Genomic DNA, 55743 nt, shown 5'->3' with positions numbered 1-55743 from the left:
CTTGTGCTCCCCCATGATCCCCAACGGATACTGAACAGGCATCTCCCAGCCCGCAAAATCAACCATCTTTCCACCCAACTCAACATGAAGATCATATAACGGAGTACGTTTTGGCGCGTCGGTCATGGCAGATACCTTTTCGTATCGAGTGTTCTGAACGCATACCCGTAAGTTTGCCCCAAGCTGGATCTAATGCAACGATTCAGCCTTGGTGTTTCGGCGAAGAACCGCAGCCAGAGCGAGCATGTATACGAGCGCATGCATCGATAATGTTCCTATAGGAAACTTTTTTCCGTTAGGCAACAGACGATCTTCCCAGCGCTGGAAACTGGCACATTCGCGAAGCTGCGCGTTTAACTCGGATTGCGGCTATGGCCATGCTTACGATTGAGAATTTGCGGATTCGCTACGGTTTTGGCTGCAGCCTTTGAACAGCGTGGTCCAGCACATGAAGCCCGGCGATCAGGTCACTTTCGGCGGTATCCTCGGCAAAATCGTGACTGATTCCGTCAATAGACGGCACAAACAGCATGGCAACCGGCATCAAGCGCGAGACGTTGGTGGCGTCATGAAGCGCCCCCGAGGGCATCCTGCGCCACTTGCCGGTCGCGACCTGTTCCGCCCCATGCTCCAACGCGGCACGGAGCGAGGTGTCCATGGGCACCGGCTCCAGCCCCAGCATCCGGCCGTAGCTCAGGCCCATGTCCATCTCTGCGGCGATCTCGGCGGCTGTGGCGCGAATGATCTCCTCCATCCTTGCCAGACGGTCGGCATCTCCGTCACGCCATTGCATCGAAAACCGCACCCGCCCAGGCACAATGGACGAGGCGTTGGGGTGCAGATCCACATGCCCAATGGTCCAGACGGTTTGCGGCGTAACGACGTTTCGGAACCGGTCGTTCAGACGGGTGTTGAACGCAGACAGAGCCTGAAACGCGTCGCGGCGCAGATGCATCGGCGTGGTTCCGGCGTGGTTCTGCTGACCGTCGAACTGAACCACCATATCGCGAATGCCGACGATATCGGTGACAACACCGATTTGTTCTTTCTGGGTATCAAGCGTCGGGCCTTGCTCGATATGCATCTCGATGAAGCCGGTGAAACGGGTAGGATCGACAAAGCCCCCGGCCAGATCGCCCATCGCGCCCCGAGCTGTAGCGAAGGGTATTCCTGCGTGGTCGGTCAGCTTGTCCGCCTGATCCAGAGCCAGACCGCCCGACCAGATAGCCGAGCCTGTGGTGACGCCAAACCGGCCCTCTTCATCCTGAAAGCTGACAACCGAGACAGGCAGATCACTGCTGCGCGCAATCTCGAGCGCGGCGATCACGCCCAAAGCACCGTCGAGCCAGCCGCCCTCGGGCTGGCTGTCGCTATGTGACCCCATCAGCAGGGACGGCCCGTCGGTCAAACCAAACAGGTTCCCGACCGGATCAAATTGCGAGGTCAGGCCCGCATCGGCCATCCGGCTTGCAAGCCATGTCCGGGCGGCAATGTCGGCCTCGGAATAGGCCGGGCGGATGACGCCTTTGCCCACGCCCGAAGCTCCGAATTCGCGCAGCTTGTGCAAATCGGCCAAAAAGCGGTTTTCGTTGATTGCCATGAACTCCCCCCAACGTATTGCGCGGCCAACCATAGCGCCCGGGTGGCAACCTGCAATCACCCTTCGATTTTTGCCGAACCCCTCTGGCCCCGGCCCGGAACCTGCCCTAAGACTTGCCAGCAAGAGGGACCGCCATGTCACATATCACACTGGTTCGTCACGGTCAGGCCAACACGGCAGCGCGGGACGAGGTTAACTATGACAAGCTAAGCGATCTGGGCCACCAGCAGGCGCGCTGGCTGGGTGCGCATCTGCGCGACACGCGGGCGCATTATCCGCGGGTTTATTGCGGCACGCTGACCCGGCATGTTGAAACGGCCTCCAGCATGGGGCTGCCTGAGCCGGTGCGCGATGCACGCCTGAATGAGATCGAGTATTTCACCCTGGCGCAGCTGTTTCACGAACAGCACGGCGTTGCGATCCCGACGGATCGCGAAGGGTTTGTTGATCACCTGCCCCGCACTTTTGCTGCCTGGGCCGCTGGCGACATCCAGGACGCGCCCGAAAGTTTCGAACAGTTTGAAACCCGCGTCAGTGACGCCCTGCATGAAATCGGAACCGAGGGTGGGCCAGCCATTGTTGTCACGTCAGGTGGGCTGATCTCGATGGTGGTGCGGCAGGCGATGGGTCTGGATATCCCGTCGATGGCGCGGGTGGCGCTTGCCATCATGAACACCTCGATGCACCGCCTCCACCCGATTGGAGCGCAGCTCAGCCCGGTTCTTTTCAACGCGACCCCGCATCTGGAAGCGCCAGACCGGCAATTCGCCCAGACCCATCTGTAAGGAGGTCCCGATGCAGCTTTACTACGCTCCCTGCACCATCTCGGTCGCTGTTGCCATCGCGCTGGAGGAGGCCGGTTTGGATTATGAGGCGATCCGGTTGGACTTTGCCGATGGCGAACAGACCAAGCCCGCCTACAAGCAGATCAACCCCAAGGGCCGGGTTCCGGCGCTGGCGGTGGATGGCGGTATCCTGACCGAAACCGGCGCGTTGCTGGACTATATCGCAACCATCGCACCAAAAGCCGGGCTGGTCCCCGAAGACCCGGTCATGGCCGCGCGGATGCGCGAGGTGATGTATTACCTCGCCTCAACCATGCATGTGAACCACGCCCACAAGATGCGCGGGCACCGCTGGGCCGACAAGAAATCCAGCTGGAAAGACATGAAGGACAAGGTCGCGCAGACCATGACCGCGTCCTGTAAATACATCTCATCGAACGGGCTGCGCGGGCCGTTTGTACTGGGTGAGACCTTCTCGCTCGCCGATGCCTACCTCTATGTGGTGTGCAGTTGGCTGGAGGGCGACGGCGTAGACGTCTCGGCCTTTCCGAAGATCCTCGCCTTCCGCGAGGCGATGGAGGCACGCCCTTCGGTTCAGGCGGTCCATGCCGCCGGAATGCTCTGACAAAAGGAAATACGATGACACATCTCTGGGTCCGGGCAGAACAGCGCCCGAACGAGGATCGGGTCGGGCTGACCCCAGAAGGCGCCGCCGCGCTGATCGCGGCAGGCATCCGTGTGACGGTCGAGGAAAGCTCTGTCCGTGCTATCCCACTGGACGGCTACAAAGACGCAGGCTGCGAGATCGCGGCTGAAAATTCTTGGCCCGAGGCCCCACAGGACGCAATCATTTTCGGCCTGAAAGAGCTGCCCGAGGACGGCACCCCCCTGCCGCATCGCCACATCATGTTCGGCCATGCCTACAAGGGCCAACATTCCGGTCGGGCACTGCTAGAGCGGTTCAAGGCGGGCGGCGGCACGCTTTATGATCTGGAATATCTGGTCGACGAAAACGGCCGCCGCGTCGCCGCCTTTGGCTATTGGGCCGGATATGCCGGAGCCGCGGTCACACTGAAAACATGGGCCGCGCAGCAACGCGGACAGGAATGTCCCCCCGTTGGCGTCTATGCCAACAAAGACGCCCTCAACGCCGAATTACTGGCCGAGTTGGACACCACAGGCGCGGCCCGCCCCCGCGCCATCGTCATCGGCGCGTTGGGCCGTGTTGGCACCGGTGCCGCGGATATGTGCGAAGCGATGGGTGTCACCGTCACCAAATGGGACATGGCCGAGACCGCCAGCGGAGGACCATTCCCGGAAATCCTGGACCATGACCTGTTCCTGAACTGCATCTTCGCGCGCCCCGGCACGCCGGTCTTTGTTCCGCGCGAGGCGCTGACCGCGCCGCGCAAGTTGACAGCCATCGGCGACGTAGCCTGTGACCCGGACAGCGACTATAACCCGGTCCCGGTCTATGACCGCGCCACCACGTGGGAGGCCCCCGCCCTGCGCGTCGCGACCGACCCGCTGATGGATGTGATGGCCATCGACAACCTGCCCTCGATGCTGCCGGTCGAAAGCTCGCAAGACTATGCGGCGCAACTGCTGCCGTCTCTGCTGACGCTAACCGATCTGGACAGCGGCGTCTGGGGTCGGGCAGAAGCAACCTACAAAACTCATATCGAAGGGATCTGAGCGATGACGATTCACTGGTGTGGCACCGGCCTGTCGGCCATCCCCGGCCTGCGCCGCCTGATCGAAGGCGGGCACAAGGTTACCGTCTGGAACCGAACCATCGAAAAGGCCAAGGCCGAGGTCGGTGACCTGACCGACGACATCCGCGCCTTCGACATCGACGCTCTGGGCGCGGTGCTGGAGAAAGGTGATGTGATCGTTTCCATGCTGCCAGGCGACTGGCACGTGCCACTAGCGGAGCTGGCGATCTCGAAAGAAGCGAACTTCGTCTCATCCTCCTATATCGCGCCCGAGATGCGCGCGCTGGACGACAAAGCGCGTGAAGCTGGTGTGGCTTTGGTCAATGAGGTCGGGCTGGACCCGGGCATCGACCACCTGATGGCGCATGCTTTGGTGGCCGACTACCGCGCCTCGGATGCTTTTGACGCGCAGAACCACCTGAGCTTCATCTCGTATTGCGGTGGCATCCCCAAGAACCCGAATCCGTTCCGCTACAAGTTCAGCTGGTCGCCACTGGGCGTCCTCAAGGCGCTTCGCTCACCGTCAAAATCGATCCGCGACTACGCCCCGCTGGACGTCGCCCGCCCCTGGGACGCGATCAGCAGCTATATCGCGCCGCTGCCTACCCCGGAAAGCTTTGAGGTCTATCCCAACCGCGACTCGCTGCCCTTTATGGCCGAATACCAATTCGAGGATCACTGGCCGGTCAAAGAATTCGTCCGCGGCACCCTGCGCCTGAACGGCTGGACCGACGCATGGGCCGGCGTGTTCACCGAAATCGAAACCCTCTCAGGCCCCGAAGGTGACGCGCGTCTGAAAGAGATGTCGGACCAGTTCTGGGCCGAAAACGCCTATGACGAAGGCGAGCCCGACCGCGTGGTGCTGTGCGTCGGCCTAAAAGCCGAGAAAGATGGCGTTGAGGTGTGGAACAAAACCTACGTCATGGATGCCTGGGGTGATGAACGCGGCACCGCGATGGCGCGTCTGGTGTCGATCCCGGTCTCACTGGCGGTTGAGGCCGTCCTGAACCGCGCCATCCCTGCTGGCGTTCACGCAGCGCCCAGCGACCCGAAACTGGTGCAAGGCTGGATGGTTGAAATCGACACGCTCGCGCAGCATCTGCAAATCGTGGATCACCTGGGTTAACCAGCCGGCAAAAGAAAAAGGCCATCCCAGCATGTCTGGAATGGCCTTCAATCTCGTATTTTTCCATCTCTTAGTCTGGCTTTCCTTACGACGCCCGAGCGTCAGATATATCGATTGATCGTGTCCTCGATATCGCTGCGGTTTATGCCCAACTCGGCCAACTGATTGTCGCTCAGGCCATCCAGATACTGCGCAGCACGCACAATCTCCGGACTTATGGCCCTGATACGCATGGCGCGATCAAACAACAGCAAAGCCGTAGCGGATGGCGTTGGCTGATTTGCGGGCGGGATGACATCAAACATATTCGTTACCTCACTCATTAAAAAAACGGCGTTTGCGAACGGTCGCGGACCCTGTTTCATTGTCGAAGTGGGGCACCGTTGAAAACGCTCTCATAGGCGCGCTGTTTGATCTCGCTCCGATCAATCCCGATATCCGCGAGTTGGCGATCCGAAAGTCTTTCCAGATTGCGCACCGTGTTCGAGAAAATGCGTCTGCGAAAATACTCGACCTTTGCGTCCGCGTAGTTCGAGAACAAACCGTCAAAGAGGCCAGTCCGGGCTTCTGCAGTATGTGTATATGCCATTTCTTTTCCTCCTAAATTTGATTTTCAGTGCAGTACTGACATCAAATAAAGGAACGCTGCGTTAACCAAAAAGCAGCGTTCCATTAAAGTTTCTTTAGGAAGATGGAGCGCGATGGCGCGCGCTATCCGGAGCCTTCGGCTACATCAGATCGTTCTCGATATCCTCAGCCGATATGCCCAACGCATCCAACCCGTTCTCAAGATGGTCCGACAGATGCGGTGTGCCGATCAGATAGTCGGCGCAGGGGGTTGAGGCCTCGGATTTGGCGGTGGCAATGGCCTCGACAAGATCCTCGGCAAAGAAGCTTTCGCGCCCGATCCACATGATAGCGACCAGCTCGGCCTGCTCATCCTCGCTCATCCGGTCGACAAAGGCGCGCAACTCACCTTCGGCCCGTCCCAGCTCACGTCCCATCATGGCAACCTGAGCCACTTTCCTTGCCGAAATTTCCAACATGCCTTCAGCTCCTTTGTTCGCGGTTTCGACACATCAGAACCCGACACGCGCCCCGAGTCTTTGATCTTACGCAAAAAGAGGGGCAACTATCGCCGAACCCGCGATACGGGCTGATCCGGAGCAGGCGCGGTGCGGAACGGACGAAAGCGGGCTTTTTTGATCCACAGCTTGATTGCCTGCCATACGATCAGCGCAAAGGTGCGCCGCGCACCAAACGGACGGCGCAGCAAAGACCACAGAATAGAGCCGTTGGTCAGCGGCTGGCGCGGACCTGTCAGCGTGGCGATCAGCCCGCCTCCTTCCCGCCCATAGTCGATCCAAACCCCAACGCGGTCGGGGCGATAGTCGAAGCGGAACGTGTAGTTCCCTTCGATCTTCTGGAAGGGCGACACATGCATCAGCTTGTCCGCCACCACCCGGTCCGAGGGGTCGATAACCGCAAAACCCGGCTTGTGGCAGACATAGCTATGGCGCGTCCCGTAAGTGTTCGTGACCTCAGCGACCACGGCATAAAGCTGCCCATCCCGATCGAAACAGAACCAGAAACTGACCGGGTTGAAAACATGGCCCAGAACCCTCGGCTGCGTCAGCAACATAATCTGCGCGGGCTGGGGCACCTCCAATTCCTCAAACCGGGCGCGCAGCCATGGCGCACCGATCCCCTGCCGCGGTTCACCACCGTGATCTGAGCTGCGCCAATTGGTGATGTTCACGCGGTCGACCGAAAAAAGCAGCGGCGTGGACAGATCGGCCTCAGGGTCCAGCAGGACGTAGTCGACCGAATAGCGAAAGGCGTTTTCAATCGCCCCTTTGCGACCGTGATAGGTGTAACCTGCTATGTGGTCGATATTTTTCATTCCGCCGCGCGTCCTGCTTTGCCCGTAATTTGTTCGACTTGCGCCCTTTTCAGAAAAGAGACGTCATTTGAAATACGGAATCCACCCCGGTTTGGACTTTTTTTGTCGCATGAAAGTGATCCGCCTTGGTGCCCCCCGCGTAATCCGGTTATGTTTACCGAGATCAATACCGTGACCTTGGACGAACCTGCGGCTGAACAGGCCGCCCCTCAGCCTTGGCGCGCAAAGAAACGCATCAAGGGTAGACAGGTGAACGGAACGAACGGCAGTTGCGACACCAGGACCGAGTGGGTGGACCAAGTCAGGCGCATCCGAGACGCGCAGGACCAGGCTGCTTTTGCCGAGCTGTTCCAGCATTTCGCGCCGCGTATCAAGGCGTTCCTGATGAAGTCAGGATCAGACGCCGCGCTGGCCGAAGAATGCGCGCAAGAGGTGATGGCGACCTTGTGGCACAAGGCCCATCTGTTCGATCCGTCGCGGGCCACGGTGGCCACTTGGGTGTTCACCATCGCTCGGAACAAGCGCATTGACGTCCTGCGCAAGCAACGCCGCCCTGAACCCGAGGAACTGGGATGGGGCCCCGAGGCTGAGCCGGAGCAGGACGATGTCCTTGCGCTGCAACAGGAAACCGCGCAGCTGCGCACCGCCATGCTGGCGTTGCCCGAGGCGCAGAGAGAGCTGATCGAGAAGGCGTATTTCGGGGACCTGAGTCACCGAGAGATTGCGTCTCAGACCGGGTTGCCCCTGGGAACGATCAAATCACGTATTAGGTTGGCGCTGGACCGCTTGCGCCACGCGATGAACTGAGATGAGCAAGATGAGCCAGTCGATTAAACATCACCTGACAGATGAGCTGCTGATGGCCTATGCCGCCGGCTCTCTGCCCGAGGCGTTCGACCTGATGGTCGCAACCCATCTGTCGCTTTGCGACCACTGCCGTGCGCGCGCCGAAAGCTATGAGGCCGTCGGTGGACATGTTCTGGACGCGCAACCCGACGCTGTCAGCATGAGTGACACATCCCTTGCCGCAACGATGGCCCTGATTTCTCAAGGCGCACCGACCCCCAAGCCCGCCCGTCCGGGCTGCGCCATCCTGCCGACCCCCCTGCAAGACTACGTCGGCGGGACAGTTGATGACATCCAGTGGAAACCGATTGGCATGGGCGTGAAACAAGCGATCCTGCCGACCAGCAAAGAGGCCACCGCCCGCTTGCTGTTCATTCCCGCAGGTGTCGCCGTCCCGGATCACAGCCACAACGGCACGGAATTGACGATGGTTCTTCAGGGCGCGTTTTCGGATGAGGTTGATCGCTTCGCACGCGGCGACGTCGAGATTGCAGATGAAGACCTGCATCACACGCCGACGGCGGACATCACCGAGGATTGCATCTGCTTGGCTGTCACGGACGCGCCGCTGAAGTTTAGCAAACTGATGCCGCGCCTTTTCCAGCCCTTCCTGCGGATCTGATCGTGTATAGTTCGGATCAGAACTGCCTCTGACAGGAGATATTTCATGAACCGAACAAGCTTGATCGCGCTTGGCTTTGCGTGCTTTTCCACGATTGCGTCTGCCCAAATGAAGGCCGAGGTGAAGTTCGAGCCAGGCAACTTTGGCACAATGGTCAACGGTACCGTGACCGGAGATGAGTATTTTGACTACTCTCTCGGCGCGAAAGCCGGGCAAGAGATGTTTGCCGATCTCAAGGTAAGCGATACCAACGGCAATGGTGTGGTCTATTTCAACATCCTGCCCCCCGGTAGCGATGGCGTCGCGATCTATAACGGCTCGATTGAGGGCAACACCGCCCGGATCGATCTGCCCGAGGACGGGGACTATACGATCCGCGTGTACTTGATGGGCAATGACCGAGATACTGGCAAAACCGTGGGCTACAATCTGGACCTGTCGATCCAGTAATTTGCTACTTGTCCTCGTTGTGATCTTTGGCATTTTCAGACCGGATGGGAACCCCCAACAGCTCTAACGCGCCGCTGCGGCCTTTGACCTCGATCGGGGGTATACTTACCAACCCGCCCAACAGGCCCGGCCCTCCGGCCGCCGTCACAAGATCATTCGAGACGATCAGGTCCATTTCCAGATCGCGGGTCAGGCTTTCAAGCCTCGCGGCTGTGTTCACCGCGTCTCCGAACACCGAAAACTCCAGCCTGTCCTGATCGCCTATCACGCCGAGAAACACCTCACCCCAATGCAAGCCGATTCCGGTACCGAGTGAAGGGAGGCCCGCCGCTTTACGCTCAGCTTTCCAGCGGGCCATTTCGTCCAACAGTCCTGCGCCGCAGTTTAGGCAGCGTGTTGCGGCCTGCTCTCCGTCAAACACGATCATGACCGCGTCTCCGATGAACTTGTCGATGATCCCGTTTTCCCGACGCACAACAGCCGAGACCCGTCGCCTGTAATCCGACACCAGTTCAGAGACCTCATCCGGCTCGAGCTGTTGCGACAGTGTTGTGAATCCGCGCAGGTCGATGAAAATCAAACCGGCCTTCTGGCGGCGTCCGTTCTTCAACGCCGCCAATCCGCTGTCGCCGAGGTCCTGAACGACCTGCGAGGGCAGGTAGCGCGTCAGGTTCGCGCGACGCTGCGCCTCGGTTATGGATTGGAACAGCAACTTGTGAACCCGCCTTGCTGCGACGATCAGAACCACCCCGGCCAGGGCGATCATGAAGACACGGATCAGGTTGGGAGGGGGTGCCAGAAACAGCCATATAGGACTGTCTGTGTGACCCCGCGCGGATCCTGCATTTATCCCGATCAGGAACAGAAACCCAAGCGACAGCAAGACAACCTGCATCAACATGACCTTCGGGTTGCCGCGCAATACTCCGAAAGCCAGAACCACAGGGGCCAGCCATACGGCAGGCAAAACGAAGACCTCGTCCCCGACAAGGCCGGTATTGAGCAAGCCCAACCAAACCGAGACAATCAGGAACACGGAATCTGCGCCAGACACAGGCCAGGCCATCCAACCCGAAAAGCGCCCCCTGCGGGCCGCGATCCATGTCACGAACCCAAGCAGGAAATAGGCAAAGAGGGTTCCGAACGCGAAGGCCCATTGCCGCTCCAGAACTGCATGTCCGCTGTTCGAAACCGGTTGGATCGTGACAAGGAAAAAGGTACCAAGACCCGCTGCAACACCCATTCGCAACAGGCCAACGATCTGCTCCGCGTCTTGCTCGGCGGTTCTTAGCAGTTGGTCAATTTCTGGTGGGTGCGCCACGTTTCTCATACTGCAACCTGTCTGTCAGGATGCGCGCTCAGCCCTCATGCCGCGTTAATGGGACGACCTCCGAGGGGGCCTCTGGCGCCAATTCCTCAAAATCAAAGTTATCAAGCCGTTGCGCCCTGCGGCCAGCTTTTTCCGCACTGATCTTGATGTCCGAGATATCCTTGGCCGCCTGCCCGAAATGGCGATCCAAATTGGCAACGCGGTCGCCCAGACGTTCGACATCCTTGTGCAGCATTCCCAGCTCCTTGCGGATGGCGCCTGCTTGTTCTCGCATCCGCGCGTCCTTGAGGATCGCGCGCATCGTATTCAGCGTCGCCATGCAGGTGGTCGGTGACACGATCCAAACGCGTTTGGTAAAACTCTCCTGCACCAATTCGGGGAACTTGGCGTGCAACTCGGCATAGACCGCCTCGGACGGCAAAAACATCAGCGCGCCATCGGCGGTCTCACCGTCCAGAATGTATTTCTCAGCGATATCGTTGATATGTTTGCGCACCGTGCCGCGGAACATCTGAACCGCCGCCTTTAGTTCGGCGTCATTGGTCGAGCCAATCAGCGCTTCATAGGCCTCCAACGGGAATTTGCTGTCGATCACAATCGGCCCCGGTGGGTTCGGAAGATGGATCAAACAATCCGCCCGGCGTCCGTTCGAGAGAGTCGCCTGCAGCTGGAAACTGTCATGTGGCAGCGCTTTGGAGACGATGTCGTTCAACTGAATCTCACCAAACGCGCCCCTGGTCTGCTTGTTGGACAGGATATCCTGCAACGACAACACATCGCCGGACAGCTTGGTGATGTTGTCCTGCGCCTTGTCGATGGCGGCCAAACGCTCTTGCAGCTGGGTCAGCGAAGTCGCAGTCTGCTTGGAGGACCCATGCAGCGACTCCTTCATCCTCTCTTGCATTTCAGCCAGCGCGCGGGCTGATTTCATGGCATTGTCGGCCAGCCGGTCATTCATCTGCTGCTGTACCGAGGACAAGCGGGATTCGACCGTTTGGATCACCTGCACCTGCGCATTGGCCTGCGTGTCCGAGACGTGCTGCAGCCCGCCGCGCAATTGCTCCTGCCCCTGCCCCAAGGCCTGCACATGTTGCCCCAGATGTGCCATCTGACGCGCCAGAGGTTCTGCCATCCGCGCGGAACGCTGGGACGCCCGCAGCGACAGGAATAGTAACAAAAGGATCAGCGCCAGAACGCCACCCGTAACGAGGATTACCGGGTCATTCAGCGCATATTGGGTGCCTGCAATCTCAATCATATGAACCTGTATGTTCTCGTTTTGTTTCTATCTTCTTAAACGCTTCGCGATACCGGATCAACTGCGCCCGAACAGACGCTCGATATCGCTGAGTTTCAGTTCAACATAAGTGGGTCGCCCGTGGTTGCATTGGCCGGAATGCGGGGTGGCCTCCATCTCGCGCAGCAGGGCGTTCATTTCCTCGGCCCGCATCCGGCGGCCAGAGCGGATCGAACCATGGCAGGCAACGCGGCTGAGGATCGCCTCAATCCGCGCCTGTACCATCTGACTGTCGCCCTGATCGGCCAGCTCATCGAGGATATCCAGGATCATCGCGCGGGCATCGACCTCACCCAGAATGGCGGGGGTTTCGCGCACGGCAATAGCACCGCCGCCAAAAGGCTCAAGCGTCAGACCAAGGCGCGAGAGGTCTTCGGCCACCGCCATCAACCGCGCGCAATCGCCTTCGGACAGCTCAACGATCTCGGGGATCAGCAAAGCCTGCGCTGCGACACCGTGCTCGGCCATTTGCGTTTTGAGCTTTTCATAAACCAACCGCTCATGCGCGGCATGCTGGTCCACGATGACCATCCCGTCGGCGGTTTGCGCGATGATGTAATTTTCATGCACCTGACCGCGTGCTGCCCCCAAGGGCAGGTCCTGAGGCGCGGGTTCTTCAGCGGTCACCGGGGTCACAACCGGGGTCGGCTCAACGATGCTGCCGCTATAGTCCCTTGCCAATTCAGCAAAGCCGGGGGATTGCGCCCGATACGCGGCTTGCCGGGCCGCCTGCGACGGCCGGTCCATCTGGTAGACCCGCGCAGGGGTAGGCTGCGGCGCCTCGGGCCGCATCGCGCCCAAAGTCGCGTTGGCAACGGTCGAGGACGCACGATGCCCGGCTTCGGCCAGCGCGTGACGTAGGGTGGAAACGATCAAACCGCGCGCAACGCCCGGATCACGGAACCGAACCTCTGACTTGGCTGGGTGCACATTGACGTCTACCAGCGTCGGATCGCAGTCGATGAAAAGCGCCGCAGCCGGGTGTCGGTCGCGGCTGAGGAAATCGAAATACGCGGCCCGAAGCGCGCCAGTCAGCATCTTGTCACGGACCGGACGGCCATTGACGAACAGATATTGCGCGACAGCAGCTCCGCGCGAATAGGTCGGAAGGGCAGCGTAGCCATACAAACGAATACCTTCGCGCGTCGCATCGATCTGCAGGGCGTTTTCGGCGAACTCGCGCCCGATCACGCGGGCCAGACGGGCGTGGAGGGCATCGAAAAGATCGCCGTTCTCGCGGTCGGCGCGGAAGGTCACGCGACCCTCACCTCCACCCGAAACATCGCGCAAGGTGAACGTAACGGAAGGCTCAGCCATGGCGAGGCGTTTGACCGTATCGCCAATGGCCTGAGCCTCGGCCCGATCGGTGCGCATGAACTTGAGCCGCGCCGGCGTGGCGAAGAACAAATCGCGCAGTTCGACCACTGTTCCTGCACGAAGGGCGGCGGGCTTCACCGTCTCCATTTTGCCGCCCGACACCGCAATTGACGCAGCATCCGCCCCCGGAACGCGGCTGGTAATCGACAAACGACCTACCGCGCCGAGCGAGGGCAAAGCTTCACCCCGAAAGCCGAAGGTGTGAATGTTCAAAAGGTCCGACCCGTCGATTTTCGAGGTGGCATGACGAGACAAGGCCAGCGGCAAGTCCTCCGCCGCGATACCACAGCCATCATCGGTGACACGAATCAAGGTCTTGCCCCCGCCCGCGATATCTATGGCAATACGGGTGGCTCCGGCGTCGATGGCATTCTCAACCAGTTCCTTGACGGCCGAGGCCGGACGTTCGACCACTTCACCCGCGGCGATGCGGTTGATCGCAGCATCGTCGAGCTGCCGGATAACGGGTCGTGTTTCGCTGATATTGGGGGTCGTCTGCGCCATACCACCAGACCTAGCACATCACGGCCCGATTCTGCCACCGGATTGAACCGTAATATCGGCCGATCTTTCAGATCAAGAAGGAGGGGGGCCGGACAGTGTTCGGGGGCTGGCTGTGCCGCCCTCACCGAACCCTGCCCGGACTTACCGAAGTGAGTGGTAGTTGTTAGCCGGTAATGTAATTGACCTAACATGCAATTAGTTAAATTGCTTATTAAGAGTCATCTTTATTTACTCTGGGCAAAGTTCAGCCGATGACCTGCGGGAACCAGTGGCAGGAAAGTGCCGCTTCACGCAGGTGTGTGCGCACCCACTCGGGTGCGGCACGGGCCGAAAATGACGGTCAGGGCCAGGATCACGCCGGACATGGTGGCGATCATCCCTGCCGCGCTGACGGCGTCCGCCGCGCCCAGCCAAAGCGGGCCATACCCGGCCAGCACATATCCCGAAACAGCTGAGAGGATGGCGAAACCCACGCTCCAGGCGATTTGCGTCTCCAGCCGGTTGGTCATCATGCGCGCCGCAGCAGGGGGGCAGATGAACATGGCGATCACGATGATCGAGCCGACGGCATCAAAGGCGGCAACAGCAGCGATCGCGGCGACGATGACCAACGCCAGCCCTAGCGCCCCCGTGCGGATGCCTATGGTACGCGCGAACCCCTCATCGAAGGTCGAGATTTTCAGCGGCCGCCAGAAGAGCCATGTGAACAGCAGAACACCCAGCATCGTCACTGCAATCCGAGGCAGTTCCGGCGGCAGCCCGGCCAAGGCCTGCAGGTCCCAAAGCGAGGACCAGCCCGTCGCATCCAGCCAGATCAGGCTTTCTAAATTGCCATACAGCGCATGTTCCACGTCCAAGTGTACGGTTGAAGTATCCGTCTGCTCCAAAATCAGCACACCTGCCGCAAACATGGTGGTAAAGACCACGCCCATAGCCGCACCCGGTTCGATTTGACCCAGCCTCCGTATCGCCTCGATCAGAACAACGGCCACGATCGCCGCGCCCGCCGCGCCCAGCATCATGGGCCAGGTCGAGATCGCTCCGGTCAGCAGAAAGGCCACAACGATACCGGGCAGCACCACATGGCTGATCGCATCCCCGATCAGCGCCTGTTTGCGCAGCACGAGGAAATTGCCGGGCAAGGCGCAGGCTATCGCCGCGAAGGTGCCGATCAGCAGTGGCGTCAGCGACAGGGGTACGAATTCTTCACCGCTCATGTCGGAACCCCCTGTGGTCCGCCGATGCGATTATCTATTTCGGCGATCTGATCCTTGGTCAGTACGGTTTCGATGTCCCGTAGGCCATTGTATAGCGCGGCAGTCGCCTCATGCGCCTGATCTGCGCGCACGACCTCCCAGCGTTTTTCATCGCGCAAGGCTTTGGCGGCACGCGCTTTTCCGGCTTCGGTCGCCACGCCATCAGCGCGCACAAGATCAGCGTGGCGCAACAGGCGCAGGGTTAGAGGTTCGTAGATCTTCTGGCCTTGTGCCAAAGCCAACAGCCCTTGCCGGATATGCACCCGACGTTGGAACCTCAGATGGCGCAGAACGGCGGCCAGAATCCCGCGGACCGGGGCGAGGAACAGGGACAAGACGAAGAAGGCGAAGCTGACCAGGACGATGATTGGCCCAGTCGGCAGATTCGGCGCAGTGGCCGACAAGGCGGCACCGATATAGCCTGCCAAACCACCCGCGAGACCGGCCAGCAAGACAACGCGATCCGACCGCTCGGACCAGAACCGCGCGGTGACCGGTGGGATGATCAGCAAAGCCACGATCAAGATCAGGCCGACGATTTTCAGGCCGACCACAGTGACCGCCATCACCAACCCCATCATCGCGAGGTCAATGCGATGCACGGGCAAGCCCCGGGCCGCGGCATATTCGGGGTCAAACGCCACCAAAGTCATCGGGCGGCGCAGGATCATCACAAGCACCAGAGTCGCCGCACCTCCGATCGCGATGATCAAGGCATCCGCCCACAGCATCCCGGCGGTTGAGCCCAGAAGGAACCCCTCCAACCCCGCTTGCCGCCCAACGCCCATAGTCTGTATGACGGTCAGCAGGACGATGCCAAAGCCGAAGAACACCGATAGAACCGCGCCGATTGCGGCATCCTCGGCCAGTCGGGTGTGGCGGGTTAACCAGTTCAGGCATAGCAGACCAACCCAGGCTGACACAGCCGATCCCGCCAGCAGACCCAGCAGGTTGCGCCCGTCTTCACCAAGGGCGACCAGCAGCATGAAGGCCAGACAGACCCCCGGCAAGGTGGCATGGCTGATCGCGTCGCTGACCAGCGCGCGTTTGCGCAAAAACAGAAAGGTGCCGGTCACTCCGGCCGAGACTCCCAGCAAACTCGCACCAATAGCGACCAGCGTGGCGTTGTAGCCAAGCTGCAGGCTGAGCGCATCCCAGAGCATTCCCTACCCCAGCGCGCGCGAAATCTGGTCGATTTGCGCGGTGGCCAAGCGGCCTCCGTATGCGGACTGAAGGGTTTCGGCGGTAAAGGCCTGCGCCACCGAGCCTTCGGCGATCTTGCGCGTGTTGATCAGGAAGACATGATCGAAATAGTCCGAGACCGTCGCCAGATCGTGATGGACGACCACGACGGTCTTGCCCGCCTCTTTCAGCGATTTCAGCACCGCGATGATGGCTTTCTCAGTGGCGGCGTCGACACCGGCGAAGGGCTCATCCAACAGGTAAAGATCGGCGTCCTGCGCCAAGGCACGGGCTAGGAACACCCGCTGTTGCTGGCCGCCGGACAGCTGGCCGATCTGACGATCTGCAAAATCGCGCATGCCAACGCGGTTCAGGCAATCCATTGCAGCCGCTTTGTGCCGCGCGCGGACACGGCCCAACAGGCCCAGTTGACGCGACAGGCCCATGAGAACCACGTCAATAACGCGGGTCGGGAAATCCCAGTCAACACTGGCGCGCTGCGGGACATAGGCGATCCGGGCACGTTGTTCCTCGAGCAGTTGACCAAATACAGTCACCTGCCCGGACAAGGGCGTGACGATCCCAAGCGCCGCTTTCAGGAGTGTTGATTTCCCTGCCCCGTTCGGGCCGATAATCGCCGTCATCGCCCCCGGCTGAACTGTCATATCCACCGAGAATACAGCAGGCTTCTGACCGTATGAGACTGTCAGACCACGCACCGCCAGCGGGCTGGCCTCAATCCCTTGGTCTTCGACGGAAACACCCTGAACCGCTGCAAGCTCTAGCATCACTCAAAACCCCGCAGACAATTTGCCGTTCAGCCCCTGATTGGGGACATCCGCCCCCAAGGCCCCTGCGATCACGGTGATATTGTGATCCAGCATGCCGACATAGGTGCCCTCATAGGTACCTGGCTCGCCCATGGCATCGGAATACAGCTCACCCCCGACCGAGACTTTGTGCCCCTTGGCCGCCGCGCCTTCGATCAGCGCGCGCATAGACCGATCCGACACCGAGCTTTCTACGAACACGGCCGTCAACTGGCGGTCGACCAGAGTGTCGACCAGCTGTCCGATCCGGTTCAGACCGGCCTCGGACTGGGTCGAGATGCCCTGCACGCCCATCACCTCATAGCCATAGGCCGCACCAAAATAGCCGAAGGCGTCATGGGCGGTCAGTAGAACGCGGCTGTCCTCGGGCACTGCAGTCAGGGCCTGTTCTGCATAGGCTGTCAGAGCCTCAAGCTCGGCCAGATGCACCTGTGCGTTTGCGGCAAAAATCTCGGCAGCCTCAGGGCGGGCCTCGGATAGCGTCTCTTGGACCTTGGTGACCACATCGGCCCACAGGGTTGGGCTCATCCAGATATGCGGGTCATATTTGTCGGCATAGTCATCATGCGCGCGCAGCTTCGATTTATCGACGCTTTCGGCTACGGCAACCACGGTTTGCTTGCGGCTGAGGTCTCCAAAGAAATCCTCCATCTGCGCTTCCAAGTAGAGACCGTGCCACAGCACCAGATCCGCGCGGGTCATGGCGACGATATCGCTGCGGGTCTGGCGATAAGCATGCGGATCAACACCGGGACCCATGAGGCCCTTTACCTCGACCTGATCGCCGCCAACCTGTCGTACTGCGTCGGCAATCATGCCGGTCGTAGCCACAACTTTCAGCGGAGCTTGCGCCCATGCAGCAAGCGGCATGGCGGCGGCGATAGCGAGAGCAGTAAGGAAACTGCGACGAATCATAGTTGATCTCCGGAATTCGGACCCTGTTGCGATTAAATATGAGAACGACTCGCAACTAAGTCAATGCTATTGCGAATTAGTCGCAACAAAATCCTAGTTTATTTGTCCAAATGGTCAAAAAAATACCGCAAGGCCGCTCTGCCGCCTTCCATTTACTGCTAAGCCGTGCGATTTTGACGCAAACCTCCCAAAGGATGTGAGAATGGAACCGCAGCGCTCAGACAGCCCCGTGCGCACCGCGCATCTGCCGCAAGTCACTGAACCCAGAAATCCCGGAATGAATCTTGATCTGGATTGGGTTCGGGCCGTTCAGGCCAATACCTCGGCCATTGAGCGCCGCGCGGCAACTCTGCCCGGTCGGCGGTCGGTCAAGAAAGACTATCAGGCCGCGTGGCTGCTGAAGGCGGTCACGATGATCGACCTCACCACCCTATCGGGTGACGACACGGTGGGGCGCGTGCGCCGTTTGTGCGCCAAAGCGCGCCAGCCGGTTGCGCCAGCAACGTTGCAAGCGCTGGATATGCCTGCGATCACGACCGGGGCCGTCTGCGTCTATCACGACATGATCGAGACTGCCGTTGCCGCTTTGAAGGGCACTGGGATACCGGTGGCTGCCGTCTCTACCGGGTTTCCAGCGGGCCTGTCGCCGTTCCACCTGCGCGTGGCCGAGATCGAAGAAAGCGTGAAAGCCGGAGCGGAAGAGATCGACATCGTCATCTCGCGCCGTCACGTGCTGTCTGGGGACTGGCAGGCTTTGTATGATGAGATGAAAGCCTTCCGCGCTGCCTGCGGCGATGCCCATGTCAAAGCCATTCTGGCGACCGGAGAGCTGGGCAGCCTGCGCAACGTCGCCCGCGCCTCATTGGTCTGCATGATGGCGGGGGCGGATTTCATCAAAACCTCAACCGGGAAGGAAAGCGTCAACGCTACTCTGCCCGTATCGCTGGTGATGATCCGCGCGATTCGCGACTACTATGACCGCACCGGGTATCGTGTGGGGTACAAGCCTGCGGGTGGTATCTCGAAGGCCAAGGATGCCTTGGTTTATTTGTCGCTGATCAAGGATGAACTGGGCGACCGCTGGCTGGAGCCGGACCTGTTCCGCTTTGGCGCCTCGTCACTTCTGGGCGATATCGAACGGCAGTTGGAACATTATGTGACGGGCGCGTATTCCGCCGGTTATCGTCACTCCATGGGCTGAGGAAAAGAACAATGACAGTCAAAGAAATCTTCGAGACCATGGACTATGGCCCCGCCCCCGAAAGCGCAGCTGAGGCGTTGGCCTGGCTGGTCGATCAGGGCGATGCGTTCGGTCATTTTATCGACGGGAGTTTCACCAAACCGGGCAAAGGGTTCGAAAGCCGCAACCCCGCGACCGGAGAGGTTCTGGCCAAGCTGACCCAGGCCAAGCATGCGGATGTGGACGCGGCAGTCTTAGCTGCCCGCAAGGCGCAACCCAAGTGGGAGAAACTGGGCGGCGCAGGCCGGGCGCGGTATCTCTATGCCATTGCGCGGCTGTTGCAAAAGCACGCGCGTTTGTTCGCCGTGCTGGAGAGCATGGATAACGGCAAGCCGATCCGTGAATCGCGTGACATCGACATCCCTCTGGCGCAACGCCACTTCTACTATCACGCCGGTATGGCGCAATTGATGGAGAGCGAGCTGCCCGATGCTGAGGCCTTGGGCGTGTGTGGACAGATCATCCCGTGGAACTTCCCTTTGCTGATGCTGGCCTGGAAGATCGCGCCCGCGCTGGCGATGGGGAATACGGTGGTTTTGAAACCGGCCGAATATACCTCGCTGACCGCGCTGCTGTTCGCTGATATCTGCTCACAGGCCGGGCTACCCAAAGGCGTCGTCAATATCGTGACCGGAGACGGCGCGGTGGGTGAGATGATCGTGGGTGCCGACGTGGACAAGATCGCTTTTACCGGCTCGACCGTCGTGGGGCGGCGTATCCGCGAGGCGACTGCGGGTTCGGGTAAGGAACTGACATTGGAGCTGGGCGGCAAGTCCGCCTATATCGTGTTCGACGACGCCGATATTGACTCAGCTATCGAAGGTCTGGTCGACGCGATCTGGTTCAATCAGGGGCAGGTTTGCTGTGCAGGGTCCCGCCTGCTGGTGCAGGAGGGCATTGCCGACCGTTTCCACGACAAGCTGCGCGCCCGGATGGATGGCTTGCGCATCGGTGATCCGCTGGACAAATGCATCGACGTCGGCGCGGTTGTAGACCCGGTTCAGCTGCAGACGATCAAAACCATGGTCGACAGCAATACCGCAGGCCATGTCCATCACGCCGCTTGCGAACTGCCCGAAAACGGCTGCTACTACCCTCCGACACTGATCTCGGGGCTCGAGACCTCGGACCCGCTGATGCAGGAGGAGATCTTTGGCCCGGTTCTGGTGTCCTCGACCTTCCGCACCCCGGCTGAGGCCGTCGAACTGGCGAACAACACCCGCTACGGCCTGGCCGCGACGGTCTGGACCGAGAATGTAAACCTCGCGCTGGATATCGCGCCCAAGCTGGTTGCGGGCGTGGTCTGGGTCAACGCCACCAACCTGTTTGACGCTGCCGCTGGGTTCGGCGGAGTTCGCGAAAGCGGATTTGGCCGTGAAGGCGGTTGGGAGGGGCTGACCGCCTATACCAAGCCCAAAGGCAAGGCCAAGCCGCTGACAAAGGTCGAGGCGGCCACGGGCGAAGGCGCCTCGGTCGACCCGATCGACCGCACCGCCAAAATGTATGTGGGTGGCAAGCAGGCGCGGCCCGACGGAGGCTATTCGAAACCCGTCTGGGGCAAGTCCGGCCTGCTGGGACATGTGGGTTTGGCCAACCGCAAGGACGTCCGCAACGCGGTTGAGGCCGCAGCAGGCGCGAAAGCCTGGTCCAAGACAACCGGCCATCTACGGGCGCAAATCCTTTACTATATCGGCGAGAACCTCTCGGCCCGCGCGGGTGAATTCGCTGCCCGTATCGACGCCATGACCGGCAAGAAAGACGGCGCGAAAGAGGTCGAGGCCTCGATCCAGCGTCTGTTCACCGCAGCCGCCTGGGCCGACAAATATGACGGTCAGGTGCATGGCGTTCCGATCCGGGGCGTGGCAATCGCCATGAAAGAACCCGTCGGCGTGATCGGCGCACTCTGCGCGGATGAGGCCCCTCTGCTGGGGCTGGTCTCGGCCATGGCGCCTGCGATTGCGATGGGGAACCGAGTGGCATTGGCGGCATCAGAGCCGTATCCGTTGGCGGCGACGGATTTCTATCAGATCCTCGAGACCTCGGACGTGCCCGCGGGTGTGGTCAATATCCTGACCGGCAGCCATGCGGAATTGGCGAAACCGCTGGCCTCGCATCTGAACGTGGACGCGGTCTGGTCGTTCTCTTCGACAGATCTGTCGAAAGAGATCGAAGTCGTCTCTGCCGGGAACCTAAAACGAACCTGGGTCAATAACGCGACGGCATTTGACTGGAGCATGGACCATTCGCGCCGCTTCCTGCAGGCTGCGACCGAAGTGAAAAACATCTGGGTGCCCTACGGCGAGTAGGGCTCCCGCATCACGGGAGGCCCACATGGACTTTGCGAACAAAACCGTCATCGTCATTGGCGGCACCAGCGGTATTAACCGGGGGATTGCCGAGGCCTTCTCGGCCTCGGGCGCGAGGTTGGCGGTTGCCAGCCGCTCACAAGAGAAAGTGGATGACACGGTCGCTGCGCTGAAAACGGCAGGCGCGGCAGAGGCCATCGGTGCGGCGTTTGACGTGCGCGATCCGGACGCCGTGTCGGCGGGGTTGAAACAGTTCCATGATGCGTTTGGCGATTTCGACGTGCTGGTGTCAGGAGCGGCGGGGAATTTCCCGGCGCTGATGTCCGAGATGTCGGTCAATGCGTTCAAGACCGTAGTCGACATCGATCTGATGGGCACCGTTCATGTTCTGAAAGGGGCCTACCCTTACCTCAAACGGCCCGGTGGCAGCATCATCAACATCTCAGCCCCGCAATCCTATCTGCCGTACGAAGGGCAGGCTCATGTCTGCGCGGCAAAGGCGGGCGTTGATCAGATCACCCGAACCCTGTCCATGGAATGGGGCGTCGAAGGCATCCGCGTGAACTCGGTCGTGCCTGGTTTCATCGAGGGCACCGAAGGGGCGAAACGCCTTGCGCCAACACCTGATGCTGGCGAAGCGCTGCGCAAGGACGTTCCATTGGGCCGTTGGGGACAACCGAAGGACGTGGCCAATGCCTGCCTGTTCCTCAGCTCTGATATGGCCAGCTATATCAGCGGCACAGTCATGGCGGTTGATGGAGCCTTGTATCAGCGCGGCTCGGGCAAGTTTGGGCAGATGATGGGACAGATGCTGCGTGCGGCGAAAAAGGCTAAAGCTTGAAGGCTGAATGTTCAGCCGTAGGGCTTTGTTTCGGGTACAGCTAGCTCAAGAGCTTCTGAAATAGATCCCTGCGGCGACCAGCAGCGAGGTCAGAACGCCGGCCACCACGTAAAGTGCAAAGGCGCTGAGCAGGGATTGGCCTAGAATCAAAGCTGCCGCAAAGGTCAGCAACCCTGCAACTGTGCCCAATCCCATAATCGCAACTATCATAGCGTCACTATCCATCCCAAGCTGTGACAAGAGATGAGGACAAAGGGAATCTCATCTCATATTCCGATTATCACAGAATTCTCGACATTTCTGGCTAAAGTATGGCCAAGACGCGTTAACGGTAAGTTAAGGCGGAGAGTCGCCGATCCGGTAAGCGGCGCTTTGCTCGCTAGCGATAGGTATCCCGCCCTGCAAGCGCAGGGGGACGGCGTCAGCCGTCCACCCCTTCGGGTTTTCCGACAATGGTGAAGTGCAGGCCCTCTGGGTCCAGCAGTTCGGACGCCACGCGGTTGATCTCATCCAGCGTCACCGCGTTCACCTTGTCGTTGCGCGTCGCGATATAGTCGATCGGCAGACCCTGCATCTGCATCCCGACCATGATCCCGGCAATCCGTCCATTGCCATCAAACCGCAACGGATAGGCACCTGTCAGGTAGGTCTTGGCGTCGTCCAGCTCCTTCTGGGTTACACCCTCGGACGCTGCTCGGGCCCATTCGTCGCGGATCACCTCGACGGCTTCGGCGATGCGATCGTTGGAGGACGAAACCGAACCCAGATAGACCGAGGCAAGGTCCTTGGGCGCAAGATAGGAATAGACGCCGTAGGTCAGGCCGCGCTTTTCGCGCACCTCTTGCATCAGGCGACTTTCGAAACCGCCGCCGCCAAGGATATGATTCAGAACAAAGGCCGCGAAGAAATCGGGATCATCCCGGTCGATCCCTTTCTGCGAGAACAGCGCCACGGATTGTGGCGTGTCGAATTCGACCACGCTTACGCCACCCTCAATCTGAACCTCGGCTTTTTCCGGGATCGGTTTGCCAGTCTCGGGCAGGTCCAGCAGCAAGGTATCCAGAAGTACGCCCAGCTCTTCGGCGGTAATGTCGCCGACAGCGCCAACGTAGAGGCGATCCTTAGCAAATACGCTCTCATAAGCGGTGACGACATCGTCGCGCGTCAAGGCTGCCACGGTTTCAAGTGTGCCTTTGCCCTCGGACCCGTAGGGATGATCGCCATAGGCCATAGCGGCAAAGCTGCGACCGGCGATATCGTTCGGATCGGTCAGGTCCGAGCGCAGGCCGGACAGAATCTGCGCCTTCACACGTTCCACCGCGTCTTCGTCAAAGCGCGGCTCAAGCAGGGTTGTGCGTAGCAGATCAATAACCTCGTCCCGGTTTTCGGTCAGGAAACGGGCCGAGATCGAAACCGAGTCGTCCCCAGCATTATAGGTGAATGAGGCGGCCAGCGACTCCAGCTCGCGCGCATAAGTGCGGGCATCCATGTCACCCGCACCCTCTTCAATCAGGCCGCTCATCAGATAAACCGAACCGCGCTTGCCCGGGTCATCAAGCGACGTACCGCCGCGAAAGCGCAGCTCGAGCGCTGCGAAGGGGATCGAGTGATCCTCGACCAACCATGCGGTGATGCCACCGGGCGAGGTGACCTCCTCAATCTCGATCTCTGCCCATGCGGGCAGCGCGATGACAAAGGCGATCAGGGTTGCGAAGATGCGTTTCATTGGGTCACCTCATCATCCTTCATCAGCCAGCCGGTGACCGAGCTTTCCAGTTGCAGAACCTCACGGGCGGCGGCGATGATCTCATCCCCGGTTACGGCTTGCAGGACGTCGGGCCACGCCTGCACATCCTCAACCGTCAATCCGCTGGTCAGGGCGCGACCATAGCGGTTGCCGATGCCGTCCACATTGTCTCGCGCATAGGTCTGCGAGGCGCGTAGCTGCATCTTGATCCGGTCAAGATCTTCTTCGTTCACCCCCTCGGCGATGAAATCAGCCACGACCCGATCCATTGCATCCTCGGCCTCTTGCAGCGAGACACCTTCGGCCGGAACAACCAACAGGTCAAAGGTGGTGTCATCCAGCGAGACCCCCCGGTAGAACGCGCCTGCATAGGTAACGACCTGATCTTCAAATTGCAGTTTCTCGTTCAGATATGAGGTCGTGCCACCCCCAAGCAGTTCGGCCAAAAGAAACAGGGCTGCCGCTTTCTCCTGCTCACCCGGATCGCGTTCCGGGGCCAGATAGCTGCGCTGCACATAGGGCTGCGACACGCGTGGGTCTTTGTAGGTCAGGCGACGTTCCGCGGTTTGCGGAGGCTCCTGCGAGCGGATGCGTTCCGGCAGGTCCGGGTTGGCCGGGATTACACCGTAATACTGATCCGCAAGACTACGCACCTCGTCCGGGTCGACATCTCCGGTCACGACAAGGATGGCGTTATTGGGGGCATAGTGGGTCTGGTAGAAGGACAGCGCGTCCTCCATGTCCAGCGTCTCCATCTCATGCCGCCAGCCTATGATCGGGACGCCATAGCGATGGTTGAGGTACTGCGCAGCATTCATCTGCTCGCCAAACAGCGCGCGCGGGTTGTTGTCAGTGCGCTGGTTTCGCTCTTCCAGAATCACGTCGCGTTCGGTGGCAATATCGTCTTCGGACAGGCGAATATTCCGCATCCGGTCCGATTCCATCTGCATCATCAGCTCCAGCCGGTCGGCTGCGACTCGCTGGAAATAGGCCGTGTAGTCATACGAGGTAAAGGCGTTGTCATTGCCTCCATTGGCCGCAACCGTGGCCGAGAACTCGCCAGGTGCCAAAGTATCGGTGCCCTTGAACAGCAGATGTTCGAGGAAATGCGCCACGCCGGACGACCCGATCGGCTCATCTGCCGATCCGGCGCGATACCAAACCATGTGCTGCACGACCGGTGCGCGGTGATCCTCGACCACAACGACATCCATGCCGTTGTCCAAAGTGAAGGTTGTGACCGCCTCTTTCCCGTCCTCGGCCAGGACCGGGGTGGCTGCCATCAGGGCGGCAGATAGTGCCAAAGCCCGAACCATGGGGCATCCTCCGTTTCGTTTCTAGAACTCAAACTACGGTGGAGCCCGGCGGGATCAAGGGAGATGACAGAAAGTTAAAGAATTATTCATTCGGAGGTGAAGACGGTGTCTCTACCCCAATGCGACGGGCTGCATCGGTTTCGACAAAGGGATCGATCGACTGACGCTCGTAAACCTGCTGGTAGCGATCGACCGGGAACAGGCGCAGACCGGTCCAACGACCACGGCGCTTGCGGAAGGCTTCATCATCTGCCTCGACCACGGCGCGCGCGTTTGCCGGCACGCCATAACGGCTTGAGGCAGTTACAAGTGCGGTATCCGACGACGGGATCGCCGCATTCGGGTTCAGCGCCGACGCGTTGCCCCCAAGGGCCACTACGGCGTCTGCGTTCGGGTTCGGATCCGTCAGGTTGCCACCGCCCGGTGTGGGGGCCGGCAGAAACGCATAGTCCTTCGGCTGGGTCAGGGGTTTAACCGGCAGCACGGAGAACTCATCCGGCCCTTCCCCCGGAGGGTCAAGATCGCGCAGGCCGGGGTTGTTGCAGCCCGCAACGGCTGCACCAAGGATCATGGCAAGTAGGGCGCGCGACAACCGCATCAGAGTCTCCAACCTGTTTCAGGTGCTTTTAACGCATCTCGTCGGGCGCGTCACGAGGCCTTTTTATTGTCGAACAATACAAGTCCGATGGCACCGGCAAAGATAAACACATCGGCCAGATTGAACACGAAGGGATTGTTGATGCCACAACAGGACATGTTCAGGAAATCCAGAACATAGCCATACAGCACCCGATCAACCACATTGCCCAGCGCGCCACCGATCAGCAGCCCGCCACTCAACAGCATCACCTTGGTCGGCGCCGACCGCCATAGCCAGATCGCAACCGCGATACAGACGGCAACCGAGATACCAATCAGAACCCACCGCGCGGCGTCGGAATTCCCTTGGAACAGGCCAAAGTTGATACCGCGGTTCTCACCATATTTGAAAACCAGCAGCGGCGGCAGAACGTCGATATTGCCCTCAGCCACGCGCATCACGTGAACGACCAGATACTTGCTGATCTGGTCGATCAGAAACGCCGTGAGTACGGCCCAGAGCAGAAGACGGCTGCGCATCAGTGGCGGAAGTGGCGCATGCCGGTGAAGACCATGGCCAGACCGGCCTCGTCCGCCGCAGCGATCACTTCGTCGTCGCGCATTGAGCCGCCGGGTTGGATCACGCAGGTGGCACCCGCCTCAGCGGCCTCCATCAGTCCGTCAGGGAACGGGAAGAATGCATCCGAGGCCACGGCTGAGCCGATGGTCAGCGGCTGTGGCAGTCCCAGCACATCAGCCATGCGTTCGGCTTTCTTGGCCGCAATCAGCGCCGAGTCGACGCGGCTCATCTGGCCTGCGCCAACCCCGACGGTCGCGCCGTCCTTGACGTAGACGATAGCGTTGGATTTGACGTGTTTGGCGACTTTCCAAGCAAACAGTAGGTCTCGCATCTGTTCGTCGGTCGGCGCCTTCTTGGTGACCACTCTCAGGTCATCCATGCCGACAAAGCCATTGTCCTTGTCTTGGACCAGAAGGCCACCGGCCACCTGACGCACGGTTTTCCCACCGGCGGTTACGTCCGGCAGACCCTCGGTCGTCAATAGGCGCAGGTTTTTCTTGGCGGCAAAGATCTCCTTGGCCTCATCCGAGGCGCCGGGGGCGATGACGACCTCGGTGAAGATGCCGGTGATCTCCTGCGCTGTCTCCACGTCCAGAGGCTGGTTCAACGCAACAATCCCGCCAAAGGCCGAGGTCCGGTCGCAATCGAAGGCCGATTTATACGCGTCCAGCAAGGTCGCGCCGGTCGCGACACCGCAGGGGTTGGCGTGTTTGATAATCGCGCAAGCCGCACCTTGTGCCGGATCAAATTCCGCCACCAACTCAAAGGCCGCGTCAGTGTCGTTAATGTTGTTGTAGCTCAGTTCCTTGCCCTGATGCTGCAGAGCGGTCGCCACGCCGGGTCGGTTGGTGCCATCGGTATAAAACGCCGCCTGCTGGTGGCTGTTCTCGCCATAGCGTAGGGTCTGTTTCAGCTCACCGGCAAAGGCACGGCGCTTGGGGGCCTCCAACTGAAGGGCATCAGCCATCCAGTTCGAAACAGCTGTGTCATAGGCCGCTGTGCGGGCATAGGCCTTTTGAGCCAGCCATTGGCGGAAGCCATAGGACGTCTTGCCATAGTTCTCTTCCAACTGGTCCAGCAGCGATGAATAATCTTCGACATCCACAACCACGTTCACAAAGGCGTGGTTCTTGGACGCCGCGCGGATCATCGCAGGACCGCCGATATCAATATTCTCGATGCAGGTGTCATAGTCGGCCCCTTTGGCCACGGTCGCCTCGAATGGGTAGAGGTTCACGACCAGCAGGTCGATCGCACCAATGCCGTGTTCTTCCATCGCCGCGACGTGGCTGTCATTGTCGCGCAGCGCGAGAAGGCCGCCATGCACCATCGGGTGCAAGGTCTTGACCCGACCATCCATCATCTCGGGGAAGCCGGTGATCTCGCTCACGTCCCGAACCTCAAGCCCTGCATCGCGCAGCGCCTTGGCGGTTCCACCAGTGGACAGCAACTCAACCCCGCGCTCGGCCAGCGCCTTTCCCAGTTCGATCAGACCTGTCTTGTCGGAAACGGAAAGCAACGCGCGGCGCACGGGGTGAAAGTCGGTCATGGGTCCAAAGGTCCTTTTGGCGTCAGTCGAATTCGGGTTCGTCCCGGTGCATGTCGCGCACGGCATAGGCTGTATCCTGCGCCTTGCTCAACGTCCACTGGATGCGCGTCGCATACTCCATTGCGCGGCCAGATAGAACGATCTGTTTTGTCGCGCGCGGCTTTAAACGCCCTTTTTCAAGGTAAACGCTTGGCTCGACGGATAATTTTCCCACGCCATCATGGCGGAAAACCCAGATCTCACCGCTTTTGAGGGCCATCGACACCGCCGAGCCGCCCAAATCCACGGCCGCATCCACATCCGGGTGCAGATGAAACCGGATATCAAACCCGACACCTGAAAGGCCCGAGGCATCCATCGCCTTGTCAAACTGCCGCTTGGATTTGTCGCTTGTGGTCAGCAGGATATCCTCGCCCGTCAGCTCACGCCCGTCAAAGCGCAGCTCGAATGTACGCGCGTGGGTCAGGCCGAAAACCTTGGTATAGCCATCATTGCCGACCATGAAGCGGATGCCCTCGAACGCGTCCTCGAAATCCACGGGGACGTCTTGCGGCGCATCCACCAACGCCTGTCGCTCGCTACCCGTCACAGGTTTGGCGAGACGCGCGCTGGAATATCCATCCAGACAGAGCGTGGAATGAGATGGCGTGGCCCGTCCCGCCCGACGCCAATCCAGTCCAAAACTGGCCCCGGAGCCGCAATTCACGATCAGCGGACGCCGGCCCGAGGTCAGCTCGAACGCCGTGGTCGAGGCATGCGCGTTCAACGAGGCCGCGCCCACAGGCGGAGGGCTGGCATCCACAATCACAGTCGTGCGGGCGGCAGAGAGCCGGGCAAAACCCATGGGCAATTCCGTCGCCGCCTTGTGCTTGACCCCGCTTTGAGCCAGCGCTTGTTCCAACCGGCCTTCGATCCCGCGTCCGCCGCCATGGAACCGGGCCAGAGCGCCATCCGCATGGCGCAAACTGCGCAGTGTGGGCGCAATCCGCTTGATCGCTGCGGCCTGCGCCACCGGTGTGCCGCGCCCAAGATCGCTGAGGGCGGCGGAGGTCCAGCCGAGTAGCGTAAACACCTCAAGCAGTTCTTCGGGGTTGCGCGTCGGGATGCCGCCCTGTTTGTCGACCTGCCGTTCGCATTCGCGCGCCAACGCACGCAGGGCGGGATCGGCCATCCGCTCCAACCCTTGAAGTGCCAATCCGGCCTGAACCAGACCAGCCAGTGCCTCAAACCTCGGCAATCCCGGCGTTGCAGCATGGGCGCGTTTGGACAGAAACCATGTTTGTTGCGCGAGAGACCGGAAAAACAGTTTAGTCTGCGCCTCATCTGCGCCGCGCAGCAAGAAGGACGCATGGTTTATCCAACGCATGACGCGCCGTCCGGTCAGATCCGGCACCCACCCGGGTCCCTGCCCGCGCCCATGCGCCTCGATCCAGCCCCAGACCCAGCGCTGCGCCTTGTCTCGCGCCCGCATATCGCCGACAGCCGCCAGATCATCGAGCCAAGCAAAGCCGTGCCTCTCATCGTCAAAGCCCAGACTGGGGGCCGTGACCTCCCACAGGCCAGTATCCTGTGCCTCGACGAGATATCCGGAGAACAGCAGATTGCCCGCCACCAACTGGCGACCACGGGCAAAAGACCCGACGGTGCGCGGTTCGGGCTGCGTGACAAACCCCGTGACCGCCTTTTGCCGTTGGCTCAGGCGCGCATAGAGACGGTTCTGGAACCGCATCCACCGGCTGGTCATGGTGTCCGTATCTGACATGACGCTCGTTACTCTGCCTCTTGCGCTCTGCTGGCGCTTGAGACCCAACGATAGACCGCGCCGATCGTCAAGTCATCGAAAAGCATGCGCTCAGGCGGATTTGTTCAGGCAGGCGATGTAGAATCCATCCATCCCGCCGCGATCCGGCCAATAATCGGGCCGCAGGCGCAGGCCGCCTTCCTCGGTGATCCACTCCGGCTCGACCCCATCGAGGGTCAGCGCGTCGCGATCCACGGACATGTCCGGGTACATGTCCAGCGCCTCTTCAACCTGCACCTCGCCCTCGTCAGGCAGCAACGAGCAGGTGCAATAGACCAGCCGCCCGCCCGGCTTGAGCAGGCTCCAGGCATGGGCCAGCATCTGCGTCTGCAGCTCGATCAGACCGCCGAATTCCGAGCCATCTTTGGCAAAGGGCAGATCGGGGTGGCGGCGGATCGTACCGGTTGCAGAACAGGGCGCATCCAGCAGGATCGCATCATACTGACCCTGATGGTCCAGCGCGTCACCCGCAATAACAGTTGCCTTCAACCCGGTGCGCGTGAGGTTTTCGCGCACCCGCTCCAACCGCTGCTCCGATATATCCAGTGCCGTCACCTCGGCGCCAGCAGCGGCCAGTTGCAGCGTTTTGCCCCCCGGTGCCGCGCAAAGATCGAGGATTTTCTCACCGACCTTTGGGGCCAACACGCGCACCGGCATCGCCGCCGCTGCATCCTGCACCCACCAATCGCCCGCGTTGTAGCCCGGCAAGGCCGAAACCTGCCCCGCATCCTGCACCCGCATTGACCCAGTCGGCAGAGCTATTCCCGGCGCATCCGCCCCCGGTTTGGCCGTCAGATCCAGTGGGGCGGCTGCGAAATGCGCCTGCTCCATACCAGCAACGGCCTCTGCCCCCCAGGCCATGACCAGCGGATCACGCAGCCAGTCCGGCAGACGCGGCACGCGCATCTTGGGCCAAGCGTCTGGTCCTTCGGCGGCCACCTTGCGCAGCACCGCATTCACCAATCCCTTGAGACGCCCATGCTTGCGTGAGCGGGCAACAATCTCGACCATGGAATTCACCACACCATGCGCGGCCTCGCCATGGCACAGCTCGAGCGCGCCCAGACGCAACGCATTGTGGACGGTCAGCGCGGGGGTACGGTTGAGGTGATTGTCGAGCAGCCGGTCCGCTCGCTCGAGCCCGCGCAGGGTTTCCAGCGTCAGGCGTTGCGCCCGCGCCCGGTCTTCCGGGGCCAACCGGTCCAGCGCGCCTGCGGCCAGGCACTCGGACAAAAGCCGCCCTTCGCCCAAAATCTGATCCAGCAGATAGATCGCGCTGCGTCGCGCCGCCGTTGCATTGTCGGACATGGAACCGCCTTTTGATGTGCTTGTGGTCCGCATTGCCTTTGGCGGACGGTGGCGTATATCAAGACCGTGACCGGAAAGGAACCCGATGTCATGAGTGACGATACCAAAGATCTACCGCCCGCAGCCCAGCGCGCACTGGCCGAGGCCGCCGAGCGTCGCCGCAAGGCCCAAGACGATGCAAAAGACATGCCGAAAGAGCTGGGCGGGCGTGATGGACCAGACCCGGCGCGCTACGGCGATTGGGAGAAAAAGGGCATCGCCATCGACTTCTGATGGGTTACCCCCGCAGCGCTTGCAGGAAATCATCCAACAGCGCGCGCTGCTTTTTCGATTTGGCACGATCCTCGGGCCATGTCAGCCAATAACCATCCTTGGTCTTCAGCTCTGGCAGGTCGAGCCTGCGCAAACGCTCCGACTGCAAGCTTTCAGCAGCGAGGGGCACCGAGCCCAAAACAACCCCCAATCCCTGACGCGCGGCCTTCATAGCATGCCCGACGGAATCAAAGCTGATCCGGCCCAGTGGCAGGTCCTTGATCCCTGCACCCTGCGCCCAGTCCTGCCAGCCGGGCCGCTCGCCCCGTAGATCAATCACCGGCGCGCCCCACGACACATCTGGCGCAGCCATCGGGGCCAGTACCTCCGGCGCGATCAGCTTGGCCTTGCGCCCTGGCCAGACACCGCGACCGTAGCGGATTTGCAGCCATGTCCGCTCTTCCTCCAACGACGTTCTACGTGTCACCGAATCCGTCATCACCCGCACCTTGGGCCGCATGGTCAGAAAGGCTGGCAAGGCCGGCAGAACCAGCGCATGGATATGGGAAGAAAGCCCCGCGACCCTCAGCTCTCGCGGGGATTTTCCGAACAGGTCTTCGGTGTTGCGCTCCAGCGCTTGCAGGCTGTCTTGCACCAGCGGCAGATAGCTTTCGCCTTCGATGGTCAGCGACACGCCCCGCGCCTCACGCACAAAAAGAGTGCGCCCGAGCCATGCCTCAAGGTTGCCGATCCGCTGGCTGACTGCGGCCTGTGTCAAACCGAACTCACGCGCAGCGGCCGAGAAACCGCCCAGTCGACCAGCCGCCTCGAACACCCGCAGCCAGTCCAGAGGCGGCAACCCGATCTTTTCCTTAGCCATAAGAAAAACCAACCCTCAGACAAAATAAGCATTAATTGTGGTAATGGCACGAGGAGCGTATCCCTTTCAAGCAAAGCCCGCGCTGAACAGGAGAGACCCCATGCTGCGCACCGCTACCTTTGACCCTTCGGTTGTGACTGTTGAATTCACCAACGGAACCTCGGCCCGATTTCATGCCATCTGGTTGCGCGACAACGCGCTTGACCCGGACACGCGCGCGCCAGGCAACGGGCAGCGCCTGATCAGCATTGGCGACATCCCCGAAAACACCTCAGTCAGCGCGGCCGAGGTGATCGACGGCGATCTGAGCGTCACCTTCCAGCCAGAGGGTAAAACCGTCACCTTCCCCGCCGAATGGCTGGCCGATCATGTTTACGATCGCGATCAAAGCGCCCCGTTCGGGCGCATCGCCCCCGGCATCACCACATGGGAAAGCGACATCGCAGCCCCCAGCGGCGACTGGAATGCGGTTCACGCCGACCCCAGCGCCAAACGCAATTGGCTGGCGGCTGTGGCCGAATACGGTTTTGCCAAACTGACCAGTGGCCCGACCGAGCCCGAGTCGCTGCTGATGGTGGCCAACCTTTTCGGCTATGTGCGTGAGACCAATTACGGCCCCTATTTCGAGGTCCGGACTGAGGTGAACCCGACCAACCTCGCCTTTACCGGGCTGGGATTGCAGGCCCACACCGACAATCCCTACCGCGATCCGGTGCCGACGCTACAAATCCTATACTGCCTTGAAAACAGCGCCGAGGGCGGCGACTCGATCGTGCTTGACGGGTTCCGCGCCGCCGAAAAACTGCGCGACCAGAACCCCGAAGGCTTTGCCTTGCTGGCAGGCTATCCAGCGCGGTTCGAATACAAAGGCTCGGACGGGGTTTGCCTGCGCTCACGCCGCCCGATGATCGAGCTGTCTCCGGATGGCGAAATCATCGGCATCCGGTTCAACAACCGCTCCTCCGCGCCCTTTGTGGATGTGCCCTTCGACAAGATGGAGGCCTATTACGCCGCCTACCGCCAGCTGGGGGATATCATCGACGACCCTTCGATGGGCGTGTCGTTCAAGCTTGAACCGGGCGAGAGCTTCATCGTCGACAACACCCGCGTGCTGCATGCGCGACTTGGCTATTCGGGCGCAGGGTCGCGGTGGCTGCAAGGCTGCTACGCCGACAAGGACGGGTTGCTGTCCACTCTGGCCGCTATGGACATGGCACAGCCGGAGGCGGCGGAATGAAACCCGATTTCACGACCCTGAACCGCGACAATATCGTGGCCTTCATCGGCGATATCTTCGACCGCCGCGGTGGCGAGGAATATCTGGGCGAGCCCGTGACCATGGCCGAGCACATGCTGCAAGGGGCCACCATCGCCGAACAGAACGGCATGCCCGAAGAGATCATCGTGGGTGCCCTGCTGCATGACATCGGCCACTTCACCTCGGAATTCGGAACCTATCACCCAGATGACACCGAGGACCGCCATCACGAAGATGCAGGCGCCGAAGTGCTGGAGCAGTTCTTTCCGTCGGTCATCACCGATTGCTGCCGCTACCACGTGGCGGCCAAGAGGTATCTCTGCGCCACAAAGCCGGAGTATTTCAACCGGCTGTCCGCCGCCTCGGTCCACACGCTGGAACTGCAAGGCGGCCCGATGAGTTCCGAAGAAGTGAACGCGTTCGAAGCCAACCCGAACCTGAAAGAGATCATTCAGGTGCGATATCTCGATGAGGCCGGAAAGCGCGCGGATATGGAGACCCCTGACTTTGCACATTTCGCCCCGATGGTGCAGCGTATGGTCGACAAGCATATGGGTACGCCATGAACGCCCCGGAGTATATTTTTGAAGCCAGCACCAAACCCTCGCTGCCGTGGCACGAGGTTCCCCTGATCCGCGCCACGGACGCATCGGTCAAAGGCTATGGCTGTCTGGTCGATGACCCCGAAGGGTTCGAGATCGAGATCACTCGCTGGCCGCAGCAAGGCTGGCGGCCCATCGATGAAGGCACCGGCGATGAAGGCGGCTGGGTCGAAGGCACGTTCCATGGGCAGTGGAAAGGCGATGTCCTCTATGGCCGAAACGAAGCCGTGGGCGGCCACTACGTTCTGGGTTGGTCAACTGATCCTCAGCAGGCACAGGACGAGCGGCAGAGCGCTCCGCGCGATCAAGTCCTTTTGTGGCACATGAACTACCACCCAGACGGTGGACAGATGTTCTGGCCGCTGGACAACAAGCCCTTTATTGTCCCCGTCGCCCTACCGGGCGACAATCTGACACCGGAAAAGGTGGTGGCCTTTTGGTGCGATGGCTCACGCGGCCTCTATATCCATCCCGGCATTTGGCACGAGGGGATTTTCCCGGTCGAAGACAACCAGCGCTTTCTCGACCGGCAAGGCGCGGTTCACGCCCGCGTCAGCGCAGATATCGGCAAAGAATTCGGCGTCTATCTTGCTTGCCCGTTGCGCGCGGACAAGATCAAAGACCTGTAAACGCGCGGTCATGACGGTGCGTTTTCAGAATCCCTTAACCTTTGTCCGAAGTATCTGTGTTAGGCTTGCTCCGTATCCAATAGGTACGGGAGGCCTCACGTGGGTTTGAACAGACGCAGAGTTGTCCAGTTGGGAACCGCAGCAGCGGTCGGAACGCTTCTGCCGCGCGTGACGCTTGCGGCGGCGGACCGGAATGAGGCGTTCGAACAGGCTCTGGCCGAAACGCTTGCCCAACTCAGAACCAGCTTCGCCCAGCTTGGGTTCACCGAAGCACCGTCTTTGCCGATTGTCTCCGGTAGGGATGAATACAACGGCGGCCTGCGGCATGATTTCGATCAGTCGGTTCTGCCCTCCGGTGCGTTTGTCATCCAGCCTCTGGCGCGCGTTGCCGATGTGGACGAGAGATCACGCCCGGATGTGCTGCCGCTGTTTCACGAGGTCGGCTGCCACCCTGCGGCGGCAGACGGGCAGGTCACCACCCGTCTGATGATGCAGCTTCTGACCGAAGACTTCGGCCTCGACCCCGCCCGAATCGCCTTTGTAAGCGTCCCTCAAGCCGATGGCATGCGGCCGGTGCTGGACGAACTGGGCCTGCCCTTCGCAGAAAAGGTCCTGCTGCGCGATGAGGCCGAGGCCCTGGAGGCGCGCGATGCCTCGGGCTTTTTCTTCCCCGATCCGTTCGGTGATGCGTATATCGTGACCATGGGCGTCTACTACCGCCTGACGAACTCGGATGACCCGGCGCCCAGCGCATATCCTCCGTCGGCGGATTGGACCGAGATCGGAGAGATCATAGTCGCCGGAGACGCCGCGCCCTTGGGCATTTCCATTGGGGCCGAGAGGCTGACCTATGCTCTGACAGGCCAATACCCAAGCTGGGACCAACGGCTGGGGGCGCTGTTCGCTCAGATTGGACAGGACGGTCCGGCACCACCTGGCCTGACTGCCTTTCGGTGACGGGGTCTACAGCCCCAATACGTCGACCATGTCGTACTGGCCCGGAGCCTTCCCCTGCCCCCACAGCGCCGCCTTCAGCGCGCCGCGGGCAAATATGGCGCGGTCGGTGGCCAGATGGCGCAGGACAATACGCTCTCCGGGCGCGGCGAACAGGACGTCATGTTCGCCCACGATGTCTCCGCCGCGAATGGCGTGGAAGCCTATGTCTCCGCGTTTACGGGCGCCGGTGATGCCATCGCGGCCCCGGTCGGCCACATCCGGCAGCTTGACACCACGCCCCTCGGCAGCGGCTTCACCCAGCATCAGCGCAGTGCCCGAGGGCGCATCGACCTTGTGATGGTGGTGGCCTTCGATGATCTCGATATCGAAATCCTCATCCAGCGCGGCGGCGACTTTTTTGGTCAGTTGCACCAGCAGATTGACGCCGAGGCTCATATTCCCCGCCCGCACGATCACCGCGTGGCGGGAGGCCGGTTCCAGTGCCGCGATTTGCTCGTCCGTCATACCGGTGGTACCGATCACATGCACACACCGCGCCTGCGCAGCCAAAGCAGCAAACTCCAGCGTCGCTTCGGGCGCGGTGAAGTCGATCACGGCCTGCGCCTGTGCGAACGCCTCCAGCGGATCGTCTGTCACAGTAACGCCCAGCGCCTGGCCACCCATGGCCGTGCCTACATCCTGACCGATCCAATCGTGGCCCGCGCGTTCGACCACACCGACAAGACGCGCCTGATCGCTGTCAGTCACGGTCTTGATCAGCATCTGCCCCATACGGCCCGAAGCCCCTGTGATGACGATCCCCGGAATATGGGTCATTGCGCTGGTCCTTTTCGCTAAGTCGGCTCAAAGCCTCCTACCCGGTTCGCGCCCGCTTGGCAAAGGCTCGGTTAGGGCTTAGATCGTCGGTATGGCAAAGAACAAATTCCACGATGGCCCCGGCCCGTCCCAACGGCAACTGCGTGTCGGCGAACTGATCCGCCGCACCCTGTCCGAAGTTCTGGCGCGCGGAGATGTCCACGACCCCGACCTGAACCGTATGTCGATCACCGTGGGTGAGGTCCGCACCTCGCCCGATCTTAAGATCGCCACCGCCTATGTGCTGCCGCTGGGTGGCAAAGGCCAAGAGGATGTGATCGACCTGCTCGCTCGCAACAAAGGCGAACTACGGCGCATGATCGGCAAAAAGCTGAACCTGAAATTCTCACCCGATTTGCGGTTCCGTCTGGATGACACGTTTGACCGTCTGGACGACACCCGCCGTATGTTCGAACAGGACGCGGTGCGCCGCGATCTGGACGAGTGATCCGGGCATTCGTAACAATAGGCGCGGTTCTCTGGGCCGCGCAGGCCCATGCGGTCACCTGTGAGAAGCTGATCCATGAGGACAAGCGGTATACGGTCTGCGAGGTCGATGCCTCGGAAGACATACGCCTGTTTCTGAACGATGACGAAGGCGATCTGCTTGGGCATTTCTCATCGGTGAACGACACGCTCGCGCCCGAAGGCAAACGGCTGGCCTTTGCGATGAATGCGGGCATGTACCACGACGACCGCTCGCCCGTCGGGCATTATGTCGAAGATGGGCAGGAACAGATGCGCGTGATCCCGAATGCCGGGCCCGGCAATTTCGGATTACTGCCCAACGGGGTGTTCTGCATTCGTGAAAGCCGAGCCGACGTGTTCGAGACACTCTCCTTCGTCGATCAGGCCCCGCAGTGCCGATTTGCAACCCAATCTGGCCCGATGCTGGTGATCGACGGCGAACTGCACCCCCGGTTCCTGCCTGATTCGACCTCGCGCTACATTCGCAACGGTGTGGGCACCAGTGCCGATGGCACGCGCACGGTCTTTGCGATCTCTGAGGATTACGTGACCTTTCATGAATTCGGCAGGCTGTTCCGAGACGTGCTGGAAACGCCGAATGCGCTGTTCCTCGATGGAAATATCTCGCGCATGTATGAGCGCGCCAGCAACCGGTCGGATATCGGGTTCTCACTGGGGCCAATCGTAGGCGTCGTCGAAGACGCGCCGTGAGTTTGACAGCGGTAAAACGATCCGCTAACCCGCGCGCCTTAGCAAAAGGCAAGGTGCAAGATGGGACGCAAACGCAAGGGCCGCGACATTTCCGGTTGGCTGGTGGTGGACAAGCCTGCGGGCATGACCTCGACCGCAGTGGTCAACAAGGTGCGTTGGGCGATGGACGCCAAGAAAGCGGGCCATGCGGGTACTCTGGACCCTGAGGCGACCGGCGTTCTGGCCGTGGCTTTGGGTGAGGCGACCAAAACCGTTCCATACATCACCGATGCGCTGAAAGCCTACACTTTCACCGTGCGTTTGGGTCAGGCGACCAACACGGACGATGCTGAGGGCGAAGTGATTGCGCAAAGCGATGCGCGCCCTTCGGACGCGGATATCAAACTGGCGCTCGCCCCGTTTCTGGGGGATATCATGCAGGTGCCGCCTAAGTTCTCGGCCGTGAAGATCGACGGGCAACGCGCCTATAAGCTGGCCCGCGACGGCGAAGAGGTAGAGCTGTCCGCCCGCCCCCTCTGGGTCGAAGAACTGATCCTCGTTGACCGCCCTGACGAAGACCATGTGGTGCTGGAGATGACCTGTGGCAAAGGCGGATATGTCCGCTCGATCGCGCGGGATCTGGGTGAGGCTTTGGGATGCCACGGCCACGTCAAGGAACTCCGGCGCATCTGGTCCGGCCCTTTTGAGGCCGAAGATGGGTTGTCCATCGAACAGATCGACGAGATGGCCAAGACCACCGCGCTGGACGAATACCTACACCCACTGGAAACCGGCCTTTCGGACCTGCCCGAGCTGAAATGCACCCCCGAAGGCGCCACCCGTCTGCGCAACGGAAATCCGGGCATGGTTCTGGCCTCGGACGTGGAATACGGCGATGAAGCCTGGGCCTCGCTGGACGGCAAGGCTGTGGCGGTGGGCATCTACAAATCCGGCGAGCTGCACCCAAGCCGGGTGTTCGTCGCCTGAGCCCTGTGTTAGGCGAAGGGCATGATTACCCGAACGCATACCAAGGGCGATGCGCCCTCGACCGCCGTTTACTCGGATTGCGAGAAGTACCGATACAGCCTGACCCGTGTTTGGGATCCGGCGGGGCGCAAGGCGCTGTTTGTGATGCTGAACCCGTCAACCGCGACCGAGGTGCAGAACGACCCGACGGTCGAACGCTGCGAACGCCGCGCACGGGCGCTGGGGTTCGGGGCGTTTCAGGTCACCAACATCTTTGCCTGGCGCGACACCGATCCGCGCAAGATGCGCGCCGCTGCTGATCCGGTCGGTCCGGCAAACGACGCGACCATTCTGGAGGGCGCCCAATGGGCCGATCAGGTCATTGCCGCCTGGGGCACCCACGGCGCACATCTGAACCGCGGCCCCGCGGTTGAGGCGCTGCTGCGCGGCACCGGGCAACCTCTGTTTCATCTGGGCCTGTCCAAAGCCGGGCACCCCAAACATCCGCTTTACATCGCCTATACCCAACAGCCCGAACCCTGGTGACAAAGGGTTAACCACTCGGCCAGCTATGCTTTGACCGATGAACCGTTCGAATGGGACAGTGCCTCCAAGGCGTCTCATTTCTTTCGGAGGGTTCGATATGTTTCTGGCCGGGTTGATCGGATTGGCCGCCGTCGGCGGCGCGGCATACGCCATTGGGGATGCGTTCATCGAAGACGAAGATGAACAGGACGAAGGCGCGGAAGACGAAAGCCAGACCGAAATCAGCGAAGGTGAGTTCCTTGACGTGGGCGAAAGCGTCGAGCCTCCGCAGGATAGCGACGACACGACCACCGGCGGTAAAGTGATCTCGGAACATCAAGGCGATCTGGTGATCGCCGGAAGCGACAACGCCGATGTCATAACCGGGCAAGGCGGCACGGACCAGATCAACGGCTATGGCGGCTATGACCACATCATGGGCGGCTATGGAGACGATGTGATTCACGGTGCTGAGGGTCAGGACACCCTGTCCGGCGGTCAGGGCGATGACCTTCTGCATGGCGAGGCAGACGATGACAGCCTGCTCGGGGATGAGGGCGATGACAGGCTATATGGTCATTTCGGCGAGGACCATTTGCAGGGTGGAGAAGGCAACGACGCGCTGTATGGCGGGCAGGGCGACGATGATCTGAACGGCGGCGAAGGCAATGATGCCCTGCACGGCGGCTATGGCAATGACACTCTAACTGGCGGCGCGGGCGAGGATGTCCTCTTCGGCGGCAATGGCGACGACCTATTGCTGGGCGATGAGGACAACGGCGAGACCGATTATCTGAACGGCGGCGCGGGAGAGGACACGATCCTGGCCAAAGACGGCGACGTCGCGACCGGAGGCGCAGGCGCGGATGACATCATCGCCGACACGGAGAATTCCGAAGTCACCGTGATGGGCTTTCAACCCGGTGAGGACCGCCTGCTGATCACCTGGGAAGATCAGGACCCACCCGAGATCGACATCGAACAGGACCCCGAGAATGAGAACCTGACCCGCGTCAGCCTCAACGGCCACGAGGTCGCGCATCTGTTCGGGGCCGACGGGTTGACGGTGGACGACATTCATCTCCTGACCGAGGCCGAGTTGGCGGAATACCTGCCCGCTGGCTGAGCCGTCAGAATCCCTTTGCCATTCACGTCAAAAGCGCCTATACGCGCCCATCCGCATCGGAATCGGTGCGGTTTTCTCCATGGGCCTGTGCTGGACGACATCCCGGCCTGCGCCATTAACTCTAACCTTTGAAGGAGACCCCGATGTCGATTACTGCCGCTGAAAAAGCACGCGTCATGAAAGAATTCGGCACCAAAGAGGGCGACACCGGTTCGCCTGAAGTCCAGGTTGCCATCCTGACCTCGCGCATCACCACCCTGACCGAGCACTTCAAGACCCACAAGAAAGACAACCACGGTCGTCGCGGTCTGCTCAAAATGGTCGCCCAGCGCCGTAAGCTGCTGGACTACCTGAAGGGTAAGGAAGAAGCACGCTATCAGGACCTGATCAAAAAGCTGGGCATCCGCCGCTAAGATCAGAGCTGATCACGCTGATATCAAAACGCCCGCCTAAACAGCGGGCGTTTTTTTTGGTGTTGCCATGTAGCCAGGGCTGGAAGGCCCTACATACAAGATACGCTGCTACATCTTGGCTTTTTCCGATTTCAATGCCAGCCACAGGCAATAGCACATCATCAGAACCACCAGTGTGAACGGGATGCCTGTCGACACTGCCGCGCCTTGCAGAGCCGCAAGACCGCCGCCCAAGAGCAGAGCAATCGCCACCAGACCCTCGAGCGTACACCAGAACACCCGTTGGATCACCGGCGCGTCCATCTTGCCTCCGGCGGTAATCGTATCAATCACCAACGAGCCTGAATCCGACGAGGTCACAAAGAACACGACGATCAATATCAGGGCGATCGGCGCGATGATGCCGTAGAGCGGCAGTTCCTTTAGGAAGCCGAACAAGGCGCCTTCGGGGGCATAGCTGTCGATCACGGTGGCGCGCACGCCTTCGGCTCCGCCTGCGTTCAGCATGTCGATAGCGGCGCCGCCGAAGGTCGACATCCACAGGGCGCAAACCGCCGTGGGGGCCAGAAGCGCACAGAGGATGAACTCACGCACCGTGCGGCCCTTGGAAATGCGGGCGATGAACATGCCCACAAAGGGCGACCACGCGATCCACCAGGCCCAGTAGAAGGTCGTCCAGCCATGGAAATAGCTGGTGTCTTCTCGCCCGAATGGATTGGACAGTGCCGGTAGATGGGTCACGTAGTCCACCATCACGTTGAAATACCGCGAAATGGCTGTACCCACACCGGTGACAATGATGACGAAAAGGAACAGACCAACGGCCATGATCATGTTGATCTCACTCAGCCGTTTCACGCCCGCATCCATACCCAGCAGGACCGAGCCCAGCGCGATCAGCGTGATGCCGATGATCAGCAGGACGGTGACAGTTGGGCTAGGCTCGATACCGAACACCTCGTACAACCCAGCAGCAACTTGCTGCGCCCCAAGACCCAGAGAGGTCGTCAGACCGAACAGCGTGGCAAACACCGCCAGCGTGTCGATGAGATGACCCCACCAGCCCCAAACACGCTCACCCAGAAGCGGATAGAAGGCCGAGCGCAAAGTCAGAGGCAGGTCAAGGTTGTAGGCAAAGATCGCAAGGCTCAGACCAACGGCGGCATATACCGCCCAGCCTTCAAGACCCCAATGGTGGATCGTGCCAACGATACCAATATACTCATTGCCGGGCACTGCGATGTCGATACCCAGGGGCCGGGCGTTCCCACCTTCGGCAAAGTTATAGTAAACCGGCTCCATCACGCCGAAAAATAGCAGACCGATACCAATACCGGCGGCGAACATCATCGCGATCCATCCGGCATAGGAATAGTCAGGCTTGGCGTCCTTACCGCCGATCCTGACTTTGCCGACAGGCAGAACGATCAGAACCAGACAGAACAGGGTGATGGCGTTAACTGACAGGACCAGGAACCAGTCAAATGTGCTGGTGAGCCATGGTCTGAGCCAGCCAAAAAAGGCAGCCGCGGCCTCTTGGTTGGCCAATGCGATCAAAACGAACGCAAAGATCAAAATACTCGAGATCAGGAAGACCGGGTTGTGGATATCCAAACCGAATGGCCGGACATTGTCCTGACCCAATTCATACTCGGTTTCGAAATCGTAGATCCGCGGATCCGGATCCAGCATTTTCTTGGTTTGAGCCATACTTTGCCCCTTTGCTCGCAAGCTGCAAACGCCAAGGTAGTCGGCCGGCTGACGGTTATGAGTATGTTACCCCCTTGGCGTATTCCCGTCTCTTCGACCGTGGGTTCAGTGGTAACAGTCTACACTGCATACAGTTTTTTCAAAACTCATTCATTTTTTTGAATCTTACGCCCCTTGGGAACTGACGTTTCACAGCCTCAAAAATGGCGCTGCGCAGGGTGCTGAAATACCAGTCTGCACGTTTCTGCCAATCGAAGCGGTTCCCCTTTCCTTTCAACGCATTCTCATGTATGCGCGCGGGTATCTGAGACGTTGTGCCCTGACCCCGGCACTCGAATGGAAGATAAAGTGGGGTCGGCGGCAATGGGGCCGCCATGCAAACCGGAGACCCGCAGGGGCGGGAGTGCTCCGTTCTAGGATACGCATATGTTTGATGTAACTAAGAAATCTATGCAGTGGGGCGAAGAGACGCTGACACTGGAAACCGGCAAGGTTGCCCGTCAGGCGGACGGCACCGTGATTGCCACGCTGGGCGAAACCAGCGTCATGGCCAACGTGACCTTTGCCAAGCAACAAAAGCCCGGTCAGGATTTTTTCCCGCTGACCGTCCACTACCAAGAGAAATACTACGCCGCCGGTAAAGTTCCGGGTGGCTTCTTCAAGCGCGAGGCGCGCCCGACCGAGAAAGAGACGCTGACCGCGCGTCTGATCGACCGTCCGATCCGCCCGCTGTTCGTTGACGGCTTCAAAAACGAAGTTCTAGTGATGTGCACCGTGCTGAGCCACGATCTGGTCAACGACCCCGACATCGTTGCGATGATCGCGGCATCCGCTGCTCTGACCATTTCCGGCGCGCCGTTCATGGGCCCGATCGCCGGTGCCCGCGTTGGTTTCGTGGATGGCGAATACATCCTGAACCCGACCGTGGACGACATGCAGGACCTGCGCCTGAACCCTGAACAGCGTCTGGACCTCGTTGTTGCCGGCACCAAAAACGCCGTGATGATGGTGGAATCGGAAGCTTACGAATTGTCCGAGGCTGAAATGCTGGGCGCCGTGAACTTCGCTCATGAGCAAATTCAGCCGGTTCTTGACCTGATCATTGATCTGGCCGAAGAAACCGCAAAAGAGCCGTTTGAATTCGTCGCCCCCGATTACTCGGAGCTGTACGCCGCTGTTGCCGCTGCCGGTGAAGAGCAGATGCGCGCCGCCTTCGCGATCACCGACAAGCAAGAGCGCACTGCCGCTGTTGCCGCGGCCCGCGAAGCGATCAAAGAAGCGCTGACCGAGGAACAGCTGGAAGACGCGAACCTCGGCTCGGCAATGAAAAAGCTGGAAGCTGGCATTCTGCGCGGTGACGTCGTCAAAGGCGGCAAGCGCATCGACGGTCGTTCGACCACCGATGTTCGTGCCATCGAAGCCGAAACCTCGCTGCTGCCGCGTACGCACGGTTCCGCCCTGTTCACCCGTGGTGAAACTCAGGCACTGGCCGTGACCACGCTGGGCACTGGTGACGATGAGCAGTTCATCGACGCATTGCATGGCAACTTCAAATCGAACTTCCTGCTGCACTACAACTTCCCTCCGTATTCGGTTGGTGAAGTGGGTCGCGTGGGTTCGCCCGGCCGTCGTGAGATCGGTCACGGCAAGCTGGCATGGCGCGCGCTGCAGGCGGTTCTGCCTGCGCCGACCGACTTCCCCTACACCGTTCGCGTGGTGTCGGAGATCACTGAATCGAACGGATCCTCGTCAATGGCCTCGGTCTGTGGCGGTTCGCTGTCGATGATGGATGCGGGTGTTCCGCTGAAAGCACCGGTTGCCGGTGTTGCCATGGGTCTTATCCTGGAAGATGACGGCGAATACGCTGTTCTGACTGACATCCTGGGTGACGAAGACCACCTGGGCGACATGGACTTCAAAGTGGCAGGGACCGAGAACGGCATCACCTCGCTGCAGATGGACATCAAGGTCGCAGGCATCACACCGCAGATCATGGAGACCGCTCTGGCACAGGCCAAAGACGGTCGGATGCACATCCTGAGCGAGATGGGCAAAGCTCTGTCCGAGACCAACGAATTCTCGGTCCACGCCCCGCGCATCGAGACCATGAACATCCCAACCGACAAGATCCGCGAAGTGATCGGTTCGGGCGGTAAGGTCATCCGCGAAATCGTTGAGGTTTCGGGTGCCAAGGTCGACATCAACGACGACGGCGTCATCAAGATCGCCTCGCCGGACGGTGAATCGATCCAGAAGGCCTATGACATGATCTATTCGATCGTGGCCGAGCCGGAAGAAGGTCAGATCTACACCGGTAAAGTGGTCAAGATCGTCGATTTCGGTGCCTTCGTGAACTTCTTTGGCAAGCGCGACGGTCTGGTCCACGTGTCCCAGATCGAAAACCGCCGCCTGAACCATCCGTCGGACGTTCTGAAGGAAGGTCAGGAAGTAAAGGTCAAACTGCTGGGCTTCGACGATCGCGGCAAGGTCCGCCTGTCGATGAAAGTCGTCGATCAGGAAACCGGCGAAGAGATCGTTCCCGAGAAGAAAGAAAAGAAAGAAGACGCAGAGTAATCTGCCCCTTTCTAAACCAGAAAGACCCCGGCATTGTCCGGGGTCTTTTTTTTGGGGGGGATGCCGCGGGCACTCCCGACAAGGCCAAACAACTAATAACTATCAAAACTCTCCTATAGCGTGTACCCTTCAGCGTAACTTCGAATTCTCTTCATTTATTTAGGGCACGCCCAACATGAAGTTTATTACGATTTACGAGATAGACGTTGACCCGCTCGGCAGTTCAGATGTCGTCGTTCTGGCCGCATTTCAGGTTGCCATCGTCGACAATGACGACGAACTGGAAGACCCAGACGCGGATGGCGGACTGCAGCTAGATGTCAGCGCAGTACCGGGTTTCATTGGAAACTCGACAAACTTCCAGGTCTTTGAAACCTATAGCGGCGACGTGGGCGGAGACCCTGTTACCTTTACTCTGCTGCAGTTTTTCAACCCACAGTACATTGTCGTCACTTCAGGCGAGGTAGAGGTCGGCGACACGATTGAAAACACCAACAACTCGATCATAACAGCACCACCTTCAGAATACGAAACACTGCCCTCGTTCGTGTGTTTCACCGAAGGGGCGCTGATCAAGACCCCAGAGGGAGACCGCCGGATCGAGACACTTAAGCATGGCGACATGGTTCTGACGGCCCAGGGTCGCGCCGCGCCCGTCAGGTGGATTGGGTTCCGCCGCCTATCCCCGGATGAATTGGCCGAAGCACCGCATTTGTGCCCAGTCTGTATTCCAATGAACCACTTCGCAAATGGGCTTCCGTCGCGCGACTTGAAGGTATCGCCGCAACACAGGATCGCCGTGACATCCGACCTGATGGAGGTTCACTTCTTCAACTCCATGATGCTTGCCCCAGCCAAAGCCCTTGTAGACGGCACACACATTCGCCACATGTCACCAGAAAACGAGGTTGTGTATATTCATCTACTTTTCGACCAACACGAATTGGTGAATGTCGAAGGCGTTTGGTCTGAGTCCTTTTTCCCCGGTGACACAACAATGTGCGCTCTCGCCCCTGCGGTGAAACGCGAGTTGTGTGAGCTATTTCCAGAGTTGTTCGTGGATGCGGGATGCTACGGGAACACCGCGCTTCCGGTCATGAAAGCTTTTGAAGCCCGTATTCTACAGGCAGATTTGACCGTTCCGCGAGCTCTGCCCGAAATGGGAACAGTTTCGGCCTGAACCGACGTGAAGAACAACGTTTTACAAGCTGTGACTGCTGCAACAAAACACAGCCGTCCATTGCAAAATTATTCGGTCACGCCCCTCCAAATTGCTGTGATCCGAAGTGAAAGCCCGTGGGCTTCCCTTTGGCCACGTTCTGCCCACATCTGCGCCATACGCAATGTGGAACAAAGGACACGAACATGGCTACGCGACTTATTCTTGCCACGGCGGCACTGACACTCGGGGCATCCGCTGTAGCAGCGCAGAGCGTGACCGACGGTGCTTATATCCAGGGCTTCGTTGGCTACAGCCAACTGCAGGACACGGATTTCTCGGGCAGCATCGGCGGTAGCTCTCAATCCGTCGACACAGATTTCGACGCCGGTTACGGGTTGGGCATCGCTTTCGGCAAAGAGATCCCCCAATGGTCAAACGACAGCATCGGCACGCGGATCGAGCTAGAGCTGTCCTACCGGGACAATGACGTGGATGGCGTGAACTTCTCGGGCAATGGCCCTGCGGCCGAGGCCAACGTCACGGGCGACATCACGCAGACCTCGCTTTTTGCCAATATCCTGTTTGACTTCAAACAATCCGGTCCGCTGACCCCATATGCGGGCTTTGGTCTGGGGGCTACGTATTCGGATATCAACTTCGCCTACGGGCCGGGGGTCGAGCTGGACGACAGCGACACCAACTTTGCCGCCCAACTGATCGCCGGTGTCGCCTACGATATCAACGCCAACACCGCCTTCACCGTCGACGCGCGCTATTCCCGCGCCTTTGACGTCTCGTCCGAACGTCTGGCCCCAAACGGAGCCCTCACCGGCACGGTAGAGGATGATCTGGACACGTTCAGCCTGAACTTCGGCCTGCGCTACAGTTTCTAAACCCGCTTGGGGGAGGCGTTTTTCTCCGGTTTCGCTTCCCCCGCATGCCCACGTGTTCTATGCACGGGGGCATGCGATCTTTCATCATCCATATGTCCTCCAGCACGGTTCGCCGCGCCAACGCAGACCAGCTGTGCAAGGACCTGCCGAATGCCGAACTCTTCGAGGCAACCAACGGGCGCGACCCGGACCAGATCGCGGATGTCCGTCTGCATCCCGGCAACCTGCACAAACCAAACTACCCGTTCGACCTGCGCCCCGCGGAAATAGGAGTGTTCCAGAGCCATCGGCGTCTCTGGCAAAAACTGGTGGATGAAGAGATCGACCTGGCCATCATCACCGAGGATGACCTGCGCGTCGATCCGGACAAAATGGTCCAGGCAATCAAAATGCTGCACGCCATCGCCACCCCCGATCACTATATCCGAATCCCTGTCAAACAACGCGAAGTCGCGGCCCAAACATTGGCAGAAGAGAATGGCCTGAGCCTTATCCTGCCCAAAGTGATCGGCCTGCAATGCGTCTGCCAGATGGTGGGCCGCAACGCCGCCAAAAGGCTCCTGAAGGCGACCGATCAAATCGACCGCCCCGTTGACACATTCCTGCAAATGCACTGGATCACCGGTCAGCCAATCCATGCCCTTCTGGGCAGCGGCAACCGCGAAGTGGCTCGCGATATCGGCGGCTCAACCATCCAGACGAAACCACCCTTCTCAGACAAACTGACCCGCGAAGTCAAACGCGCCGCTTACCGAGCACAGCTCCACCTGCACCCGCAGCGCCCGCCTGCTTCATCTGGCTGAAAATATCCTCGGGGGGAATCGCGCTCAGGCGCGATGGGGGGCAGACAGCCCCCCTGACCCGACCCAAATCAGGACGGAGCCTTGGTCTTGCGAAGATAGGGGAAGATCGTCTCGAACTCACCAAACTTCGCTTTGGCGTCTTCATTCGAAACGGTCGGCGGGATGATCACATCCTCACCCGGCACCCAGTTGGCGGGCGTCGCAACACCCTTGGACGACATCTGCAATCCGTCCAGCGCCCGCAGGATCTCGGCAAAGTTCCGGCCCACGGTCATCGGATAGGTCATCGACAGTTTCAACTGCTTGTCGGGTCCGATGATGAAAACCGAACGCACAGTGGCGCTATCCGCAGGGGTGCGACCGTCGGGCAGGTAGGCCTCGGCGGGCAGCATGTCAAAGGCCTTGGACACCGCCAGCCCGTCATCTGCAATGATCGGGAAACCGGGGTTGGCCTTGCCATAGGCTTCGATGTCTTTCTTCCACTTCTTGTGGTCCTCGACCCCGTCGACCGAAACACCGATCACCTTGGTATTGCGCGCCGCCCATTCGTCGTTCAGCTGGGCCACTGCCGAAAACTCGGTGGTGCAGACCGGGGTGAAGTCCTTGGGATGCGAGAACAGGATCGCCCAGCTGTCACCAATCCAATCGTGAAACTGAATGGTGCCCTGATCCGTCTCTGCGGTGAAATTCGGGACCGTGTCGTTGATACGCAAACCCATGGTGCAACTCCTTCTTTGGTTACTGACCGAGTCGAATGCTGTGAACCTAACCACTTTGCGCCAGAGTTAAACCTTCCGCAAAAGTCTTTTTCCGGGAAGTCGCCAAACAAATTTGATCAAATTACCCCCTTGCCGCGCCTCAGAGCGAATGACAGACTGTGCGGCAAAACCAGTCTTTGACATCACGGCCCGGAGGATACGCCATGATCGAAAAACGCGATTTCTACATTAACGGTCAATGGGTTGCTCCATCTGAGGCGAATGATTTCGAGGTAATCAACCCCTCGACCGAGGAACCCTGCGCGGTGATCTCCCTCGGCGCTCAGGCCGACACTGACGCCGCCGTTGCCGCGGCCAAAGCGGCCTTGCCTGGCTGGATGGCCACTCCGGTCCAAGAGCGTATCGCCCTGGTCGAAAAGCTGACCGACCTCTACATGACCCGGTCCGAGGACCTGGCGCAGGCCATGTCGCTTGAGATGGGTGCGCCGATCGACATGTCGCGCACGGCTCAATCCGGTGCCGGGATCTATCACCTCAAGAACTTCATCCGCGCCGCCAAGGCGTTTGAATTCGAGCGCCCTCTGGGCGATCACGCCCCCAATGATCGTATCATCTATGAAGCCGTGGGCGTCGCCGGTCTGATCACGCCGTGGAACTGGCCGATGAACCAGATCACCCTCAAGGTCGGCGCGGCGGCCATAGCGGGCTGCACGATGGTTCTGAAACCGTCCGAGCAGAGCCCCTTGAATGCGATGATCTTTGCCGAGCTGATGGACGAGGCCGGTTTCCCACCCGGAGTATTCAACCTGGTGAACGGTGATGGCGTGGGCGTTGGTTCGCAACTCTCTGCGCATCCGGATGTGGACATGATCAGCTTCACCGGCTCGACCCGTGCGGGCACCGCGATCTCGAAAAGCGCTGCTGATACGCTTAAGAAGGTGCATCTGGAACTGGGCGGCAAAGGCGCCAACGTGATCTTTGAGGACGCGGATGAGAAGGCCGTGAAACGCGGTGTGCTGCACATGATGAACAACACCGGCCAAAGCTGTAATGCTCCCAGCCGGATGCTGGTGCAGCGCCCGATTTACGACAAGGCCGTGGAAACCGCAGCCGAAGTGGCCAACGCTGTCACGGTCGGCCCGGCCACGGAGGAAGGCCGCCATATCGGCCCCGTTGTAAATGAGCTTCAGTGGACCAAGATTCAGGACCTGATCCAAGCCGGTATCGATGAAGGCGCGCGTCTGGTCGCGGGCGGCACCGGGCGGCCCGAGGGGTTGAACAAGGGCTACTACGTGCGCCCCACGGTGTTTGCCGATGCCAACAACCAGATGACCATTGCGCGGCAAGAGATCTTCGGCCCAGTCCTGACCATGATCCCCTTCGACACCGAGGAAGAAGCCGTCGAGATCGCCAATGACACGCCCTATGGCCTGACCAACTATGTCCAGACACAGGATGGCACGCGCGCCAACCGTATGGCGCGGGTACTGCGGTCCGGGATGGTTGAGATGAACGGCCAGTCGCGCAGCGCGGGCTCTCCGTTCGGCGGCATGAAGCAATCCGGCAACGGCCGCGAAGGCGGAGTATTTGGTCTGGAAGACTTCCTCGAGATCAAAGCCGTCGGCGGCTGGGCAGCAGAATAGCCATATGGCCTGATCCAGAAAGTTTGGTGAGGCTCGGGCAGAGCCTCACCCTTTTTTAGGCGGGACGCACAACCAGTTGGGGTTGCCCGTCAGACGTCCTTTGTGCTGAACGTCCATCCCAACCGATCACCCCGGTTACACGTTGGCGGTACGAGGAAAAGCTCTCGAACTGCACCACATCGACGGGCGTTTCAAAATGCAGCGTAACCCTGCGGTTGGATCCGTCGCCCAACAGGGTCATGCCGCGTATTTCTGCTGAGAACGGCTGCCCCAGATATCGCCCTTCGACGCGATCTCCGACACGCAGGTGCATGCGGTTTCCGGCTTGCGCGTGCAGCGTATTCCAATCCCGAACGCCATATTGATGGGCCAGTATTTCCAACGCCTCGCTATGCGACAGGGTCACATCTTTGGCGCGCAGGTCTTCACGCAAGCGCTTGGCTTGCGCTTTCAACTCGTCCACTGGTGGGATCGTTTTTTGTGTCGTCATCATGTGCCTCGTTTCCTTGAACGGGCGCGAAATCAGGACGGAGTTCGCATTGCCATCCGCGCGCCGTGAAAGTGGCAACAGATGTTCTTATTCAGGGTTTCACCAAAGCCAAAGGCCGCGAACGGCAGGGGACCCAAACCTTGCCCGTCCTTATGCACTAGTTGGTTGCAGAGTCAATTAGGCATCCGCCTGCGCGGCCTCGTAGGCCAGCATCGCGCGCTTCACCGGCAGACCCCAGTGGTATCCGCCCAGACCGCCCGACTTGCGCAAGGCCCGGTGGCAGGGGATCAACCAGCTGACCGGATTGCGCCCAACCGCTGTCCCCACAGCGCGCACCGCCTGAGGCGACCCCACCCGCTGCGCGATTTCCGAATAGGTTGTAACCTGACCCGAAGGTATATGCATCAGCGCCTCCCACACCTTGATCTGCAGGGGTGAGCCGATCAGATGAAGTGGTGTCTCGGACCGGTCCGCGCCAAAGGAGGCTTCGACCCAAGGACGCAGCTTTTCGGTATCCTCGACGAAATTGGCCTTGGGCCAGCGCGCGGTCATATCCTCCATCGCGGCGGCCTCGCCGGTTTCGGCACCAAACGCTATGCCGCAGATGCCCTTGTCGGTCCCCATGACCAACGCTGGCCCGAAAGGACAATCGAACCACCCCCAGTAGACCGTCAGCCCCGCGCCTTTGCGGGCGTACTCACCGGGGCTCATGGATTCCCATTTCAGGAATAGATCATGCAGGCGACCGCTGCCGGACAGGCCGACGTTATGGGCAGTCTCCAGCGTGGTGAACCGTTCCCGCAGTAGGGCCTTGGCATGACCCAGTGTCAGATATTGCTGGTACCGTTTTGGCGACACCCCGGTCCAGCGCGAGAACAGGCGCTGGAAATGGGCGGGACTCATGCCCATCTGGCTGGCCAGTTCTTCAAGGCTGAGGGTTTCGCCACCCTGATCAATCAACTCGATCGCGCGGCGCATGACGTTGTAGTGGTATCCGCTTTCGGGCGTCTGGACGTTCATGGCTTTCACCTCATCTATTGATCTGAACCATAACGCGCAGCTCACGCTCCCGCGACCCGGAACTTGCGCATTGGCTTTGGGCTTGTGTCATTGGCCCTTGGGCGGCATTAAGGCTCGGATGGCAAAGCAACTCGATTATCACACGATCCGCGAGATCTTTACGCGCTTTCAAGAGGCCGACCCGGAACCCAAGGGCGAGCTGGAGCATGTGAACGTCTACACTCTGGTCGTGGCAGTGGCGCTTTCGGCGCAGGCGACCGATGCGGGCGTCAACAAAGCCACGCGTGAGCTGTTCAAGATCGCAGACACTCCGCAAAAGATGCTGGATCTGGGCGAAGAGGGCCTGATCGAGCACATCAAAACCATCGGACTGTTCCGCCAGAAGGCCAAGAACGTCATCAAGCTCAGCCGCATTTTGGTCGAGGACTATGGCGGCGAGGTTCCCAATTCCCGCGCCGCGTTGCAATCCCTGCCCGGTGTCGGGCGCAAGACGGCCAATGTGGTTCTGAACATGTGGTGGCGGCAACCGGCGCAAGCGGTGGATACGCATATCTTCCGCGTCGGCAATCGCACCGGTATCTGTCCCGGCAAGGACGTAGACGCCGTCGAGCGCGCCATCGAGGACAATATTCCAGCCGACTTTCAACTCCATGCACATCACTGGCTGATCCTGCACGGGCGCTACCACTGCAAGGCGCGCAAGCCGCAATGCCCGACCTGTATCATCCGTGATCTCTGTCAATTCGAGGACAAGACCCTATGAAAACCTACCAACTGACCGGCATCGGAAATGCCGTCGTCGACGTGATTTCCCAAGCCGATGACAGTTTCCTGGAACTGATGGGCATCGAAAAAGGCATCATGCAACTGATCGAGCAGGAGCGCGGCGAAGTGCTCTATGCCTCGATGGAAGGTCGGGTGCAAACACCGGGCGGCTCAGTCGCAAACACCATTGCGGGCGCGGGTGCGCTCGGTCTGGATGCTGCCTTCATTGGCCGCGTACATGATGACGCGCTGGGTCGCTTCTATGCCGATGCGATGAACGAAGACGGCGTGGATTTCGTGAACCCGCCTGTGCCGGGTGGCGAACTGCCAACGTCACGTTCGATGATCTTTGTCTCGCCCGATGGTGAGCGGTCGATGAACACCTATCTGGGGATTTCTTCGGAGCTGTCGTCTCAGGACGTCTCGGACGAGGTTGCCGGGAACAGCCAGATCATGTTCCTCGAGGGGTATCTGTTCGACAAAGAAAAGGGCAAAGCCGCGTTTCTTGAGGCCGCGCGCGCCTGTCACAGAGGCGGCGGCAAGGCCGGTATCGCCATTTCCGATCCTTTCTGCGTCGAGCGTCACCGGGTCGATTTCCTTTTGCTGATCGAGAATGAACTGGACTTCGTGATTGGCAACGAAGCTGAGATCAAATCGCTGTTCGAAACCGAGGATCTTGAGGACGCACTGGCCAAAACCGCCGCAATCTGCCCACTGGTCGTCTGCACCCGTTCGGGCGACGGCGTGACGGTTCTAAACGGAGACACCCGTCACGATGTTGCGGTCGAAAAAGTAGTGCCCGTGGATGCGACCGGCGCAGGTGATCAGTTCGCTGCTGGGTTCCTGTACGGCATGGCCACTGGCCGCGACTATGAGACCTGCGCCAAGATCGGCAATGTCTGCGCGCGCGAAGTGATCAGCCATATCGGTCCGCGCCCTGAAGCCAACTTGCAAGAACTGCTGCGGGAAGAAGGATTGCTGTAAAGCGCTGAGCCGGGACAGCGCCGACCCCTGCATCGTTCAACGCCCAATCATACTCATAGGCATTCACACGTCGCGCCTGTTTGAGGCGCTGTTGCAGCTCCGGGTCAGCTGCTGTTTCAAGATAGGCGATCACAGCCTGTTCATTCGGCCCGAAATCCTCGCGGAACCAGATGTAGATTTTCGACACGATCAGTCGCCCCTGATCATCGAACTGCACTCCGCGCGGATCGTTGACATAGGCGCGCTCGGCTGCGGCGAGATCGCGTTCCAGCGTCGTGGCCTCCCAGGCGCGGGCCATCAGGTTCGGGCACCCGACCGCGGCACAATTCAGCGCGTAGTGAATGCGCCGCTCATTGAAAGTTGGTCGGATGATGCGGTGTTCGATGTCGTTGAGGGTCAGGTTCTGACCCGACACCACGGCCAACGGGCGACCCCATGGGCCGATCGACAACGGCCCATCCTTGATGTCGCGGATCGACGCGACCGGGTACGCCTCAAGCACCACATCCACCGTCAGCGCATTGTAGAGGTTGATCCAATAGGCCAATTGTTGATCGCGGGTCAGATCGGCCGGGTCAACGGCCTGCAGCTCGGTCAGATAATCATCCAGCAGCGCACGATCTGCCGCGCTCACCTGCCCATAAGCCACCCGGTTCACTCCACGCGCATCGGGGGCTACGTAGCGGGTCAGAAAGCGGGTCCAATCGCCATGATCCACCCTTTCGCCCGGAGGGGGCGCGGCGCGGGTCAGGGCCGTGTCGGGCAAGGGCGTCGCGGCGGGCAAGGCCAGCCTCTCCACACTGGCGCAGGCGGTCAGAAGCGGCAGCAGCATCAGGATCAGAACCTGTCTCATGAAGCATCCTTTCGGCTTTGACGAGCAGCGCGCAACTGCCCTTTGAGGCGTTTCAGCGGGGCCACCCTAGGGTCTTTCAGCGCGGGCAAGTCCGGGCGAGCCGACAGGCCGCGCGTCGCCGCGTTCCACCAATAGGTGCCCATCGGGCTGTCTACTCGATCCGGCGCGGCCAGATGCTGATCGCGCTGTGCGTTGTGGACACACATGGAGAGCGGCCCGTTGGCCGTCGCAACCATGAACACGCAGGAGGCGCAGCGGTCCTCCTCTAACGCATCCGCAGCCATGAAATTGTGGATGAACACGGCCTGCCGCCGTATCGGTCCGCGTAGCACCCCCGACCCCAGCCGCAAAAGGCAGCCCGCCAGATGGCCAAGCGCCCAAAGGGCCAGCAGTGGATGGCGGCGGATCAGGCGTCCCACGCTCGGGCGGATGCGGATATGAGCGTCTTGGCCTGCATCCACCTCCTCAAGCGCCGCAATCACCCGCTGCACCAGGCGCTGGTTCGACAGCAACGACACGGCCTTGCCCCCCGCCGAAACTACGCTGCTATACCGGTTGCAACTGGAATGCCCGACGGCTGCCGAGTCAAAATGTAAAGACGTGCCATAGCCTTGCTCGACCGCGCGGATGACGCTGTCTTGCGTGATTCCATCGGGTCGCACCCGCAACACGCCGCGCCCGGTATCCGCCTGCATCTGGAACGAAACAAAACCGACCTCGGGCTGGTCCCTCAGGAAGCGGGCCAAGGCGGGGATTTCAGCAAAGTTGCCGCCAAAAACGGTTGTGTTGAAGAGAATACGCAGCCCCAAACCGCGCGCCCGGTCTATATAGGCTTTGCGCACGCGGTTGAGCTCCATTTCGGAGGTGAACCCGTTGCGCTCTTGCGTCATGTCCACGTGAAAGGCCACGTCATCCAGCCCCGCTGCGGCCAATCGCGTCAGCATCGCCCGGCTGGCGCGGATGCCGTTGGTCATCAGGCAGGAGCGCATACCCAGCCGCCTGATCTCGCGGCAAAGCGCCTCAAGGTCCTCAACCTTGCGCAGGGTCGGGTCGCCGCCGGTCAATTGCACGGAAACGCCGCGGCCATAGTGGCTGCGGATCGTGGCAATCCGCGCGAAGAGGACCGAGAGCGGAGGATCATAGGTCATCTCGGCCCGGTCAGAGAGGTAGCAGAGCGTGCAGTCCAGATTGCAGCGCTGCGTCACCTCAAGCGCGACACAGGCCATCGGGTAGAAACGCCCCGCCGTCTGAGAGGGGCCGAACTCTCCGCATCCGCGCAATCCCTCACGCAGAGGCGCGCGCTGGTCCGAGCCCTGAAATCGCCGTCCGGCAGGTTTGATGGTGATGGGGTCTGGCAGGGTGTCTTTCATGCCCCCAAGCTAGAGGCACGCCTTGACCCGAACCACGCCCCCTCACGGCAACGTGCAGGCTGGTGATCAGCTCAGATGATCCGCAAAACCCGCGATCACCTGTTCGTAGACCGCGCGTTTGAACGGCACTA

The 55743-nt window shown here is 60.3% G+C and carries 57 protein-coding genes and 1 pseudogene (1 of these 58 running past the window's edge); 28 read left to right on the top strand and 30 right to left on the bottom strand.

All coding sequences use genetic code 11. The features are described from left to right. A pseudogene (gene gcvT / locus ACR0AI_RS19330) lies at nucleotides 1-126 on the bottom strand (glycine cleavage system aminomethyltransferase GcvT); the annotation flags it as partial. A gap of 280 nt (nucleotides 127-406) precedes the next feature. Then, nucleotides 407-1600 (bottom strand): Zn-dependent hydrolase, encoded by a 1194-nt coding sequence (locus ACR0AI_RS19325; RefSeq protein WP_480676458.1) that lies wholly within the window; start codon nucleotides 1598-1600, stop codon nucleotides 407-409. A 134-nt stretch (nucleotides 1601-1734) separates the two neighbouring features. On the opposite strand from ACR0AI_RS19325, the gene ACR0AI_RS19320 reads away from it, so the two are divergent. Genes ACR0AI_RS19320 through ACR0AI_RS19305 form a run of 4 tightly spaced genes read left to right on the top strand, consistent with a single transcriptional unit; the run spans nucleotide 1735 to nucleotide 5226 of the window. Further along, a complete protein-coding gene (locus tag ACR0AI_RS19320; RefSeq protein WP_170528781.1) occupies nucleotides 1735-2385 on the top strand; it encodes a histidine phosphatase family protein in 651 nt (216 codons plus the stop codon). 10 nt (nucleotides 2386-2395) lie between these two features. Next, nucleotides 2396-3010 (top strand): glutathione S-transferase family protein, encoded by a 615-nt coding sequence (locus tag ACR0AI_RS19315; protein WP_480676456.1) that lies wholly within the window; start codon nucleotides 2396-2398, stop codon nucleotides 3008-3010. Between the two features lie 14 nt (nucleotides 3011-3024). Continuing rightward, the gene (locus ACR0AI_RS19310; protein WP_480676454.1) at nucleotides 3025-4080 is read left to right on the top strand and encodes a saccharopine dehydrogenase; all 1056 of its coding nucleotides are present in this window, start codon (nucleotides 3025-3027) and stop codon (nucleotides 4078-4080) included. Between the two features lie 3 nt (nucleotides 4081-4083). Then, the gene (locus ACR0AI_RS19305; protein ID WP_480676452.1) at nucleotides 4084-5226 is read left to right on the top strand and encodes a saccharopine dehydrogenase family protein; all 1143 of its coding nucleotides are present in this window, start codon (nucleotides 4084-4086) and stop codon (nucleotides 5224-5226) included. A gap of 101 nt (nucleotides 5227-5327) precedes the next feature. Here ACR0AI_RS19305 and ACR0AI_RS19300 read toward each other — a convergent pair whose 3' ends face one another. The 4 genes from ACR0AI_RS19300 to ACR0AI_RS19285 all read right to left on the bottom strand — a co-directional run bounded on the left by ACR0AI_RS19300 (nucleotide 5328) and on the right by ACR0AI_RS19285 (nucleotide 7129). Continuing rightward, a complete protein-coding gene (locus ACR0AI_RS19300) occupies nucleotides 5328-5531 on the bottom strand; it encodes a DUF1127 domain-containing protein (RefSeq protein WP_170492715.1) in 204 nt (67 codons plus the stop codon). A gap of 56 nt (nucleotides 5532-5587) precedes the next feature. After that, nucleotides 5588-5815 carry a DUF1127 domain-containing protein gene (locus tag ACR0AI_RS19295; protein ID WP_170482213.1) on the bottom strand — a complete coding sequence of 76 codons (228 nt, stop codon included), beginning with the start codon at nucleotides 5813-5815 and terminating at the stop codon, nucleotides 5588-5590. A 139-nt stretch (nucleotides 5816-5954) separates the two neighbouring features. Beyond that, nucleotides 5955-6272: a DUF3775 domain-containing protein gene (locus ACR0AI_RS19290; protein ID WP_480676449.1), complete on the bottom strand. Its 318-nt coding sequence runs from the start codon at nucleotides 6270-6272 to the stop codon at nucleotides 5955-5957. 86 nt (nucleotides 6273-6358) lie between these two features. Then, entirely contained in the window at nucleotides 6359-7129 is a 771-nt protein-coding gene (locus tag ACR0AI_RS19285; RefSeq protein WP_480676447.1) for a DUF1365 domain-containing protein, read from the bottom strand. Between the two features lie 249 nt (nucleotides 7130-7378). Here ACR0AI_RS19285 and ACR0AI_RS19280 point away from each other — a divergent pair, with 249 nt between their 5' ends. Genes ACR0AI_RS19280 through ACR0AI_RS19270 form a run of 3 tightly spaced genes read left to right on the top strand, consistent with a single transcriptional unit; the run spans nucleotide 7379 to nucleotide 9047 of the window. Beyond that, entirely contained in the window at nucleotides 7379-7936 is a 558-nt protein-coding gene (locus tag ACR0AI_RS19280) for a sigma-70 family RNA polymerase sigma factor (protein WP_209252068.1), read from the top strand. A gap of 10 nt (nucleotides 7937-7946) precedes the next feature. Then, complete coding sequence (locus ACR0AI_RS19275) at nucleotides 7947-8597, top strand: ChrR family anti-sigma-E factor (protein WP_170473205.1); 651 nt, start codon at nucleotides 7947-7949, stop codon at nucleotides 8595-8597. 45 nt (nucleotides 8598-8642) lie between these two features. After that, a complete protein-coding gene (locus ACR0AI_RS19270) occupies nucleotides 8643-9047 on the top strand; it encodes a hypothetical protein (RefSeq protein ID WP_480676445.1) in 405 nt (134 codons plus the stop codon). Between the two features lie 4 nt (nucleotides 9048-9051). Here the strand turns inward: ACR0AI_RS19270 and ACR0AI_RS19265 are convergent, their stop codons facing one another. The 7 genes from ACR0AI_RS19265 to ACR0AI_RS19235 all read right to left on the bottom strand — a co-directional run bounded on the left by ACR0AI_RS19265 (nucleotide 9052) and on the right by ACR0AI_RS19235 (nucleotide 17738). Continuing rightward, nucleotides 9052-10377, bottom strand: coding sequence for an adenylate/guanylate cyclase domain-containing protein (locus ACR0AI_RS19265; RefSeq protein ID WP_480676443.1), 1326 nt, complete (start codon nucleotides 10375-10377; stop codon nucleotides 9052-9054). A 28-nt stretch (nucleotides 10378-10405) separates the two neighbouring features. Next, on the bottom strand, nucleotides 10406-11635 hold the full coding sequence (locus ACR0AI_RS19260) for a DNA recombination protein RmuC (RefSeq protein ID WP_480676441.1): 1230 nt from the start codon (nucleotides 11633-11635) through the stop codon (nucleotides 10406-10408). Between the two features lie 57 nt (nucleotides 11636-11692). Next, nucleotides 11693-13555: a DNA mismatch repair endonuclease MutL gene (gene mutL, locus ACR0AI_RS19255; RefSeq protein WP_480676439.1), complete on the bottom strand. Its 1863-nt coding sequence runs from the start codon at nucleotides 13553-13555 to the stop codon at nucleotides 11693-11695. 287 nt (nucleotides 13556-13842) lie between these two features. After that, nucleotides 13843-14772, bottom strand: a complete 930-nt coding sequence (locus tag ACR0AI_RS19250; protein WP_480676437.1) for a metal ABC transporter permease — start codon at nucleotides 14770-14772, stop codon at nucleotides 13843-13845. Then, complete coding sequence (locus tag ACR0AI_RS19245) at nucleotides 14769-15974, bottom strand: metal ABC transporter permease (protein ID WP_480676435.1); 1206 nt, start codon at nucleotides 15972-15974, stop codon at nucleotides 14769-14771. The genes ACR0AI_RS19250 and ACR0AI_RS19245 overlap by 4 nt, the downstream gene beginning before the upstream one ends. A 3-nt stretch (nucleotides 15975-15977) precedes the next feature. After that, nucleotides 15978-16781, bottom strand: coding sequence for a metal ABC transporter ATP-binding protein (locus ACR0AI_RS19240; RefSeq protein WP_480676433.1), 804 nt, complete (start codon nucleotides 16779-16781; stop codon nucleotides 15978-15980). Between the two features lie 3 nt (nucleotides 16782-16784). After that, on the bottom strand, nucleotides 16785-17738 hold the full coding sequence (locus tag ACR0AI_RS19235) for a metal ABC transporter solute-binding protein, Zn/Mn family (protein WP_480676431.1): 954 nt from the start codon (nucleotides 17736-17738) through the stop codon (nucleotides 16785-16787). A 202-nt stretch (nucleotides 17739-17940) separates the two neighbouring features. On the opposite strand from ACR0AI_RS19235, the gene deoC reads away from it, so the two are divergent. From deoC to ACR0AI_RS19220, 3 genes are read left to right on the top strand one after another with little or no spacing between them, the layout of a single operon-like run. After that, nucleotides 17941-18939 (top strand): deoxyribose-phosphate aldolase, encoded by a 999-nt coding sequence (gene deoC / locus ACR0AI_RS19230; RefSeq protein WP_170379313.1) that lies wholly within the window; start codon nucleotides 17941-17943, stop codon nucleotides 18937-18939. An 11-nt stretch (nucleotides 18940-18950) separates the two neighbouring features. Beyond that, nucleotides 18951-21284, top strand: coding sequence for an aldehyde dehydrogenase family protein (locus ACR0AI_RS19225; RefSeq protein WP_480676429.1), 2334 nt, complete (start codon nucleotides 18951-18953; stop codon nucleotides 21282-21284). 25 nt (nucleotides 21285-21309) lie between these two features. Further along, nucleotides 21310-22125, top strand: a complete 816-nt coding sequence (locus ACR0AI_RS19220) for an SDR family oxidoreductase (RefSeq protein WP_480676427.1) — start codon at nucleotides 21310-21312, stop codon at nucleotides 22123-22125. Nucleotides 22126-22170: 45 nt separating this feature from the next. Here the strand turns inward: ACR0AI_RS19220 and ACR0AI_RS19215 are convergent, their stop codons facing one another. The 8 genes from ACR0AI_RS19215 to ACR0AI_RS19180 all read right to left on the bottom strand — a co-directional run bounded on the left by ACR0AI_RS19215 (nucleotide 22171) and on the right by ACR0AI_RS19180 (nucleotide 31005). Further along, entirely contained in the window at nucleotides 22171-22335 is a 165-nt protein-coding gene (locus ACR0AI_RS19215) for a hypothetical protein (protein WP_170482165.1), read from the bottom strand. A 211-nt stretch (nucleotides 22336-22546) separates the two neighbouring features. After that, nucleotides 22547-23851: a M16 family metallopeptidase gene (locus ACR0AI_RS19210; protein WP_480676425.1), complete on the bottom strand. Its 1305-nt coding sequence runs from the start codon at nucleotides 23849-23851 to the stop codon at nucleotides 22547-22549. Further along, a complete protein-coding gene (locus tag ACR0AI_RS19205) occupies nucleotides 23848-25188 on the bottom strand; it encodes a M16 family metallopeptidase (RefSeq protein ID WP_480676423.1) in 1341 nt (446 codons plus the stop codon). Before ACR0AI_RS19205 ends, ACR0AI_RS19210 begins: the two co-directional genes overlap by 4 nt. Before the next feature lie 82 nt (nucleotides 25189-25270). Then, a complete protein-coding gene (locus ACR0AI_RS19200) occupies nucleotides 25271-25786 on the bottom strand; it encodes a DUF3035 domain-containing protein (RefSeq protein ID WP_480676421.1) in 516 nt (171 codons plus the stop codon). A gap of 50 nt (nucleotides 25787-25836) precedes the next feature. Continuing rightward, entirely contained in the window at nucleotides 25837-26307 is a 471-nt protein-coding gene (gene lspA / locus ACR0AI_RS19195) for a signal peptidase II (protein ID WP_480676419.1), read from the bottom strand. After that, nucleotides 26307-27896 carry a bifunctional phosphoribosylaminoimidazolecarboxamide formyltransferase/IMP cyclohydrolase gene (purH, locus tag ACR0AI_RS19190; RefSeq protein WP_480676417.1) on the bottom strand — a complete coding sequence of 530 codons (1590 nt, stop codon included), beginning with the start codon at nucleotides 27894-27896 and terminating at the stop codon, nucleotides 26307-26309. Before purH ends, lspA begins: the two co-directional genes overlap by 1 nt. Before the next feature lie 22 nt (nucleotides 27897-27918). Next, entirely contained in the window at nucleotides 27919-29658 is a 1740-nt protein-coding gene (locus ACR0AI_RS19185) for a heparinase II/III family protein (RefSeq protein ID WP_480676415.1), read from the bottom strand. 90 nt (nucleotides 29659-29748) lie between these two features. After that, complete coding sequence (locus tag ACR0AI_RS19180) at nucleotides 29749-31005, bottom strand: RsmB/NOP family class I SAM-dependent RNA methyltransferase (protein WP_480676413.1); 1257 nt, start codon at nucleotides 31003-31005, stop codon at nucleotides 29749-29751. Nucleotides 31006-31095: 90 nt separating this feature from the next. Between ACR0AI_RS19180 and ACR0AI_RS19175 the strand changes: the two genes are divergently transcribed. Next, complete coding sequence (locus tag ACR0AI_RS19175; RefSeq protein WP_480676411.1) at nucleotides 31096-31278, top strand: DUF1674 domain-containing protein; 183 nt, start codon at nucleotides 31096-31098, stop codon at nucleotides 31276-31278. Nucleotides 31279-31282: 4 nt separating this feature from the next. On the opposite strand, the gene ACR0AI_RS19170 is transcribed toward ACR0AI_RS19175, so the two are convergent. Next, nucleotides 31283-32137 (bottom strand): LysR family transcriptional regulator, encoded by an 855-nt coding sequence (locus ACR0AI_RS19170; RefSeq protein ID WP_170555476.1) that lies wholly within the window; start codon nucleotides 32135-32137, stop codon nucleotides 31283-31285. Between the two features lie 100 nt (nucleotides 32138-32237). Here ACR0AI_RS19170 and tmpA point away from each other — a divergent pair, with 100 nt between their 5' ends. The 4 genes from tmpA (at nucleotide 32238) to ACR0AI_RS19150 (ending at nucleotide 35583) form a co-directional block, all read left to right on the top strand. Beyond that, nucleotides 32238-33374, top strand: a complete 1137-nt coding sequence (gene tmpA / locus ACR0AI_RS19165; RefSeq protein WP_480676409.1) for a 2-trimethylaminoethylphosphonate dioxygenase — start codon at nucleotides 32238-32240, stop codon at nucleotides 33372-33374. Further along, the gene (tmpB, locus tag ACR0AI_RS19160; protein ID WP_480676407.1) at nucleotides 33371-33961 is read left to right on the top strand and encodes a (R)-1-hydroxy-2-trimethylaminoethylphosphonate oxygenase; all 591 of its coding nucleotides are present in this window, start codon (nucleotides 33371-33373) and stop codon (nucleotides 33959-33961) included. Before tmpA ends, tmpB begins: the two co-directional genes overlap by 4 nt. Continuing rightward, nucleotides 33958-34626, top strand: a complete 669-nt coding sequence (locus ACR0AI_RS19155) for an ureidoglycolate lyase (RefSeq protein WP_480676405.1) — start codon at nucleotides 33958-33960, stop codon at nucleotides 34624-34626. Before tmpB ends, ACR0AI_RS19155 begins: the two co-directional genes overlap by 4 nt. Nucleotides 34627-34725: 99 nt before the next feature. Continuing rightward, nucleotides 34726-35583: a hypothetical protein gene (locus ACR0AI_RS19150; RefSeq protein WP_480676403.1), complete on the top strand. Its 858-nt coding sequence runs from the start codon at nucleotides 34726-34728 to the stop codon at nucleotides 35581-35583. A gap of 6 nt (nucleotides 35584-35589) precedes the next feature. Here ACR0AI_RS19150 and dapB read toward each other — a convergent pair whose 3' ends face one another. Then, entirely contained in the window at nucleotides 35590-36399 is an 810-nt protein-coding gene (gene dapB / locus ACR0AI_RS19145) for a 4-hydroxy-tetrahydrodipicolinate reductase (RefSeq protein WP_480676401.1), read from the bottom strand. Nucleotides 36400-36490: 91 nt separating this feature from the next. Here dapB and rbfA point away from each other — a divergent pair, with 91 nt between their 5' ends. The 6 genes from rbfA to rpsO all read left to right on the top strand — a co-directional run bounded on the left by rbfA (nucleotide 36491) and on the right by rpsO (nucleotide 40626). Continuing rightward, nucleotides 36491-36886 carry a 30S ribosome-binding factor RbfA gene (gene rbfA / locus ACR0AI_RS19140; protein WP_170379347.1) on the top strand — a complete coding sequence of 132 codons (396 nt, stop codon included), beginning with the start codon at nucleotides 36491-36493 and terminating at the stop codon, nucleotides 36884-36886. Beyond that, nucleotides 36883-37617, top strand: coding sequence for a phosphodiester glycosidase family protein (locus tag ACR0AI_RS19135; protein WP_480676399.1), 735 nt, complete (start codon nucleotides 36883-36885; stop codon nucleotides 37615-37617). Before rbfA ends, ACR0AI_RS19135 begins: the two co-directional genes overlap by 4 nt. 60 nt (nucleotides 37618-37677) lie before the next feature. After that, a complete protein-coding gene (gene truB / locus ACR0AI_RS19130) occupies nucleotides 37678-38583 on the top strand; it encodes a tRNA pseudouridine(55) synthase TruB (protein ID WP_480676397.1) in 906 nt (301 codons plus the stop codon). Nucleotides 38584-38604: 21 nt separating this feature from the next. Further along, nucleotides 38605-39108 carry a DUF1643 domain-containing protein gene (locus ACR0AI_RS19125; RefSeq protein ID WP_480676396.1) on the top strand — a complete coding sequence of 168 codons (504 nt, stop codon included), beginning with the start codon at nucleotides 38605-38607 and terminating at the stop codon, nucleotides 39106-39108. 97 nt (nucleotides 39109-39205) lie between these two features. Next, nucleotides 39206-40213, top strand: a complete 1008-nt coding sequence (locus tag ACR0AI_RS19120; protein WP_480676394.1) for a calcium-binding protein — start codon at nucleotides 39206-39208, stop codon at nucleotides 40211-40213. A 143-nt stretch (nucleotides 40214-40356) separates the two neighbouring features. After that, nucleotides 40357-40626, top strand: coding sequence for a 30S ribosomal protein S15 (gene rpsO, locus ACR0AI_RS19115; RefSeq protein WP_170379357.1), 270 nt, complete (start codon nucleotides 40357-40359; stop codon nucleotides 40624-40626). Between the two features lie 108 nt (nucleotides 40627-40734). On the opposite strand, the gene ACR0AI_RS19110 is transcribed toward rpsO, so the two are convergent. Continuing rightward, nucleotides 40735-42336 carry a BCCT family transporter gene (locus tag ACR0AI_RS19110; protein WP_170555456.1) on the bottom strand — a complete coding sequence of 534 codons (1602 nt, stop codon included), beginning with the start codon at nucleotides 42334-42336 and terminating at the stop codon, nucleotides 40735-40737. A gap of 426 nt (nucleotides 42337-42762) precedes the next feature. Between ACR0AI_RS19110 and pnp the strand changes: the two genes are divergently transcribed. From pnp to ACR0AI_RS19090, 4 genes are all read left to right on the top strand, one after another. Continuing rightward, nucleotides 42763-44910, top strand: coding sequence for a polyribonucleotide nucleotidyltransferase (gene pnp, locus ACR0AI_RS19105; protein ID WP_480676392.1), 2148 nt, complete (start codon nucleotides 42763-42765; stop codon nucleotides 44908-44910). Nucleotides 44911-45085: 175 nt separating this feature from the next. Next, complete coding sequence (locus ACR0AI_RS19100) at nucleotides 45086-46090, top strand: Hint domain-containing protein (RefSeq protein WP_480676390.1); 1005 nt, start codon at nucleotides 45086-45088, stop codon at nucleotides 46088-46090. Nucleotides 46091-46275: 185 nt separating this feature from the next. Continuing rightward, nucleotides 46276-46965, top strand: a complete 690-nt coding sequence (locus ACR0AI_RS19095) for an outer membrane protein (RefSeq protein ID WP_480676388.1) — start codon at nucleotides 46276-46278, stop codon at nucleotides 46963-46965. 71 nt (nucleotides 46966-47036) lie between these two features. Continuing rightward, a complete protein-coding gene (locus ACR0AI_RS19090) occupies nucleotides 47037-47768 on the top strand; it encodes a glycosyltransferase family 25 protein (protein WP_480676386.1) in 732 nt (243 codons plus the stop codon). A gap of 68 nt (nucleotides 47769-47836) precedes the next feature. Here the strand turns inward: ACR0AI_RS19090 and ACR0AI_RS19085 are convergent, their stop codons facing one another. Next, nucleotides 47837-48487 (bottom strand): peroxiredoxin, encoded by a 651-nt coding sequence (locus ACR0AI_RS19085; RefSeq protein WP_170459651.1) that lies wholly within the window; start codon nucleotides 48485-48487, stop codon nucleotides 47837-47839. Between the two features lie 203 nt (nucleotides 48488-48690). Between ACR0AI_RS19085 and ACR0AI_RS19080 the strand changes: the two genes are divergently transcribed. Then, nucleotides 48691-50130 (top strand): aldehyde dehydrogenase family protein, encoded by a 1440-nt coding sequence (locus ACR0AI_RS19080; RefSeq protein WP_480676384.1) that lies wholly within the window; start codon nucleotides 48691-48693, stop codon nucleotides 50128-50130. A 55-nt stretch (nucleotides 50131-50185) separates the two neighbouring features. Here the strand turns inward: ACR0AI_RS19080 and ACR0AI_RS19075 are convergent, their stop codons facing one another. Together ACR0AI_RS19075 and ACR0AI_RS19070 are read right to left on the bottom strand one after the other, a co-directional pair. Next, the gene (locus ACR0AI_RS19075; RefSeq protein ID WP_480676382.1) at nucleotides 50186-50620 is read right to left on the bottom strand and encodes a glyoxalase superfamily protein; all 435 of its coding nucleotides are present in this window, start codon (nucleotides 50618-50620) and stop codon (nucleotides 50186-50188) included. A gap of 177 nt (nucleotides 50621-50797) precedes the next feature. After that, nucleotides 50798-51640 carry a bifunctional helix-turn-helix domain-containing protein/methylated-DNA--[protein]-cysteine S-methyltransferase gene (locus ACR0AI_RS19070; RefSeq protein WP_170640480.1) on the bottom strand — a complete coding sequence of 281 codons (843 nt, stop codon included), beginning with the start codon at nucleotides 51638-51640 and terminating at the stop codon, nucleotides 50798-50800. A gap of 118 nt (nucleotides 51641-51758) precedes the next feature. Between ACR0AI_RS19070 and nth the strand changes: the two genes are divergently transcribed. Together nth and ACR0AI_RS19060 are read left to right on the top strand one after the other, a co-directional pair. Continuing rightward, a complete protein-coding gene (nth, locus tag ACR0AI_RS19065; RefSeq protein ID WP_209505105.1) occupies nucleotides 51759-52403 on the top strand; it encodes an endonuclease III in 645 nt (214 codons plus the stop codon). Further along, entirely contained in the window at nucleotides 52400-53389 is a 990-nt protein-coding gene (locus tag ACR0AI_RS19060) for an adenosine kinase (RefSeq protein WP_170767867.1), read from the top strand. Before nth ends, ACR0AI_RS19060 begins: the two co-directional genes overlap by 4 nt. Here ACR0AI_RS19060 and ACR0AI_RS19055 read toward each other — a convergent pair. The 3 genes from ACR0AI_RS19055 to ACR0AI_RS19045 form a co-directional block, all read right to left on the bottom strand. Further along, the gene (locus tag ACR0AI_RS19055; RefSeq protein ID WP_480676380.1) at nucleotides 53322-54242 is read right to left on the bottom strand and encodes a DUF547 domain-containing protein; all 921 of its coding nucleotides are present in this window, start codon (nucleotides 54240-54242) and stop codon (nucleotides 53322-53324) included. The two genes, ACR0AI_RS19060 and ACR0AI_RS19055, sit on opposite strands and share 68 nt — an antisense overlap. After that, nucleotides 54239-55612: a radical SAM protein gene (locus tag ACR0AI_RS19050; protein ID WP_480676378.1), complete on the bottom strand. Its 1374-nt coding sequence runs from the start codon at nucleotides 55610-55612 to the stop codon at nucleotides 54239-54241. Before ACR0AI_RS19050 ends, ACR0AI_RS19055 begins: the two co-directional genes overlap by 4 nt. Before the next feature lie 66 nt (nucleotides 55613-55678). Further along, nucleotides 55679-55743 carry the final stretch of an RNA pyrophosphohydrolase gene (locus tag ACR0AI_RS19045; protein ID WP_480676376.1) on the bottom strand. It continues 421 nt past the right edge of the window, so the window shows 65 of its 486 coding nt (coding positions 422-486); the start codon falls outside the window, past its right edge — the gene reads right to left on this strand; it ends in the stop codon at nucleotides 55679-55681.

The organism is Ruegeria sp. BG3, assembly GCF_056538485.1.
Note: the sequence above shows the minus strand (reverse complement) of the source record. Positions and strands in the feature narration are given on the sequence as shown.

Bases quoted from the DNA above. Each gene is read 5' to 3' on its own strand.
- ACR0AI_RS19200 (WP_480676421.1), bottom strand. From the start codon at position 25,786: ATGCGGTTGTCGCGCGCCCTACTTGCCATGATCCTTGGTGCAGCCGTT.
- ACR0AI_RS19225 (WP_480676429.1), top strand. From the start codon at position 18,951: ATGACAGTCAAAGAAATCTTCGAGACCATGGACTATGGCCCCGCCCCC.
- ACR0AI_RS19310 (WP_480676454.1), top strand. From the start codon at position 3,025: ATGACACATCTCTGGGTCCGGGCAGAACAGCGCCCGAACGAGGATCGG.
- ACR0AI_RS19215 (WP_170482165.1), bottom strand. From the start codon at position 22,335: ATGATAGTTGCGATTATGGGATTGGGCACAGTTGCAGGGTTGCTGACC.
- rbfA (WP_170379347.1), top strand. From the start codon at position 36,491: ATGGCAAAGAACAAATTCCACGATGGCCCCGGCCCGTCCCAACGGCAA.
- purH (WP_480676417.1), bottom strand. From the start codon at position 27,896: ATGACCGACTTTCACCCCGTGCGCCGCGCGTTGCTTTCCGTTTCCGAC.
- ACR0AI_RS19055 (WP_480676380.1), bottom strand. From the start codon at position 54,242: ATGAGACAGGTTCTGATCCTGATGCTGCTGCCGCTTCTGACCGCCTGC.
- ACR0AI_RS19260 (WP_480676441.1), bottom strand. From the start codon at position 11,635: ATGATTGAGATTGCAGGCACCCAATATGCGCTGAATGACCCGGTAATC.
- ACR0AI_RS19110 (WP_170555456.1), bottom strand. From the start codon at position 42,336: ATGGCTCAAACCAAGAAAATGCTGGATCCGGATCCGCGGATCTACGAT.
- ACR0AI_RS19100 (WP_480676390.1), top strand. From the start codon at position 45,086: ATGAAGTTTATTACGATTTACGAGATAGACGTTGACCCGCTCGGCAGT.
- ACR0AI_RS19180 (WP_480676413.1), bottom strand. From the start codon at position 31,005: ATGTCCGACAATGCAACGGCGGCGCGACGCAGCGCGATCTATCTGCTG.
- ACR0AI_RS19085 (WP_170459651.1), bottom strand. From the start codon at position 48,487: ATGGGTTTGCGTATCAACGACACGGTCCCGAATTTCACCGCAGAGACG.
- ACR0AI_RS19265 (WP_480676443.1), bottom strand. From the start codon at position 10,377: ATGAGAAACGTGGCGCACCCACCAGAAATTGACCAACTGCTAAGAACC.
- ACR0AI_RS19090 (WP_480676386.1), top strand. From the start codon at position 47,037: ATGCGATCTTTCATCATCCATATGTCCTCCAGCACGGTTCGCCGCGCC.
- ACR0AI_RS19080 (WP_480676384.1), top strand. From the start codon at position 48,691: ATGATCGAAAAACGCGATTTCTACATTAACGGTCAATGGGTTGCTCCA.
- ACR0AI_RS19170 (WP_170555476.1), bottom strand. From the start codon at position 32,137: ATGGCTAAGGAAAAGATCGGGTTGCCGCCTCTGGACTGGCTGCGGGTG.
- ACR0AI_RS19270 (WP_480676445.1), top strand. From the start codon at position 8,643: ATGAACCGAACAAGCTTGATCGCGCTTGGCTTTGCGTGCTTTTCCACG.
- ACR0AI_RS19315 (WP_480676456.1), top strand. From the start codon at position 2,396: ATGCAGCTTTACTACGCTCCCTGCACCATCTCGGTCGCTGTTGCCATC.
- ACR0AI_RS19290 (WP_480676449.1), bottom strand. From the start codon at position 6,272: ATGTTGGAAATTTCGGCAAGGAAAGTGGCTCAGGTTGCCATGATGGGA.
- rpsO (WP_170379357.1), top strand. From the start codon at position 40,357: ATGTCGATTACTGCCGCTGAAAAAGCACGCGTCATGAAAGAATTCGGC.
- ACR0AI_RS19295 (WP_170482213.1), bottom strand. From the start codon at position 5,815: ATGGCATATACACATACTGCAGAAGCCCGGACTGGCCTCTTTGACGGT.
- ACR0AI_RS19075 (WP_480676382.1), bottom strand. From the start codon at position 50,620: ATGACGACACAAAAAACGATCCCACCAGTGGACGAGTTGAAAGCGCAA.
- ACR0AI_RS19240 (WP_480676433.1), bottom strand. From the start codon at position 16,781: ATGCTAGAGCTTGCAGCGGTTCAGGGTGTTTCCGTCGAAGACCAAGGG.
- deoC (WP_170379313.1), top strand. From the start codon at position 17,941: ATGGAACCGCAGCGCTCAGACAGCCCCGTGCGCACCGCGCATCTGCCG.
- ACR0AI_RS19050 (WP_480676378.1), bottom strand. From the start codon at position 55,612: ATGAAAGACACCCTGCCAGACCCCATCACCATCAAACCTGCCGGACGG.
- ACR0AI_RS19175 (WP_480676411.1), top strand. From the start codon at position 31,096: ATGAGTGACGATACCAAAGATCTACCGCCCGCAGCCCAGCGCGCACTG.
- pnp (WP_480676392.1), top strand. From the start codon at position 42,763: ATGTTTGATGTAACTAAGAAATCTATGCAGTGGGGCGAAGAGACGCTG.
- tmpB (WP_480676407.1), top strand. From the start codon at position 33,371: ATGAAACCCGATTTCACGACCCTGAACCGCGACAATATCGTGGCCTTC.
- ACR0AI_RS19060 (WP_170767867.1), top strand. From the start codon at position 52,400: ATGAAAACCTACCAACTGACCGGCATCGGAAATGCCGTCGTCGACGTG.
- ACR0AI_RS19210 (WP_480676425.1), bottom strand. From the start codon at position 23,851: ATGAAACGCATCTTCGCAACCCTGATCGCCTTTGTCATCGCGCTGCCC.
- ACR0AI_RS19250 (WP_480676437.1), bottom strand. From the start codon at position 14,772: ATGAGCGGTGAAGAATTCGTACCCCTGTCGCTGACGCCACTGCTGATC.
- nth (WP_209505105.1), top strand. From the start codon at position 51,759: ATGGCAAAGCAACTCGATTATCACACGATCCGCGAGATCTTTACGCGC.
- tmpA (WP_480676409.1), top strand. From the start codon at position 32,238: ATGCTGCGCACCGCTACCTTTGACCCTTCGGTTGTGACTGTTGAATTC.
- ACR0AI_RS19070 (WP_170640480.1), bottom strand. From the start codon at position 51,640: ATGAACGTCCAGACGCCCGAAAGCGGATACCACTACAACGTCATGCGC.
- ACR0AI_RS19220 (WP_480676427.1), top strand. From the start codon at position 21,310: ATGGACTTTGCGAACAAAACCGTCATCGTCATTGGCGGCACCAGCGGT.
- ACR0AI_RS19125 (WP_480676396.1), top strand. From the start codon at position 38,605: ATGATTACCCGAACGCATACCAAGGGCGATGCGCCCTCGACCGCCGTT.
- ACR0AI_RS19095 (WP_480676388.1), top strand. From the start codon at position 46,276: ATGGCTACGCGACTTATTCTTGCCACGGCGGCACTGACACTCGGGGCA.
- ACR0AI_RS19120 (WP_480676394.1), top strand. From the start codon at position 39,206: ATGTTTCTGGCCGGGTTGATCGGATTGGCCGCCGTCGGCGGCGCGGCA.
- ACR0AI_RS19275 (WP_170473205.1), top strand. From the start codon at position 7,947: ATGAGCCAGTCGATTAAACATCACCTGACAGATGAGCTGCTGATGGCC.
- ACR0AI_RS19305 (WP_480676452.1), top strand. From the start codon at position 4,084: ATGACGATTCACTGGTGTGGCACCGGCCTGTCGGCCATCCCCGGCCTG.
- ACR0AI_RS19205 (WP_480676423.1), bottom strand. From the start codon at position 25,188: ATGGTTCGGGCTTTGGCACTATCTGCCGCCCTGATGGCAGCCACCCCG.
- ACR0AI_RS19325 (WP_480676458.1), bottom strand. From the start codon at position 1,600: ATGGCAATCAACGAAAACCGCTTTTTGGCCGATTTGCACAAGCTGCGC.
- truB (WP_480676397.1), top strand. From the start codon at position 37,678: ATGGGACGCAAACGCAAGGGCCGCGACATTTCCGGTTGGCTGGTGGTG.
- ACR0AI_RS19235 (WP_480676431.1), bottom strand. From the start codon at position 17,738: ATGATTCGTCGCAGTTTCCTTACTGCTCTCGCTATCGCCGCCGCCATG.
- mutL (WP_480676439.1), bottom strand. From the start codon at position 13,555: ATGGCGCAGACGACCCCCAATATCAGCGAAACACGACCCGTTATCCGG.
- lspA (WP_480676419.1), bottom strand. From the start codon at position 26,307: ATGCGCAGCCGTCTTCTGCTCTGGGCCGTACTCACGGCGTTTCTGATC.
- ACR0AI_RS19155 (WP_480676405.1), top strand. From the start codon at position 33,958: ATGAACGCCCCGGAGTATATTTTTGAAGCCAGCACCAAACCCTCGCTG.
- ACR0AI_RS19185 (WP_480676415.1), bottom strand. From the start codon at position 29,658: ATGTCAGATACGGACACCATGACCAGCCGGTGGATGCGGTTCCAGAAC.
- ACR0AI_RS19285 (WP_480676447.1), bottom strand. From the start codon at position 7,129: ATGAAAAATATCGACCACATAGCAGGTTACACCTATCACGGTCGCAAA.
- dapB (WP_480676401.1), bottom strand. From the start codon at position 36,399: ATGACCCATATTCCGGGGATCGTCATCACAGGGGCTTCGGGCCGTATG.
- ACR0AI_RS19320 (WP_170528781.1), top strand. From the start codon at position 1,735: ATGTCACATATCACACTGGTTCGTCACGGTCAGGCCAACACGGCAGCG.
- ACR0AI_RS19245 (WP_480676435.1), bottom strand. From the start codon at position 15,974: ATGCTCTGGGATGCGCTCAGCCTGCAGCTTGGCTACAACGCCACGCTG.
- ACR0AI_RS19300 (WP_170492715.1), bottom strand. From the start codon at position 5,531: ATGTTTGATGTCATCCCGCCCGCAAATCAGCCAACGCCATCCGCTACG.